Source organism: Exiguobacterium sp. s21, assembly GCF_018617975.1.
In the GTDB taxonomy this organism is placed as follows: domain Bacteria; phylum Bacillota; class Bacilli; order Exiguobacteriales; family Exiguobacteriaceae; genus Exiguobacterium; species Exiguobacterium mexicanum_A.
The window spans coordinates 115344-171746 of the sequence record NZ_JACSLF010000001.1 but is presented as its reverse complement, the minus strand read 5'-3'; the positions used below and the strand labels follow the sequence as shown (position 1 = coordinate 171746).

Below are 56403 nucleotides of genomic sequence, written 5' to 3'. Positions count from 1 at the left end.
ACCAGATGATCCCGCTCGGCTATTCGAACGGGGCCAACTTGATCGGATCGGCGCTTTACCGGAAGAATGCGTTCCACGCATCACTTTTGTTCCACCCGATGGTGCCCGACCGTTCACTCACGTTGCCAGACCTTACGGGGGCGAACGTGTTCATCTCGGCCGGGGAGCGTGACCCGATTTGCCCGAAAACAGAAACAGAAGAGCTCACATCGACGCTCCGAAGTGCCGGAGCGGACGTTGAACTCTTCTATCACGAAGGCGGGCACGAGCTGCGTATGGAAGAAGTCGAGGCAGCACAGACCTGGCTGGCGCCGTATCTCGGTTAAGCCATCTTCTTCGGTTTCGATGGTCTCGAGTAGACGACGAGCACACCACGATCAATCAAATAGGCGGCGAACAGACGCTTCGCCTCTTCAGAACGGACAGTTCGGTCGATTTGGATATACAATCGGCCGAGCTTTTTTTGTGACGTGCGGGTCAATAACCAGATGGAGTCGAGCGTGTACTGCCAGCTACGGAGCGTGTTGGCCCCGATGTACATGTATCGGTTCGATGTGCGTTCGAGCAGGTAGTTGAGCCACCAGACGTCACGCGCGAGTTTCATGGCGACGCCGATGAAGAACGAAAGGAACACAAAGGACAGCACGGACAGAATCGGATGGATGGCGGTGAATCGTTCCCGGATCGGTTCGAAGGCGACGATGAGCAGTCCGACGGAAAAGGCGCCGGTGAACCACCAAAATCCGAAGTTAGAGAATGAACGTTTCGGGTCATGTACCATGTGGTGACGGTTACGAATGACGGAAGCCATTCTCCACACCTCCTTTTATTAGAATATTCTGATTATTTGGTAAGACTACTATACTATACTGTACCCACTCTCGTCTATTTGAATACGCTTGAAACATGCTGTCGGATGAAGATTTCTTGACGTTTCGGCTTGCGAAGGGAAAATCCGGGGAATGATGACAGTGACGTCATCATTTTTTTGTGGAAATGTAATTTCATCAGTTCAAAAAATCGGCTATGATAGGTGAGGAAAAATTCGAAGCGAGGGAATTGGATGAAGAAGATGAAGGTGGGCGAGTTGCGGGCCGAGCTCAAGCAATTCGACCAAAACGAGTTGATTGAGCTCATCGTCGGTCTGTATAAACAGCATGCAGAAGTGAAGACGACGTTGAACCGTTATTTCATGGAAGGATTCGAGCAGGAAGAAGTGGAGCGTTTGATTGAATCCATCAAGAAGCTTGATTCCCCCAACGCAAGGAACATGTTCCGATTTGATCAATTACGTGAGGGGGCGAAACTCGTCAAACAAGCGAACGCCTTCGCAGACCCTGTCTTGCGGAATTACGTCCGTGTCTTCTACCTGTACTATTTCGTTGAATACGTGGAGAAACAAGCCGATGTCATCCATTCAGTCGCACCTGGCGAATTGAATGCGTTCTTTACTGAGTTCGAACGACTGATGAAGACGATTCAAACTGAACCAGAACTCGTCGTCTTCGGCTTAACAGAAGAAATCGATTTCTTGATGGAGCATGTTCCGGCTGAAGACAAGGCTGGCTTGCTCAAGTGGTGGGAACAGAAAAAACGGTCACTCAATCAGATGTGATCGACTAGAAAAAATATGTAAGATATGAGGAAGAATTATGCGAAATCATTGGTACGATAATATTAAAGGCGTGCTCGTCTTGCTCGTCGTGTTCGGTCACTTGTTGACGGACGTGCGCGGTGCTTACGACGACATCTTGCCGAAATGGGTCTATTTATTCTTATACACGTTCCACATGCCGTTATTCATTATGCTGAGCGGTTACTTCTTCCGGGAGAACCGCTATTTGCGCGTCATCCAGCTGTTCGTCGTCTACGTCATCTGGCAAGTGATCCTCGGCTCATGGTTTGCCTTCACCGAGGGCATCCCGCTCTTGTCGCTCGAGAACCCGGGACTGATTCTATTGAAGCCGTATTGGGCGCTCTGGTACTTGATGGCGATCATCATCTGGTACGTCATCACCCCGTATGTGACCCAGTTGAAAGGATACTTGCTGTACGCGCTCCTATTTGCGCTCTTGTTCGGCTTCCAAGCTGAATCGACCGGCTTCTTCGCCCTGCGGAAAGTCATCATGTTCTATCCGTTCTTCTTAATCGGGAACTGGATGAGCGCGCGGAACACGATGAACTTCTTCGAACTGCCGAAGCGGGCCGAGCAACGGAACCGGTATCGGATCGGCGGATTCGCCGTCTGCACGACGCTCACGCTCGGGCTGCTCGCCTCGATGAGCCTTCAGAACGAGAGTGCGTTCTATCATATCGGCAACTTGTTCAAGTTCCGGTTCGCCTATGAGACGGCGGTGCCGGAGGCGATCTGGAGCGGGCCGTTCGCCTTCTTGATCGTCTATACGGTATCGATCCTCATGGCGATCAGTTTCGCACTCATCATCCCTGGGCGCGAGCTACCGGTCATCACTCGGGCCGGAAAGTACAGTCTCTACATTTATTTGGTGCACGTCTTCCTCGTCGTCGCCTGGAAGGCGTTCGTGCCGGCCGGGTTCATGCCGACGTCATGGCTCCAATTGCTCGTCTTGTTCGGTGTCGCCTTCTTGATCGTCCTATTGACCATCAGCCCGCCGGTCGTCAAGCTATTGAAGCCGCTCGTCGAGATCGACGTCCGCCGTGCCCAAGATGTGAAAGATGCAAAACCGTAAACCCTTTTCTAAACGGACGTTTTCCGCTACACTTTATAAAGGGAAGCGAAACTAGAGTTAAGGAAGTGACACCATGCCATACGAAAATGGAATGCATAGCACAGAAGGAGACGTCAACGTCTCACGTCACGTCGTCGAAATGATCGCCGCAGTCGCGGTCAAAGAGACGAAACACGTGTCGTTCACGCAAGAAGATACGAAACTGTCGGAGCGTGCGCTCATGAAGCACGTCAAAGTCGACGAATCGTCAGAAGGCGTCACGATCAACTTGTCGCTCTACATCGCTTACGGTCAATCGATCGTCAAGACGGTGACAGCCGTACAAGAACGCATCACGCAAGACATGGATACGATGCTCGCGATGACACCGCTATCGGTCAACGTGAAAGTCGTCGGCATCCAGTTGTAAGCAGTGGGAGAGGCGAATGCTTCTCCTGCTTTTTTTTTTTTGCGAAAGCGGTTGCATGATGATGGCTTTTTCATTTATAATAGAAATCGAACAAGTGCAACCGTTTGCATCAATGACCAATCGTGCAACGGGTACTTGTCAAGTTCCCTTAATGTAGTCTGACGACAGAAACATTAGAAGGAAAGGCGGAAAGCATGTATGTCGACGATTGAAGCAGTCATTTTTGATTTGGACGGTGTCATCACTGACACCGCGGAGTACCATTACCTCGCTTGGAAACAACTCGGAGAAGAGCTCGATATTCCGTTTGACCGCGAGTTCAATGAGACGCTAAAAGGCGTGAGTCGGACGGACTCGCTCGAGCGCATCCTCGCGCTCGGTGGAAGACAGGACGATTTCACACCGGATGAAAAAGCGGAACTCGCACAGAAGAAGAACGAACATTACGTTGAACTCATTCAACACATCTCTTCAGCCGACTTGTTGCCGGGCATCATTTCATTCCTCGATGAAATCAGAGAGGCTGGTCTCAAAATCGGAATGGCCTCGGCTTCTAAAAACGCATTCGCGGTCGTAGACGCACTTGGTGTCCGTCATTACTTCGATCACATTGTCGATGCAGCAACTGTCGCCGAATCGAAACCACATCCCGAAGTGTTTTTGAAGGCTGCCTCTGCCCTTGGCGTGAAACCCGAACATGCCATCGGTGTTGAAGACGCAGCCGCAGGCGTGACTGCAATCAAAGCGGCAAACATGTTTGCTGTCGCCGTCGGGGAAGAGTCGATGCTCGGTCATGCAGACCTCATCGTTTCTTCTACCGATGAACTCTCGCTCGCACGCATCCTCGAACGCGTCGGCGCGTAAAGACTACGATCATCTTCCGTGAGATGACGACTGCCCCGAACAGTCGTCATCTTTTTGTGTTGGGTCAAAAATTATACTGTCAGAAGTTGAATTTGGATGACAAACATATTACATCAACGTTACACTTTAAGGTGAGGAGGGATAATTATGGAATTTAAAGAAGTCAATGATAGTATTTATCGTGAACTAATGGAAATTGAAGAATCGTATCGTCAACTTCAAAGACGTGCTGAGTATTTGATTTCAGAACTTAATCGTAGTCAAAAACAAGAAACACTCACAGAGTCACTTAGAAGGTTACGACCTAGACGTGTTAATCAGCGTTACCCTATTGAAGTTTATGCACACCAAGTGACTGATTTGTTAGCAGAGCGTAAAACAATGAACGTTCGAGATATACAAATGGAACTAGAGTTACGATACCGTCACCAAATCAGTAATATTTACCAGTTGATGGTGAAAATAGAGACAGTTAATCCGGCAATAAAAAAAATAGGACGAGGGTTATATACATACGAAGTTATAGAAGAAACGACAACTAATTCAACTGTCCAGTGATAATCCTGATGATGCATAAAATCGTCGGGATTTTTTCGTTGTAACATTTCTGATACGTCTCGCCTCAAGGGAAATATGCTATAATTCGCCAGAGTCTATTTTTTTATGAGAGAGGAACGTTGGCCCATGCTATGGATTGCCATGTTGGTCAGTTTTGTGATGGCCATCTTGATCACGCCGCTCGTTCGCCGGTTTGCTTTTCTGATCGGAGCGGTCGATCACCCGAACGCCCGAAAAGTACATTTACGGACGATGCCACGGATCGGCGGCCTCGCCATCTTCATCGCTTTTTTCATCGGCTACGCCTTGTTGCTGCCGACGAGTCGATATAACGATGCCATCTTGATCGGGGCGGTCGTCATCATCTTGACCGGCTTCATCGATGACCGGTTCCAGTTGACGGCCCGCGTCAAGCTGATGGGGCAGATGATCGCGACGGTCATCGTCTTGAACGCCGGTATGCGCATCGAATTGATTAACCTCCCGTTCGACCAGCAACTCTATCTCGGTTCATGGAGCATCCCGGTGACGGTGCTCTGGCTGATTGGAATCACGAACGCGATCAACTTGATCGATGGGCTCGACGGGCTCGCTGCGGGCGTCTCAAGCATCGCCCTCGGGACGATTTCCCTGCTCGCCATCATCCAAGGCAACGTCTATTTGACGATGATGGCCTTGTTGCTCCTGGCGAGCACGCTCGGCTTTCTCGTCCATAACTTCTATCCGGCGAAGATTTTCATGGGAGACACCGGGGCGCTCTTCCTCGGTTATATGCTCGCCGTGTTCTCGCTCATCGGGTTCAAGAACGTGACGTTGTTCTCGCTCGTCGTGCCGGTACTCTTGCTCGGTCTGCCAATCTCGGACACGATCTTCGCGATCGTCCGCCGGCTCGTGCAAGGCCGTCCGCCGATGTCGCCCGATAAGTCGCACATGCATCACCAGTTGATCGACATGGGCTTCACGACGCGGCAGGCCGTTCTGCTCATGTACGGGATGACGTTCTTCTTCGGTATCGCCTCGATTCTGTTCGCGAAGACGACGATGCTCGGAGCGATCATCACGTTCGTCATCGTGCTCATCGTCGTCGAGCTGATCGTCGAATCGACCGAGTTGATCCATCCGAACTATAAGCCGATCATCCAGACATCACGACGCCTGCTCGGCCGGCCGAAGGCTTGATGTGACCATATGAAAACGACCGGGGACACGCGTCCCCGGTCGTTTTTTGGTATCAGTACGTCGTCGTCTCGCTGAACCCCTCTTCGGTGTCCATCAAGCCATTATCCGTCTCCGTCTCGGAGTCCTCCGCCGTCACCGGCAGGCCGAGCTCGCTCTTCAAGAGCGTGCGTTTCTCGCTCAAATCGGCCGGGTCGAGTTCGTAGTAATACACACCGCCGAGCGTCAAGTCACCGCCTGCGAGCGTCTCTTGGTTGAACGAGCGGAGCGACTTCGTATACGGCTGCAGCTGTGACGCCTCGGACAAGGACATATTCGTTCGGATGTTATCGCCGACCGCATTCATGATCCGGTTGAGCTTCGTGAACGAATTGATCGTCGTCGCCTCGTTGATGATGGCCTCGAGCACCTGCTGTTGACGTTTCGCCCGTCCGACGTCCCCTTCAGGGTCGTCCTTGCGCATGCGCGCGTAGGCGAGTGCTTCTTTTCCATCTAACATTTGGACGCCGGGTTCGAGCTCGACGTTACCGGTCGCCCGGCCCGAGATCGGGACGAGCACATCGACCTCGACGCCGCCGACCGCATCGACGAGATCCTCGATGCCGTCAAAGTTGATCGTCGCGTAGTAGTCGATCGGAATGTCGAACAGCTTCTCGACCGTCGCGATCGTCGTGTCGATGCCGCCGTAGGCGTAGGCGTGGTTGATCTTGTCTCTGAACTCGCCGTCCGTCGTCACGATGTCGACGTATGAGTCGCGCGGGATGCTGACGAGCGTCACTTGGCGCGATTCCTTGTTGAACGTCGCCACCATGAGCGAGTCGGTCCGTCCTTCCTCGAGCGAGGCACCGCCATCGACGCCGGCGAGTAGGACGGAGAAGTGATCTTTCGTCAGGTCGACCGTCTCTTCCCGACGGTCCGATTTGTCACCTCGTGTCAGCTCGCTGTTCGTGTTCTCCGCCGTCTCGTTCGCCTTAAAGACGAAGTAGCCGAAGGCCGACCCGCCAATCAACAGGACGAGGCCGAGCACGAGCAGGACGATCTTCCACACGGGGCGTTTCTTGCGGGAGTCTTGTTCCATGTCGTCTCCTCATTTCATTCGTTTCCTTTAGTATACGTGACCTACCGCACAAAATCACGTTCGATGATGCGCTGGTCCTGGGTCTCGAGTCCCCCTTGTCCGTTCGTCAAATCGACGAGCCATGCCATTGCGGCCTCGGTCTCTTCGACCGGCACCGAGATGTGGAACGTGACGGTGTCCGCGTAGACGATGTCGTCGAGGAGGTACGATGATTGCCGCAGTTCGTTCTCGACCTTGCCAATCCAGCCGTAATCGACCGTGAGCGTCAAGCGTTGCATCGGGATGCGTTCGACGATGCCGATCGCGTCGAGTCCTTCGCTCACCGTGCCGCCGTATGCGCGGATCAGTCCGCCGCCACCGAGCTTGATGCCGCCGAAGTAGCGGGTGACGACGACGACCGTGTCTTTCAACTCGCGTTTCCGGAGCACCTCGAGCATCGGCAGCCCGGCCGTCCCGCTCGGCTCGCCGTCATCGTTCGCTTTTTGGAACTCGTTCCGCTCGCCGATGATATAGGCCGAACAGTTGTGATTGGCGCTCCAATGCGCTTTCTTGATGGCTTGGATGAACGCCTGCGCCTCTGCTTCAGAGGTGACCCGTTTGAAGTGGGCGATAAATTTTGACTTTTGAATGACGACCTCGTATTCTCCGTCTTGTTTTATAGTATAATTTTGTTCAGTAGACATTTCTGAAAATTCTCCTTTCTATTTTTGAATATTTTTTTTAAAATTCAAGTAGGCGTCAACGCCTGGTGCGGCGAATGGGAAGGAGAGCCTCCATTTTTTACTGTAAACGAACGTTCCGCAGTCGATAATAGGAATAGATGAAGACTTACTACCGAATTATTAGGGGATGGCATCGTGAATCATATTACCGATCGTACAGCTTTAGAACATATCATAACAAATATGATTGATACGGTGACGGAAAGTAAAGAGGAGATCGTCCGGATTACCGAGAGTTCGGCCAACGAGTATTCGTTGATTCAAAACGAACTGAAAGAGTTGACGCAAAAGATCGAGTTTTATATCGAGGAGTCGGAACGACTCGACCTGCTCGTGAAAGCGACGAAGAACAAACTCGTCCAAGTGAGCAAGAAGTTTCATATACATAGCGAGCAAGAGATTCGAGAGGCGTATGAACGCGCCAACCAAATGCAGCTCGAGCGCTTTCTCATCCAAAAAGAAGAGATGGCCGGCCAACAGCGTCGCAACGACCTCGAACGCCGCCTGCTCGTCCTCGAGGACACGATCGAACGGGCCGACAAACTCGTCAGCCGTGTCTCCGTCGTGCTGAACTTCCTTCGGGACGACCTGCAACAAGAGTACTCCGACATGATGAAGAAACAAGAGATGGCGATCAGCGTCTTCGAGGCGGCCGAACGGGAACGGCGCCACCTCGCCCGTGAGATGCACGACGGACCGGCGCAATCGCTTGCTCATATTTTGATTCGAGCCGATTTGATCGAGAAGACGTTCGACAAGCGCGGGAAAGACGAGGCGTTCGCCGAACTGCACGAGCTGAAACGCCTCATCCGCGGGGCGCTCGTCGACGTCCGGCGGCTCATCTACGACCTTCGTCCGATGTCACTTGACGACCTCGGCTTCTTGCCGACGCTCGAACGATACCTCCACCAGACCGAGGAATATACGACCATCAAGACACGGCTCAACTACCGGGGGTCTCGGGCCAGATTGCCTGAGAAACTGGAGATCAACGTGTTCCGGCTCGTCCAAGAGGCCGTCCAAAACGCGATCAAACACTCGAAGACGGCGGAGATCATCGTCAACGTCGAGCAAGCGCACGACGCGATACATATTCATGTACGGGACCATGGGGTCGGATTCGTGCCGAGCACGATTGGCGAGGAGTCGTTCGGGATCGTTGGAATGCGGGAACGGATCGAGCTTGTGAACGGAAGCATGACCATTGATTCGGAAGTCGGCAAAGGGACGGTCGTCCGCATGTCGATTCCGATCACGTAAGACAAGAACAAGGGGGAGTATCCAGATGGAACAATTACAAACACGCATCGCGATCGTGGATGACCATGAGCTGTTTCGAGAAGGCTTGAAACGGATCTTTGATTTAGAGGACGAATTCACGGTCGTCGCCGAAGGACGGACCGGCACCGAGGCGATTCGCATCGCCGCCGACCATAAGCCGGAGATCTTGATTCTCGATATCAACATGCCTGAACTGAACGGGATCGAGGCGACGAAACAATTGTCGGTGCTGTCACCAGAGACGCGTGTCCTCATCCTGTCGATTCACGACGACGAGTCGTACATCACGCACGCGCTCGAAGCGGGCGCATCGGGCTTCCTGCTCAAAGAAGTGGCTTCGACTGAACTCATCTCGGCCGTCCGATCGGTCGCGAAAGACGGGGCGTACCTGCACCCGAAAGTGACGACGAACGTCTTGAAGGAATACCGTCGCTTGCTCCAATTCAAAGGCGAACAGGCCGGCCGTAACGTCGAGAACCGCACGGACGATCCGGTCTACCAATTGTTGTCGCGTCGTGAAGTCGAAGTGTTGCACTTGCTCGCCGAGGGCCGCTCGAACCGCGACATCAGCGACATGTTGTTCATCAGCGAGAAGACGGTCAAGAACCACGTCTCGTCGGTGCTTCGCAAGATGGAAGTGAACGACCGGACGCAAGCCGTCGTCGATGCGATCCGCCGCGGATGGGTTGAGATTTGACCTCTACCGATGCAATACATCGTTTTTATGCTACAATATGGAATGGAATCCACATTCAATTGGAAAACGAAACGATGTAAAGTGAGGATATAGCATGGGAAACATAGCCATTTTGACCGACAGTACTGCTTATTTGCCGGCCGAATTTTGTGAGCGGCACGACATCCACGTCGCCCCGCTCAGCGTGATCTTTGACGGGGAGTCATTCCGCGAAGCCGTCGACATCACGACCGAGACGTTTTATGACCGGATCGAGGCAGGGAACTTGCCGACGACTTCCCAACCGAGCATCGGGGAAACAATCGAATTGATTGAACGTTTGCCGGACGAGGTGACGGATGTGATCGCGATCACCCTCTCGAGCGGAATCAGCGGCACGTACCAGTCGATGATCGCCTTGAACGGTATGGTCGACGTCAACGTCCACGCGTTCGATTCGGAGATCTCATGTATGCCTCAAGCGTTCCTCGTCGAAGAAGCGATTCATCTGCGTGACGCAGGCGCGTCGGCACAGGAGATCATGGCTCACCTTGAAAAGATGCGCGAGTTGATTCGTGCGTACTTTGTCGTCGATGACCTCGACCACCTCCAACGAGGCGGACGACTCAGCGCGGCACAGGCGCTCGTCGGATCGTTCCTTCAAATCAAGCCGGTGTTGCATTTCCAAGACCGGTTGATCGTCCCGTTCGAAAAGATTCGGACGTACAAGAAGGCGGTCCGCCGCATCGAAGAGATGATGGAACAATCGATCGAGGGCGACGGTGCAGGCTACTGTATCGGCATCATCCACGCTAACTGCCCGGACCGTCAGGCCGAGGAGATCGCATCGATGAAACAGAAATTCCCACAGGCCCATGTCACGGGCGGTCATTTCGGACCGGTCATCGGGACACACCTTGGACCTGGTGCGATCGGCATCACGTGGTATCGCCGCGAGTGGTAAACAAAAGACGGCCATCCGGTCGTCTTTTTCGATAGAGAGGAGTGAGCCTGTGGCCAAATATCGTCAAATCTATGAGCGCCTCGCCGAGCGGATGAAGACCGGGGAATATGCGGCGGAGTCGAAGCTGCCATCCGAGACCGAGCTCATGCATGAGTATGAGGCGAGCCGAGGCACGGTCCGGAAAGCGCTCGACCTGCTCCAAGAGCACGGGTACGTCCGGAAGCATCACGGGAAAGGCGTCTTCGTGCTCCGGCGCGACCAAATCGAGTTCCAATTCAACGGCATCGTCAGCTTCTCGGAAGTGTACGCTTCCTTGCTCGGCCGCTCGATCCAGACGTCGGTCGCTTCGTTTGAGGACATCGAGGCGCCGACTTGGCTCGCCGACCGGATGAACCTTGAGCCGGGGACGCGGATGTACCGGATCGAACGGGTCCGGAACTTCGACGGGGAGGACGTCATCCTAGACGTGAATTATTTCGTCAAAGACCTCGTTCCGGGACTGACGGAAGAGATCGCTGCCCGTTCGATCTATGAGTACGTCGAGCATGAGCTCGGGCTCCAGATCAGTTACGCCAAGCGGAAGATCGCGGCCGAGGATGTGACCGAGCTCGACCGGATGCGGCTCGACCTCCACGATTACGAGTACGTCATCGTCATCACGAACGACACGTTCCTCTATGAGGGCAGACAGTTCGAGTATACCGAGTCCCGGCACCGGCTCGACAAGTTTCAGTTCAGTGACGTGGCGCGCCGATAACGCCCCTTCTTGCGAAGGGGTCTTTTTTTCGTTTTGAATCGAGGGGAGAAGGAACAAAAATAGTGAACGCCTGTCACGAATTTGTCACGCATAACTTATATAGATAAGTTATTGACAGAACTCGTCTATATAAGTTAAACTTTGTTTGTACTCATAAGTAACCGTTTTCAACAAACGCTTTCAAACAAAGGAGGCCAACAAATATGAAGGCAGATTATCGTCAAATCGCCGCGGATATCCTTGAAGCCATCGTGGGCAAGGATAACGTCGACAAAGCGGCACACTGTGTTACGCGGCTCCGTCTTTCGTTGAAAGACCAATCGCTCGTCAATGAAGCAAAAGTGAAAGAAGCTGATCTCGTCAAAGGGGCATTCGAAAACTAGGGTGTCTATCAAGTCGTCATCGGGGCCGGTGACGTCGAACGCGTCTATGCCGAATTCATCAAACTCGCCGGGCTCGAAGCGGCGACGGTCGCCGAGGTCAAATCGGCCGGCGGCAAGAAGATGAACCCGCTCCAAAAACTCGTCAAAGTGTTCTCTGACGTGTTCATGCCGATCATCCCGGCCATCATCGTCGCCGGTCTATTGATGGGGATCAACAACTTGCTCGCGTCGGAAGGGCTGTTCATCGATGACGCGACGCTGATCGAGGCGTACCCGAACCTGCAAGGACTTTGGGACCTGATCAACATGATGGCGAACACGGCGTTCGTCTTCCTCCCGGCGCTCGTCGGTTGGTCGGCGACGAAACGGTTCGGCGGCAGCGAAGTGCTCGGGATCGTCATGGGTCTCTTGCTCGTCCACCCGGACCTCTTGAACGCCTGGGGTTATGGGCAGGCGGCGCTTGAAGGCGACATCCCGACGTTCAACATCCTCGGCTCGTTCGAAATCGAGAAAGTCGGCTATCAAGGTCAGATTCTTCCGATTTTGGCAGCGGCCTTCATTTTGAGCCATATTGAGATGTTTTTGAAAAAACACGTCCCGAACGCGATTCAATTGCTCGTCGTACCGATCACGACCATCGTCGTCACCGGTTTTCTCGCGCTCGCGATCGTCGGACCGCTCACACGTGGCCTCGGTAACGTGATCGCAACAGGAATTGTCAACGTGTTCGAACCGGTACCGGTCGTCGGGGCACTCCTGTTCGGTCTGCTCTACGCACCGCTCGTCGTCACGGGGATGCACCATTTGTTCCTCGCGATTGACTTGCAGCTCATCGCGGAAACGAACGGGACGTTCCTCTGGCCGATGCTCGCCTTGTCGAACATCGCCCAAGGTGCAGCCGCACTCGCGATGTTCCTCGTGTTCAAACATGACGCCAAACAAAAGAGTATGGCTTCAACGTCATCGATCTCGGCATTCTTCGGGATTACCGAGCCGGCCGTCGCGGCGGTGTTCATCACGTTGAACGACGTCTAAGCGTTCGCTGTCGGGGTCGGGGGTCTTCCTGGATTCCTGTCAATCTTCACCGATAAGATTCTTATCTTCATCGTCGGGATGGTCATCACCCTCGTCATACCGTTCGTGTTGACGATCGCTCTGTCGAAACGTTACATGAAAAAGGCGAAATCGAGAAAAACAAAGTCGCATAAGAAGATGACTGACAAGGGGAGGGACGGAGGTTCTTCCCCTTTTCCTGTACAAATGAAAACTCTTACAAAAGGAGACTACATCTATGACACCATCAAACTGGCGCAAATCTGTCGTCTATCAAATTTATCCGAAAAGCTTCTATAGCCCGGAAGGCAATGCCACCGGCTCGATCAAAGGCGTGACGGCCAAGCTCGACTATTTGGCCGAGCTCGGTATCGAATACATTTGGATGACGCCGGTGTACAAGTCACCACAAAACGATAACGGCTATGACGTCAGCGACTATTACGCGATCGACCCGTCGTACGGGACGATGGACGATCTTGACGAGCTCGTCCGCGAGGCCGAGGCGCGCGGCATCGGGCTCATGATGGACATCGTCGTCAACCACTCGTCGACCGAGCATGAGTGGTTCCAAAAGTCGCTCGCCGGCGACGAGCGCTACCGCGACTATTACATCTGGCGCGACGAGCCGACGAACTGGGAGTCGAAGTTCGGCGACAACGCCTGGAAGTATGATGAGAAGAGCGGCCAATATTATCTCCACTTGTTCGACGTGACCCAGGCCGACTTGAACTGGGAGAACGAGCAGATGCGCGAGGACGTCTATGAAATGATGCGCTTCTGGCGTGACAAAGGCATCAAAGGGTTCCGCCTCGACGTCATCAACTTGATCTCGAAGCAGCAGGACTTCCCGGAAGACGACTCGGACGGCCGCAAGTTCTATACGGACGGGCCGCGCATCCATGAATATTTGAAAGAGATGAACCGCGAGGTGTTCGACGGGCATGACGTCATCACGGTCGGCGAGATGTCATCGACGACGCTCGACCACTGCGTCCGCTACTCGAGCCCGGACGAGCGCGAGCTCAGCATGACGTTCAGCTTCCATCACTTGAAAGTCGACTATCCGAACGGCGAAAAGTTCGTCGCCGCCCCGTTCGACTTCGTCCAACTGAAAGACATCATGTCGACGTGGCAGGAAGGGATGCACGGCAAGGGGTGGAACGCCATCTTCTGGTGCAACCATGACCAGCCACGCGTCGTCAGCCGGTTCGGCAACGACACCGACCATCGCGTCGAGAGCGCGAAGATGCTCGCGACCGTGCTCCATGGCCTCCAAGGGACACCGTACATCTATCAAGGCGAGGAGATCGGCATGACGAACCCAGGCTTCGACTCGCTCGACGAGTATCGTGACATCGAGACGCTCAACGCCTATAACTTGAAACGCGAACAGGGCGTGTCGCACGAGGACATGATGGCCGCCATCAAACAGAAGTCGCGCGACAACTCGCGGACGCCGATGCAGTGGGACGCGACGCCGCACGCCGGCTTCACGAGCGGGACGCCGTGGATCAATGTGGCGCCGAACTATCCGGACGTCAACGTCGAGACGGCGCTCGACGACCCGAACTCGGTGTTCTACCACTACAAGAACTTGATCTCGCTCCGCAAAGAGTTCGACGTGTTGACGGACGGGGACTATACGTTCCTCACACCGGACGCGCTCGACGTCTGGGCGTACACGCGGAAGACGGAAGACGAGGAAGTGCTCGTCGTCGCCAACTTCTACGGCCCTGAGACGACGTATGAGATCCCGGCAGGTTTCTCGCAGGCCGAGGTCGTCAGCCACAACTATGACGTGCCGCAGCTCGACGGGACGACCTTGTCGCTCCGGGCGTATGAGGCGATCATGTTCTACAAACGGAACGCATAACGAGAAAAACTCGCCAGACGAAATCGTCTGGCGAGTTTTTTGATTATAGGTGTTAGTCGAAGGCGTCGCGTCGGTCCAATGACCGTGAGACGTTCGCGACATCCCCGATATTGTCGTCCACGACGTCTCCGGCTCGAGTGACGCGCACCCACAACTCAGCTTCGACATGGGACGGGGACGCGAACAAGACGTAATACTTCGCATCGTACAGGGATAAGTACGTCACGTCGGTCACGACGAGTTCCATCTCGGGATACGTCTTGTCGACATACGTTTCGGCTGCTCGGACGGCTCGTTGTTCGGCCGCCTCACTGCCGTTCAGCACATACCACACCCACCAACCGAGACAGAACACGGCCATCATTCCGAGTACGGTCAAGACGTTATGAAGCGGTCGTTTGTGCATCGGACACCTGCTTTCCAATTATTGGACTACGCTTAGTATAAAAGAGATGTTGCACCGTTCGCCTCGGTCGTAAGTCGCAATTGGCTCAGGTTCCGTACGGGAATGGTGCCGCTACATGCTGACAACGCCTCATGTCCGACGGCTTCTCACATGATATCCTCATTCAAAAAGGACTGATTGTATTGGGACAACTCATCATCGCTCCGACCGGCACGCCCGCCATCCGCTTCGGCATCTGTCAACGCTGTCTGAGCGCGGACACCCGCTCGTTCACGTGCCACCACGGTGCGTGCCGCTATTGCCGGAATTGCCTCCATCTCGGCCGTGTCTGTCAGTGCGACCGTCTCGGGGAAGAAGACATCACGACACCGGTCGAACCGACGGAACTCGTCATGCCGTTCGAGCTGTCGACCGACCAGCAACACATCAGCCGGCAGTTGCTCACCTGGTGGGAATCTCGGACGAGCGGGCTCGTCCATGCCGTCTGCGGAGCCGGGAAGACGGAGATGACATTCCCGGTCATCGCGCGCGTCGTCAATGAAGGGAAGCGTGTCCTCATCGTCTCGCCGCGCCGTGACGTCGCCATCGAATGGGTCGACCGGCTCGAGGCCGCCTTCTCCGTCCCGGTCACCCGGCGCTACGGGGGCGGGGACAAGGACACGATTGGGATGATCACTGTCGCGACGGCGCCGCTGCTCGTGAACTTACGATATGTGTTCGATTACGTTCTCGTCGATGAGTCTGATGCCTTTCCGTTCGCCTTCGATTTGGCACTTTGGTGGACGCTCCGCCGAGCCGGGAAAGGCCTGTTCTTGTTCGTGACGGCGACGCCGACCGTCTGGCAGCGCCAGTTCCCGACCGTGCATCTATCGCGCCGCTATCACGGCCACGACTTGCCGGTGCCGCGACTCGTCCGTGAGACGGGGCAAGTCATCCTCGACTTCTGTCAGCGCCATGAGTCGACGCCGCGCCTGTTGTTCGTCCCGACGAAGCCGGACCTCGTCCGTTATGGGGAACTGCTCGCGGCGAACGGGTTCGGCTACCAGGCCGTCTCGGCAGATACCAATGAGCGGACGGATACGCTCGAATGGCTCGAGGCGACGAACGGGATCGTGCTCGCGACGTCGATTTGGGAGCGGGGCATGACCGTGACCGGGGTCAACGTCGCCGTCCTCGACAGCAGCCACGCCTTGTTCTCGTCCCGCGCCCTCGTCCAGATGGCAGGGCGGGCCGGTCGGAAACCGACCGCGCCGACCGGGGATGTCGTCTTCTTCTACCACGAGCGCACGTTCCGGCAAGACCGGGCCATCCGCGAGATCGAGGAGGCGAACCGGAGATGAACTGTCTCGTCTGCCGAAAACCGTTCGCTATTCCGTGGAGCCCGGCGACGCTCTTAAAACGGGACTGGGTCTGCCCGGACTGCGAGGGGAGATTGACCCCGATCATCTCGGGCTGCCCGCGCTGCGGCCATCCGACCGAGGACGGGGCGACATGCGACGATTGCGTCCGGTGGCTTGCCCTCGGTCTCGATTTGACCGTGCGCTCGCTCTACCTATATGACGAGGCGGGTGTGAACTGGCTCCACCGCTACAAGTTCGGCGGTGATGTCGTCCTGGCCAATCAGATGCGCCCGGTACTAAGGCAGCTGCGAGAACCGGATGTCGTCTACGTGCCGATCCCGCTCAGCGAGGAGCGGTTACGGACGCGGCGTTTCAATCAGGCCGAGGTGCTCGCCCGATTGATCGGACCGATGGAACGGACGCTCGTGAAAGCCGAGGTTTCAAGTCAGCGCGAACTTGGGAAAGAAGAAAGGCGGCACCGTGCGAACCCGTTCACTGTACAGCGGTTACCGCGCTGTGGCAAAATTGTCCTCGTCGATGACGTCTATACGACCGGGACGACGTTGCATCAAGCGGCGCTCACCCTGCGCCGGGCCGGGGTGGAACAAGTTTCTGCCGTTTGCCTGTTCCGGACGCTAAACAAATTAAAAATGCGTCCGATATAAAGGGCAGAGGTGAATGACTGTGGAAGCAACAACTTGTCAAACATGCGGACGGCTGTTCATGAAACAAAGCCGCTCGCCTTACTGCCCATCCTGCGCGGAAGTCGATTTCCAAAACTTCTTGAAAGTCCGGGACTTCATCCGCGAACCCGCCAATAAACAGACGACGATCGGGGCCCTTGTCGAAGCGACAGGCGTCTCCGAACTTGATATCACGCGATATATCCATGAAGGACGCTTGATCATCAAGGACAACCCGTCTCTGAACATCGCCTGCGTGCGCTGCGGCAATCCGACGAACCAAGGAAAGGTATGCGCGGGTTGTCAGACCGACATGCAGCAAGAACTGAAAGGGCTACAAGCCACCGTCACGAAACAAAGCGTTCGCGCTTATCGTTTGGACTAACAACTGAGAAGAGGGGGGACACGTATGCGCATCGATTCTGCAAAGTGGGTACACTTACCGAACACTTATGAGAAGAAAACGCAACCTGAGACGAAGCCCGAGCTGACACGCCAAACGGACCAACTATCGATATCGGCCGAAGCCCGCGCCCGGTTTGAAGAACCGGTGAAACATCCGGAGCGCCTGGAGAAGATTAACGCCTTGAAGGCGGAAATCAATGCTGGGACGTATTCACGGGACGCGCGCGAAATCGCCAAACGCTTTCTACAAGGATGAATGAAAGCGAGGTCCGAGGGAGACCTTCGCATAAATATGATGGCACGGAAGCTGACTAAACAAGGGACACCCTTTCTTTAGTCGGCTCTTTTTTTGGACAAAGGAGAGACTTATGCTCACATTACATACACGTTTACTCGAAATCGCTTATGAAAAAGAACGACTGCTCGTCAACGGCGATATGCCCGCGTTCAGCGCGCTCGTCAAGGAAGAGGCGACGCTCGTCCGACAAATCATACAAAAAGAGGCGGAACGACTTCAAGGAACGTACATTTTGGACGATGAAGAGAAAGAAGCACTACGACCGATCGTCCTCGAGCTGAAACGGCAAAATGAATTGAACGCCGTCTTGCTCGAACAGTCGCTCCGGTATATCGAATGGCATTTGGATATGCTCCTGCCAGAGGCAGATGATTTCACGTACGGTCAACAGGCGCTCGAGACGCGCTCGTTCAGTCGGGATGTATAAGGAGGAAGTTTAATGGGCTCAACATTTATGGGATTAGAGACGGCGCGTCGCAGTTTGACGACGCACCAGTGGGCGCTCCAGGCGACGGGGAACAACGTCGCCAACGCATCGAACCCGGGTTACTCACGCCAGCGCCTATCGCTCGGCATGACCGAACAACTCAGCGTCAACTTCGGCGGAACGAAAGCCGGGCAGTTCGGGACGGGTGTCCGCGGGGAGACGCTCGCTCGGATCCGTGACTTGATGATCGACCAGCAATATCGTGACGAATCGCTCAAGAACGCCTACTACGCCACGAAAGAGGCGGCGTTCGGCCGCATGGAGGACATCGTCAATGAGCCGTCCGAGACGGGCCTCGCCAAATCGCTCGACTTGTTCTGGGCCTCGCTCCAAGACTTGTCGGTCAACCCGGACGACGCAGGCGCACGGAGCGTCGTGCGGCAACGGGCGATGACGCTCGCGGAGACGTTCAACTACATGTCGTCCTCGCTCCAAAAAGTGCAGGCCGACTTGGCGTCTGAAGGTGACGTCGTCGTCAAGAAAGTGAACGACTTGATGACGAAGATCAGTGAGGTCAACCGTCAAATCGGTGACGCGGAGCCGCTCGGCGTGCTCCCGAACGAGCTGTATGACGAGCGTGACCGCTACATGGACGAGCTTGCCCAATATATGGACTTTAAACGCGTCCCGGTCGACTATACGAACGGGGAATCGCGCGGGAACTCACAGAAAGTCGCCGAGGGCCGGATCGACATCGTCGTCACGATCGGTGGCGTCGACCATAAGCTCGTCGATGGGATCAACGGCACGGTCGGCTCGTTCGACGGTCTCGACATGACCGATGCGACCGGAGCGGACGTGGCCCTCACGCATGCATCGATGCCAAACGGTAAATGGAAAGCGCTCGTCGAGATGTACGGTACGGACACACCCGAATCAGGCAGCGTGAACGGCGCGTACGCGACCATGTTGAAAGACTTGGACGAGATGGCCAGCCAGTTCGCCTCGGCCTTCAACACGGCCCACAGCAACAACATGGACGCCAAAGGCAACGCCGGGACGGCGAACTTCTTCGAAGGGACGGCGAGCGCCGCGACGATTAAAGTGAGCGACGCCGTCATGAACAACCTCGATTTGATCGCCGCGTCTCAAGACGGCAACATCGGGGACGGCAGCGGGGCACTTGCCTTGGCGAACTTGAAGTCGGCCACGCTCAGCTTCGACGGATCGGTCCAGACAGAGACGTCGATCGGGAAGTACTATCAGAACGTCATCGGGAACATGGCTGTCGCCGCCGACCAGAGCGGACGACTCGCGACCAGCACGTTCGCCCTCATGGCGAGCTCGGACCAGCGGCGCCAGGCAGTGAGCGCCGTCTCGCTCGACGAAGAGATGACGATGATGATTCAATATCAACACGCTTATAACGCGGCGGCCCGCAACATCACGGCCGTCGACGAGATGCTCGACAAAATCATCAACGGCATGGGTGTCGTAGGGAGGTAATGCTTGATGCGAGTCACACAGACGATGCTCACACAGACGAACTTGAAACACTTATCGAGCAGCTATAACAAGCTCGCCCAAGTGCAAGAACAGCTCATCAGCGGGAAACGGATTCAACGGGCTTCGGAAGACCCGGTCGTCGCCATGCAAGGTATGCGCTACCGGACCGAGGTGCGCGAGGTCGACCAGTTCCGCCGCAACGTCAGCGAAGCGACGAGCTGGATGGACTTGACCGATTCGACATTGAACGAAGTGACGGAAGCCGTCAAACGGATTCGTGAATTGACGACACAGGCGGCCAACGACACATACGAGTCGTCGCAACGTCAAATTATCCAGAGTGAGGTCAATCAGTTGATCGAACATATCGGCTCACTTGCGAACGCGAAGTCGGGCGAGAAATATATTTACAACGGCACGAAGACGGACCAACCGCTCGTCGACATGGACGCCTTGAAGGCGTTCCTTGCCGACCCGAACGGGGACGTCAACAGCATCTATCTGGGCGGGGCACCGGCCGCGAGCGGGAAAGTCGCCTTCGAAGTATCGAAAGGCATCACCGTCCAAGTGAACATGCAGCCGGAGACGGTATTCGGGAGTGACGTGTTCGCAGGACTCCACGACCTCGTCTCGAAACTGGCCGACCCGAACACGACCGGTGAGGTTCTTTCGAACGAGCTCGCCGACCTCGACGTGATCGCCCAAAACTTGATCACGGAACGGGCCGAGCTCGGGGCGCGCGCCAACCGGTTGGAGCTCGTCGACAACCGCCTGCAAGAACATGAGATCATTGCCAAGACGATCATGTCTGATAACGAAGACATCGACATCGAAAAAGTCATCATGGAGCTCAAATCTCACGAGACGGTGCACCGGGCTGCGCTATCGGCCGGCGCCCGAATCATTCAACCGACGCTCCTCGACTTCCTCCGGTAAGCGATGAACATCGCCCGGCTGGAGATGCGGCAGACGCAGGCCGCGATTCAAATCACGTCGAACCGGCCCCACCTCGAGATGAGGCAAGGCCGGGCCGATGTGTCGATGACACAAGGTAAGGTCGAGATGACCCAACAGACGACAGGCGGTACGCTCGAGGTCGACTCGTCGGTCGCGCGTAGTGAAAGCAACTTAAAGGGGGCGCTCGAGCTCGGGCGCCATTTCGGTCAGCTCGGGCAACAGGCGGCCCGGGAAGCGACATCGACCACGGCCCGGGACGGGGACCGGCTCATGCGCATCGAGAACGGCAACCCGATCGCCGCGATGGCCGCTGAGAAGACGAGCGCCCCGTACCCGGTCGTCGACATGGACTTCATGCCGAAGTCGCTCGACCGCGTGAAGTTGACGTATACGCCGGCGGATGTCAAAATCGAGTGGAACCTGACGCCGGCACAGATTGATGTATCACTCACCCCGGCCGATATCTCGTTCACGCCATGGACGACGGACATCTCGCTCCGTCAGCAGGCGTCGCTCGAGATGTGGCCGGTCGGTGGCATGTATGATGAGACGCGTTGAAAGTGAGGACAACCCATGTTCATTGAGACAGACTATTTTGGCAAAATCGAAGTAAATGAAGAAGAGACAATCTCGTTCGTCAGTGAAATTCCCGGATTCCCGGACTCGAAGACGTTCACCCTCATCCCGTATGGGGACGAGCTCCCGTTTTGGTCGCTCCAGTCGCTCGAGGACCCGGCCTGCGCTTTCGTCGTGACGAACCCGTTCTGGCACAAGCCGGACTATGCGTTCGAATTGACCGACGGCGCGAAAGAACAGCTCGGCATCGACGAGGCGGAGCACGTCTCGGTATATGCCATCGTGACGCTCCGTGAGCCGTTCGACGACTCGACGCTTAACTTGAAGGCACCGATCGTCATCGAGACGAAAGAGCGCCGCGGGAAGCAAGTCATCTTGGATGACGTCTACCCGGCCCGGTTCCCGCTCGGCGGTCAGAAAGAAGAGGTGCGCTGATGCTCGTATTGAAACGAAAACAAGGCGAGGCGATCCATATCGGGGACGATGTGACGCTCACCGTGCTCGCCATCGAAGGCGACCAGGTCAAGCTCGGCATCGACGCCCCGCGCCATATCGACATCCATCGTCATGAGGTGTACGTCCAGATGCAGGCCGAGAACGAATCGGCCCGCGACAGCGCCAACTTGATGAAACAGATGATGCAAAACAAGTCGGAGGCGTGAGCTTCCGGCTTTTTAGCTGTCCTAAAATTTGGATAGGGTGACATGCGTCATTTTTGTACGATAGGATAGGAGGAAAGAAATGGCGGGAGAGGACAAGGCTTGGGTCAAGTCATCAACATCTTTTTCATCAATGTCAGTATCATCTATCTCGTTTTATCACTGGCCCTGTATCTCATGCGCCAGCCTGTTGCCGATTCAGGCAGGTTCTCCTTATGCGGTCCGCATCTGGTTTGGTCTCGCCATGGGGCTCGCGGCCGTACTGTTGACGGTCAACTCGTTTCAAGTCGGAGAGGCAAGAGTCGACCTCCAGATTATCCCGCTCGCGCTCTCAGGCGCCTATGCCGGACCGGTCGGAGTCGCCGTCACGATGGGGTTGACTCTTCTCGGTCGCTTCGGTCTCGACGGCATGACCGACCAATTCATCCGCTCGTTCGGCACGCTCGGCTTGTTCTTCGTGTTGTCGCTCGTGTTAAATCAACTGGTGATGCGACGCGGTCACTTGTATTCGGCCTATCTCGTGTTCGGGGCCGTGCTCGTCTTGTTTCGAATTGCTGGCAACGTCCCGATTCAGGCGTTCACGACCGTGTTCTTGCCGTATTTCGTCATGACGTTCCTCGGTGGCTGGATGTGTTACTGGGTCGCGAAACAGATTGAGACGCACCTGCGCATGTTCCGGCTGCACGCGCAGCGGGCGACGATTGACGAGCTGACGGGTCTCCCGAACCGCTATATGACGCTCGAACGTTTGAACGAGGTCGAGATGTCGGGTCTCCCTTGGGCGCTGTTCGTCATCGATGTCGACCGGTTCAAGCAGTTGAACGATACATATGGTCATCGAGCCGGTGACGCAGCGCTTCACCACATCGGTCAAACGTTACAGGCGAACTGTCCGCCGGACGGCTTCGTCGGGCGCTACGGCGGGGAAGAGTTTCTGATGGTGCTCGAGGATGCCGGTGACGTCCGGTTGATCGCGGACGATATCGTCAAGGTCATCCGCGACACCCCGTTCTCGTTTGAAGGGATGCACATCCCGATGACGGTTTCGCTCGGGGCATCGCTCGCCGGGGCCGAGCTGGGCACGGTCGTGTTCGAAAGGGCCGACGCCGCGCTCTATCAGGCAAAGATGAACGGGCGCGATCAAGCGAAAATTGGATAAACAAAAAATCGGTCCGAGGGAGGCCGATTTTTTAGTGGATATTTTTCTTTTTGAACTGGCCGCCCCGGACGTCATGGATATTGCCGATGGCGAGGAACGCCTTCTCGTCATAGTCGTCGAGGATGTCTTTCAGTTTCGTCTCTTCAAGTCGGCTGATGACGGTGAAGACGACCTTCTTGCCGTCGCCGGTGTAGGCGCCTTCCCCGTGCAAATACGTCACACCCCGGCCGAGTCGGTCCATGATGGCTTGACCGACGTCATCGGGTGAGGTGGTGATGATCCACGCGGCCTTCGACTGATCGATTCCTTCGAGCACGATATCGATCGTCTTGAAGGCGATGAAATACGTGAGGAGCGAGTACATGGCCCGGTCCCAGCTGAAGATGAACCCGGCCATTCCGAGGATGAAGATATTGAAGAACATGACGATCTCACCGACGGAGAACGGCAACCGGTCCGTGAACGATACGGCCAAAATCTCGGTCCCGTCGAGCGAACCACCGGCCCGGATGACGAGCCCGACCCCGGCGCCGAGCAAGAAGCCGCCGAACACGGTCGACAACAGCAAATCGTCAGTGAACGGCTCGACCGAATGGAGCAAGATCGTGAAGCCGGACATGAGCGTGATCGCCAACAACGTGACGACGGCGAACGTCTTCCCGATTTGGCGATAGCCGAAGAAGATGAACGGGATGTTGAACAAGACGAGCCAGATGGCGAGCTTCGTGTCGGTCATATACGACGTGATGATCGAGACGCCGACGATGCCGCCGTCGATGATCTGGTTCGGGACGAGGAATGCCTCGAGCCCGACCGCGAAGATGAAGGCGCCGAGCAACAGGAGCAGCCCCTTGGCGAGAAGCTCGGTCGGTTTAATCGGGTTATGGACACGTTTCAAACGGAGCACTTCCTCCGGGGTCGGGGAAGGCATCGGTGGACGCTGCATCGGGGTTCACTCCCTTTTTTCTTTTTAGTATAGCAAACCTCACACGGAATTTAGTGGATGAGGCAGGAAATCTGACACAAGTTATGGAACACATGGGGATTCGGAAAGGAGAGTACGTATGCGTCCGCTTCTGTTAGGTGTACTCGCCGCCTTGTTTTTTGCGAGCACGTTCGTGTTGAACGAATCGATGCAAGTCGGAGGTGGTCACTGGGCGTACAGTGCCTCGCTCCGCTTCCTGTTCATGATCCCGTTCCTCTCGCTTTCGTCGTCTACGTCCGGGGTGGTATGACCCGGGTGCGTCGCGCCATCATCGATGAGCCGTGGCCGTGGCTCGTCTGGGGGACGGTCGGCTTCGGTCTGTTTTACGTCCCGATTTGTCTCGCCGCCGAGGTCGCCCCGCCTTGGCTCATCGCCGGCACGTGGCAAGTGACGATTATCGCCGGGGCGCTGTTGTCACCGCTGTTCCGCCGGAGCGATGGGACGCGAGAGCGGATTCCGTGGACGGCGCTCCGCTTCTCGGGACTCATTCTGTTCGGCGTCGTTTTGATGCAAGTCGAGTTCCTCGCCGACTTCGAGCCGCGCTTCCTGTGGATTGGGGTGGTGCCGGTATTGATTGCCGCGTTCGCCTATCCGCTCGGCAACCGGAAGATGATGGCCCACACCGACCTCGACGTGTTCGAGCGCATCCTCGGCATGTGCATCGGCTCGCTCCAGGTCTGGCTCCTGTTGTTCGGCTACGGGCTAACGACCGGTGCGCCCACGGGTTCGCAACTGACGCAGACGCTCCTCGTCGCACTCTTGTCGGGCGTCGTCGCGACGGTACTCTTCTTCAAGGCGACCGACCTCGTCAAACACGACATGGGGAGACTGGCGACGGTCGAGGCGACGCAGGCGCTCGAGGTGTTGTTCGCGCTTATCGGGGAATTGTTTTTCCTCGGGGCACATCTGCCGTCCGGGCTGTCGCTCGTCGGCATCTCGCTCGTCATGATTGGGGTCGTCTTCCACAGCCGTAGCCAGTTTCGTGTAAAGGAGAAGACGGTGCCGGCGGCGAATCGATACGACAAGGAGGGATGAAGATGAAACCGTATGGATTGTTCGGCAAATTGACGGCCGTTCCGGGCGAGCACGAGATGCTTCTCGCCATCTTGCTCGAGGCGGCCGAGGCGATGGAACGAGAGGCGACGTGTTGCGTGTATCAAGTCGCGGCGTCGCTCGACGACGAGTCGATCGTCGTCTATGAGGTGTGGGCAAGTATCGAGGCGCATCAGCAGTCGCTGTCGCTCGAGACGACGCAGACGTTGATTGGGAAGGCACGGCCGATTCTGGCCAATATCGAGCGCTTGGCGGTGTTCGAGCCGCGGGACGGTCATTAAAAAAATCCACGTCCGTGGACGTGGATGAAAGGTCATGCTTTCGTCAAGCTGCCTTTGACTTGCTCATAAAACTCGTCCATCATCCCAGTCCGGCTACCGAGCTGGCAGATGAGTTCGAGCGTCTCTTTATAGAACTTTTTGACGAGTCCTTTGTTTTTGATGTTGTCCATCGACGCGAGCGTCTTGTCAAGGTTTTGAAGGATCTCCTCGATCTGATCGTCCGAGTCTGGCTTGACGACCGTCATGTTGTCTGGAATTTTGACGACCTTGTCTTGTTCCTGGTGACGGAATGAGGCACCGAAACCGAGGTTCTCGATGAAGAGGTGTGGCATGACTTTTTGGCCGAAGAACTGCTTATGCCAGTCCGATTCTTTCATCGTATCCATGTCCTGTTTGAACGTGGACGCCGTTGAGACATATTTTCGGAACAAGTCGGTCATGAACTTCTCGATGACCGGGATTTGAAGGGCGAAGACGTTTTTTAAGAGCGCGTCGAGCTGTGCGCGTGACAATTGTTGTTCGTTTGACATGTCGGTTCCTCTTTTCTATAATACGATACTTTTATCGTATGGGATTGCGGAACGTGCGTCAACGCATCCCTAAACATTTTTTCAGAATATTTAGTGTACGCTCGATGAGATATGAGATAATCAAGTCATGACAGACTTCACAGAAGGAGTGGTTCAGATGAATAAAACAATGAAATGGGCGGTCGCGCTCGGCGTGACGGGTGCCCTCGTCGCAACGGTCGGTGTCGTCTCGTCCCGGGGACGGACTGACGATACGACGCAGACGATCCGTGACCGTGAGCTCGGTTATGAGATCATTCTCCCGTCGAAAATCGTCGAGGCGATTGAGCGTGGGGACGTCTATATCGAGAAGGCGCAAGACGTCGTCGATGTCGGCGATCAGAACAGCTACGGCACGTTCGACATCTACTATAACGTCGAGGACGGCGACGACCAGTTGTTGTTCCATTTGGACTTGATTGACCGTGAACTATCGGAAGCGGCGTTCGCAGAGGAAGTCGGCTACGGCAACTACCTCGGAGCGAGCGACAAGACGTTCTTCTGGGTCGAACCGACCGAAGCCGTCCCGGGTGCCGAGGCGCACACGGACGAGATTGCCGAACTGCTCGAGACATTACCGGAGCTCGAGTTCCGTACGTTATGAGTCTGCCCGCTACGGCGGGCTTTTTCGATTATGCTACAATATGACGTGAGGTGATTTCATGAATTGGACAGTAGAAGAAGTGAGACAAGCAGAACAGGTGGCGGCGCTCGAGGCAGCGGTCAATGACTTTGACAAGATTGACGTGAAACTCGGACACGTGGCGGTCGGTCAGAACGACTACGCCGTCTATGACAATGATACGCTCGTCGGGTATATGGTGCTCTTCCCATATCTCCCGAACGAGTATGAAGTGAACGCGCTCGTGCATCCGGACTACCGGAAGCAAGGTGTATTCACGGCACTCTTTGAAACAGCGAAACACGATGCGAAACAGAACGGCTGCGAGGCATTCACGTTCGTCATCGACCGCAAGTCGAAAGATGGCAAGGCGGTCATCGACCATCTCGACGCGGCATATCAGTTCTCAGAATACAACTTGGTCCTTAAAAAAGCCGAGCTGTTCTTGAAGCCGAACGAGGTATCGCTCCGCGAGGCGACCGATGCCGACCGTCCGCTCATCATTGAGACGCTCAGTGAGGCGTTCGGCGACCCGCTCGACGTGACGGAGAACATCTATCAACAGATTGACACGCCGGACCGAGTGACATACATCGGTGAGGTCGATGGTCGTCCCGTCGGTGTCATCCGTGCTCTCCTGTCAGGCGACGATGCCGGCAGCATCCACGCGTTCGGCGTCAAGGCGGACGAGCAAGGCAAGGGATACGGCACGAAGATGCTGAAGCAGATGGTCCAACAACTGTTCCGCATGGGCCGGACGAAACTCGAACTCGACGTCGAGACGGAAAACAAGGCCGCGCTCGAGATTTACAAGCGGGCCGGGTTCGCTGAAAACGGCGGCTATGAGTTTTATCTATTAGAACTGTGAGGTGAGACAAATGGTTCGAAATTTGAAATGGATGGGTGCCGCCTTTGAGGCGCTGCTCGGCATCCCGGCGCTCGGTGGGCTGTTCATCATCAGCATGGGCTACACACCGCTCGGGTTCATGCTCGTGTTCCACATCGTCTTGCTCGTCGTGTCGCTGTCGCGGCTGAAACGAATTTCGGTCGGGGCACTCGTAGGGATCACAGCGTCGGTGCTCGGGTTCATCCCGTTCCTCGGCATGATGCTACATTGGGCGGCCGCGATCGCCCTCACAATCGACGCACTCATGACCCCGCGCGAACAGGTGCACATGACAAAAGAAGATGACCGTTTTTAATCAAGACGCTCTCGGTGACGAGGGCGTTTTTTCATTGACCAAAACTTCAACTGAAAACGCTATACAAAAGCTGGGGTTCGGACGATATAAAAGGTGATGAAGACATAAGAGGAGGAACTCATAGTGAAGCTATTCAAAAACTTTACGACCCAACTGCTCGCTTGGATTTTGGTCACATCCTTTATTACGGGCGGAGCGGTCGGCTGGATTACGCTCTTATTGCTCACGGAGCTTGAGATGCCGAAAGGTCAGGTCATGCTCGTCGGGACGGCCGTGGCCTTGCTCATTTCAAGTTTAGGTGGAGCTGTCATCTACTTGATCGCCCGTCGCCCGCTCAAGGCAATCGAATTGGCGTCGGAAAAGGCGGTCGAAGTCGGCAACGGCGACTTGACGGTCGTGTTCGCGGACGAGACGACAGACCGTTCAGAGATGGGCCGTCTGCTTCTCTCGATGGACAACATGGTCGGACACCTTCGTGAACAAGGGACGAACATGCGCTACACAGCAGACCAGCTCACCGGTTCGGCGCAAGAGATTGCGGCAGCGGTCCAAGAAGGCAATGTCGCCGGCGAGAACATCCGTCAAGCGATGGACGCCTTGAACAAGATGCTCGAGGACAACGTCAGCGCGACGTATAGCTCGATGGACTTGCTCGGGGCCGTCGCCCGGACGATGGAGAATATCCGTAACGAGATGGGCTCGGCTCTAAATTCAGCAAGTGAAATGCAACAAGAGGCCGAGAGCGGCAAAGGCCTCGCCTCGTCGTCGGTCGATGCGATGCATGCGATTGCCGGCAAGGTCGAGCAATCATCGACACTCAACAGCAAGTTGACAGAGATGACAGGCGAAATCTCGCGTATTACAGACGTCATCAGCGATATCTCAGCACAAACGAACTTGCTCGCCTTGAACGCCTCGATTGAAGCGGCCCGGGCCGGGGAACATGGACGCGGCTTCGCGGTCGTCGCGGCCGAAGTCAAGAAGCTCGCCGAACAGACGGCGAACTCGACGCAAGAAATCACGGATTTAATCGTTGACGTGAAACGTTTAGTTGGCGACACGTCGTCTTCGATGGCGAACGTGAAAGCGGAAGTGGAGACGGGCGTCGGTCTCGTCGAGAAGGCGGGTGGTGCGTTCGCATCGATTCACAACTCGGCGAACGAAGTGTACAGCCACGTCCACTCGGTCGATGCGCTCTTGGATGAGTCACGCGGACAGATCGACTCGGTCGTCACGAACTCGGCCGGCATCGTCGGCATGGTCGAAGAGGCGTCACGCTACGCGACAGAAGTCACGTCCGCAGCGAGCCAGCAAGCGGCAAGCCTCGGAGAAGTGAACGGAGCGATGTCTGAACTTGTCCGCGTCGCGGAGAGTTTGCAGAATGAGACGGAGCAAGTGAAGGTGTCGAACGTATAACGTGAAATGAGGAGGATTATCTGATTCGAGATAATGCTCCTCATTTTTTATTTGTCGGGTTAGAGTTAGAACAAAAAAGAAGGAGACCGTTATGGCTCCTTCTAGCGTCTGAATGAAATTAATAAATAAAGCGTGGAATATCGAATTCGACAGTGTATTCTTCAAGCAACTTGTAAATCTCATGGATTTTGAACGTTTGCTTGTATGCCCACTCGATATCGGTCGCATATTGATATGTTCCAGGTTTATCTGGATTGAAGCGCATTTTGTACAACGTGTTTTGTTTACGTGTGTTGTTGACGTAACGGTTGCTGATCCATTGACCGCCACCTTTGATGGCTTCGGCAGGTGTGAACCACCCGTTGTCGAAGGCGTATTTTGCCCCCCCTGCTGTCGGGTTGGCATCTGTTGCGCCGATTCCATACATGTTATAGACAAGTTTGTAACGTGTGCTCGTCGATGTGCTTAACTTCCCGGTCTGATCTACCCAAACTCCTGAAGCGAGGGTAGAAGTTCCGTTCCCCGTCTCAAGGAAAGCATGTGACATGAGATAAATCTCGTTGATGTTATATGACTTGCCCGCATCGATAAAGGCTTGCGCCTGACCAGACAAAATTCCTTTTCCTTGAAGTGCTTTGTTTAAAATCGTAGCTGAAACGTTGGCAGACTTCGAGAGGTCCAAGTATTGGAACGATTCACGTGGTGAATCAAGGGCAGCTTCGAACTTCACGAGACGTGGATCGACTTGGTTCAAAATATCAGACTCCGTCGCTAAGCGCCATGTGTTATCGAAGACACGTTCCGATTCGCCGGTCTTCCGCTTGTACGAGATCAAATAGAAGTTGTCTTTCTCACCGAGGACGTTGACGACACTGTTCATGTTAAGGATGCCATATACGTGCGAGTTCGTCGTTGCATCCGCCCGGACATTCAAGGCGTTTGCCGAGACTTTGCCAGTTTTAGTTCCTTCAATCAATTGGATAAACTCTTTTGATACAAAAGCGGCAGTCCCGCGGTATTTATCGGTTTGAGCATTGACGTTCTTTTGGATTTGAACCATGTCGGTCAACTTCAAATCATAGTCGCTGTAGTTCAAAACAACGTTTTTTGTACCAGGTACGGTCTCTGGTACAGTCGGACCAGTATATGGTTTGATATACGAACTATGCACGTATGCTGGTACCAATTTCCCATTCAGTTCAAATTCGATTTGAACCCACGAATCGTTGATTTTCTTGATTACTCCGATGATTTGATTGTGAAGTACCGTCCCAATTTGAGTTGAACTTGCATCTGGCGCAGTCCGAACGTTCAAGCTTGGCATTGCAGTGACGACAGCCTCATACGCAATCGTATAGTCTTGCTCGGTTTCAACCGGTTTGCTCGGTGCGACAGGAGCTTTCTCGGTCAAATATTTCTTTGAGACGAAACCGACTTTATTCTCGTACTTGATTTTGTACCAATCACCGTGTGCCGATACGAACTCGACTTTTTTATTGGGCAACAAAGTCACAATGACTTTTCCGCTTAACGAGTTCGAGGCACGCAAATTCAAGTTCGCAGTCGTGTAATAATACTTTTTCGCAGCTGGCGTGACCGGCTTTGCCGGAGCTGGTTTGACTGCTGTCAAATAGCTGCTTGCAACATAGCCGGTTTTTCCGTTGTAAGTGACACGCATCCAATCACCAGACTTCGAGACATAAGTCACTTCTTTGTTTTTTGGAATCGTGAGAAGGATTTTACCAGACCATGATGCCGCACTGCGCAAGTTGAGGTTTTCTTTTGTTTTATAAGTGACCTTATTCGAAGGAGCGGCAGCTGGTGGCTTAGGCGCTGGTTTCGCAGGGGTCACCGTTTTCGTAGTCACTGAAATGTACGTGGCAGACACGAAACCGGTTTTCGATCCGTACTTGACTTTGTACCAATTTCCAGACTTCGAAATGTATTGAACTTCTTTGTTTTTTGGAATGGTGACAAGCACTTTTCCTTTTGTCGAGGCCGTGCTACGCAAGTTCAAATTTTCATTGGTCTTATACACTTTTGTCTGCGCCGATGTGGCAGCAGGAGGTTTCGGTGCAGGCGGTTTTGGCGCAGCAGGCTTGATAGGAGCTGGACTGACGGTTTTATTCGTCACTTTGATATAGCTAGCAGACACAAAACCAGTTTTGGAGCCATACTTCACCTTAATCCAATTGCCAGACTTCGCGATGTATTGGACTTCCTTGTTTTTCGGAATCGTAACGAGTACTTTGCCTTTCGTCGAGGCCGTGCTACGTAAATTCAAATTCACGGTTGTGGCATACACTTGTTTCGTCGTGCTAGATGAAGCGTTGTTTTTTGTGACTGTAGTAGGCTTCGGTGCAGCCGCGGTAGCATTTTTGACGACTGTGTTTTGTACCTTGACGTATTTGGCTGCGACATACCCAGTCTTTGATCCGTACTTTACGCGATACCAAGTTCCTGTTTTTGAAAGGTATTGCACCTCTTTATTCTTAGGGATGGTGACAAGGACTCGCGCTTTCAGGCTGGCCGATTGACGCAAATTCAAGTTATCGGTGACAGTATATGTCTGCTTGACCTTACTTGTCGGTGCAGGTGTTGCTGTAGTCATTTTTAAATAGGCGGAAGAAACGTAGCGTTTCGCCCCTTTATAGTTAATCTCAGCCCAAGACCCTTTGACGTTCAAGACAGAGACTTTGTTTCCTTTTGTCAACTTTCCAACGATTGGAGATGATGTAGAGGAAGATTGTCGAACATTTAAGATAGATGTATCGACAGTAGCTGTTTTCGATGCGGCATTTACGTCTTGAGTATACATCGTGGCAAACAGCACCCCGGATAAAAAGATGGCTGTACTCAAGCGTTTACTTCGTTGGTTCAATGGTTTCCCTCCTTGGTTTCCCTTTGTTCTAGATATGGCTCGAACCAAGTATAGAGAAAATTGGCAAAGGATTGAAAGGAAATATTTCAAAAATAGGTAAACGATTCAAGAGACTCATAAAATGTATGATTTTATAAAAAATTCTGGCTAATAAATGTGAGGTGAAGATTTCGGGTTTTTTAGAGAGGATAATGGATGTGACAAGTTTTTTTACAGAACAATCGTTTTATAGGATGAGTGATGATGCTCTCTTAGGAGGAGAGCCGGCCCCAATCACTGCCATGTCTAACTATTAATGAACTCACTAAAAGGAATCGGATGCTCATGTCTGTCAATCAAATTACGATTATTCTTGGAAAAACGATTCAAAACCGCTTAGATCGATTCTTGGTCGCGGACACCAAAGTTATATCGAGGACGAACAATTCTCGGCCGGTAGCATGTTGCTGAAAGTTGAGTCGACGAGGCGATTCATTGGCAGACAGGGACGAAGTTTGTGGATGAAGCGAGAACAGCTGTGAAGTGAGGAGGAGCGGCCCAGTGATGGGTCGTTTTTCTATTTAATTTTGAAGATTTTACTCAAAACGAGTAACTTTTTTTGAAAAAGACTAAACAGATTGAGGGTGACTCCGATATAGAGTATGGAAACGATAAAACGTTCCAACTAATACAAGGTGAGGGGCCGGCCTAAACCTTGTATGCTCGGACAAATGGATTTGGAAGAGCGTGAAAAATTTAAACCTATGGAGGGGAATTACAATGATTATTAACCACAACCTTAACTCAATGAATGCACATCGTAACATGTCATTCAATACGGCGCAGACGGGCAAAGCGATGGAGAAATTGTCTTCAGGTCTTCGTATCAACCGAGCTGGGGATGACGCAGCAGGACTTGCAATTTCTGAAAAAATGCGCGGACAAATTCGTGGTCTAGACATGGCTGCGAAAAACGCCCAAGATGGTATCTCGATGATTCAGACAGCTGAAGGTGCATTGAACGAGACACACTCAATCCTTCAACGTATGCGTGAGCTTGCAGTTCAGTCTGCTACAGATACGAACACGAACCCAGACCGCGTTGAAATCCAAAAAGAAGTAGATCAATTAGCAAAAGAAATCACTCGAATTGCCAACGATACAGAATATAACACTAAAAAGTTACTGAACGGTTCTGTAAACGGTGGTACTGGCGCTGATGCATCGGCTTACACTGATTCTCCAGCGTCTTTAACATTCCATATAGGATCAAATGCAAGTCAAAATATCACTTTAGATATTAAAGCGATGGATGCAAAATCTTTAGGCGTTACTGGAGCATCAGCAACAAACGCCGCTGCTGAAGATGCGACGACACCTGCAGTAGCAACTGAGGGTATTTCGGTTTCTACTCAAGCAGCGGCAAATACGGCAATCACGACAATCAATACAGCTATTGAGTCTGTATCTTCGGAGCGTTCAAAGCTAGGTTCTTATCAAAACCGCTTAGAGCATACAATTAATAACTTAAGCGTTGGTGCAGAAAACCTTCAAGCCGCTGAGTCACGTATCCGTGATGTAGATATGGCAAAAGAGATGATGAACTTTACGAAGAACAACATCCTTAACCAAGCTGCGCAGGCTATGATGGCGCAATCGAATCAGCAACCTCAAGCTGTACTTCAACTTCTTCGTTAATTAACACTACTCAAATGAGTACTAATTATAGCCAAATGGATTTGGCTTAACTACAACCTATGGAGGGAATTACAATGATTATTAACCACAACCTTAACTCAATGAATGCACATCGTAACATGTCATTCAATACGGCGCAGACGGGCAAAGCGATGGAGAAATTGTCTTCAGGTCTTCGTATCAACCGAGCTGGGGATGACGCAGCAGGACTTGCAATTTCTGAAAAAATGCGCGGACAAATTCGTGGTCTAGACATGGCTGCGAAAAACGCCCAAGATGGTATCTCGATGATTCAGACAGCTGAAGGTGCATTGAACGAGACACACTCAATCCTTCAACGTATGCGTGAGCTTGCAGTTCAGTCTGCTACAGATACGAACACGAACCCAGACCGCGTTGAAATCCAAAAAGAAGTCACACAACTTGCAAAAGAGGTCACAAGAATCTCTGCAACTACAGAATTCAACTCACAAAAATTGCTAGACGGTTCTGATGCAGATGGTAAAGTATTCCAAATTGGTGCTAACACTGGACAAAGTTTGACTCTTACTTTAGGGAACATGAGTGCTGCGACTTTATTAGTGGGTACAGGTTCGGGTGAGGCTACTGTAGGAATTGATGTTTCTACACAAACAGCAGCAAATACAGCAATCACAACTATCGGTACAGCCATTGAAACAGTTTCAGGAGAGCGATCAAAACTTGGTGCTACTCAAAACCGCCTTGAGCACACAATTAACAACTTGAACACGTCAGCTGAAAACCTCCAAGCTGCAGAATCGCGCATCCGTGATGTAGACATGGCTAAAGAGATGATGAACTTTACGAAGAACAACATCCTTAACCAAGCTGCTCAAGCTATGATGTCGCAATCGAATCAACAGCCGCAAGCTGTTCTTCAATTGCTCCGTTAATTGGCACTACAACAAGATTTATGACTCCCACGACTCTACAAGAGCCGTGGGAGTTTTTTAACTTACATACACAGCCTCTACCTCTCTTAATCGGTTTTTCTTGATGTCCTGCCACTTGTACACGACAGACCAATATGTTCTACCTAACGCGTCTGCGATTTCTTGATCCGTCTGTCCACGTAATTTTGAAGTGACAATATACTCGATGTCTTCCTCCGTATAATCATTTTTAGGCTTAGAGGTAATCACTACTTTATCAGGATTTTCGTTTTTCTCTTGTGACAATCGATAGTCCCAGTCTAATTTCCATGCCATCGACGGGATTTCAGTGGCATATGGTTTTGTGAACTCAAGGAAATTGAGAGCTTCTTGGGTCTTCTGTATCCGCAGGATATAGTTATGTCCATCATTACGTCGGCTTAAAACAAACTGGTGTCCAAATGTCTCATGAATGAATTGGCTTAAATAGTTTAACTCAGATGGATGGAAAGCTTGGAGGTATAAAGCGATGTGTGGGGTCAAAATAATTTGATTTTTGTTAGAACGACTCGACCTTGTTAAACAAAGACTGCCGTCATCAAGATAGAGAGCTAATAAAAAGACCGAGTCCGTACACTCTGAAAGCAGATGAAGCGGGACGCTTTTTTTACCGGCAATATACAGTTGGTCACGGAGCCAAGTGAATAATTCATCGTATTTTGAAGTGAGTGATGCACTTGTCCCATTATTATTCTTGATAATACTCGAAAAAATTCGAGGGGCTTGCTTCATTTTCCATTCGTGATATTCAAATTGTTTGATGGAAAAGTGTTCACCATACCGCAAATTCGCATTTAGATATTTTTTCTTATGAATGCTGATATGACCGTCTCCTAGCAAAGTCCCCAACAATAAACTTTTCTCATAAGTTGTTAACTCTTCCCACTTCAAAATTAACCCCTCCTTATAAGAATATACGTTCGTATATAATATACCCAGTTGGTTTCACACTATTCTTTTTTTTCTACTTAAGATTAGACGAATTAGTGAACGCAATAATATTGAAGATTACGAATCTAATGCCGATATAGATAATGAAGAAATCATAATGAGGTGTGTCAGCTTATGAATCCAATTATCTCTGAAGTCCGGCTTCACTTACCTTCTTCTGTCTTGCCGTATGAACAAACGAAAAACGTGTTTGTCGAAGCGAATCAAAAAGCACTCGCTGACGAAGGTATCGTCATTCTCCCGACGCCTCAACACGTGACGAAGTTAGAGGCGGCCGTTGAGAAGGCGAATTTGCTGCTCGAACAACAACGTACCGGTTTAAAGTTTATGAAACATGAAAAATTGAATGACTACTATATTCAGATTGTAGATACTAACAACGAAGTCATCCGTGAGATCCCAAGCAAGAAGTCGCTCGACTTCTTCGCCGCATTTATGGAATTCAATCAGCTCTTCGATGAACGTATTTAAAGGAGGTATACTATGACGTCACCAATCCGATTTGGCGGACTCGCCAGTGGAATTGATACCGATACAATTATCAAACAATTGATGCAAGCTGAACGCATGCCAGTCGATAAGCTTGAACAACAAAAACAGACGACCGAATGGAAACGGGATGCGTACCGCGAAATCAACCGTTCGCTCATGACACTTCGGAACACTGCGGTCGATCTCATGTTCAGTCGCAATTTTTACGCCAAAACGTCTAGCTCATCTGATGAATCACGTGTCTCTGTCGTAGCGGGACCATCTAGTGGGAACACGGCAATACGTATCGAATCTGTCAGTCAGCTCGCAACAGCGGCTACCCAAGTCGTTGAGCCTAAAGATAAGAATGGAGTTGCAGTAACGAAGACAACAAAAGTGGCTGATATGAACTTACAAGCGGCTGTACAAGAAGTGAAGTTGTCCGCTGATACGAAGGAATGGACGCTCTCTCCTAAACCGAAAGCCGGAGCAACTGTTTCGTTGAAAGACGCAACAAATAACCCTATTGATGCCTCAAGTTATACTTATGATGAAGCGACTGGGAAAGTAACAATGAATGACGGTTCGGACATACCGACTGGCACCACGGCCACTTACACTTCTGGTTATCAGGTTCAAATCCGGTCCGTTGAAGGCGGAGACTTTCAGACAATCAAAGTAACGGAAGACGCCACAATGGAGAATCTAGTTACTGCATTGAACGGAAAAGAGTCAGGGGTTTCTGCATTTTTCGAACCGATTTCTGGCAAGCTGTCCATTACTCAAAAGCAGACCGGTCAAAATGCAATCATAGAATTTGACGCAACAACGAAGGCTGCTTTTGGTATCGCTCCTGGAAATCTACCGAAAACAGGAACAGATGCAAGCTTCACAGTGAACGGTATTCCGATGACACAGAGCTCAAACACCGTCACGATTGATAACATGACCGTCACGTTAAAATCAGAGTTCGCGTCTGGTGCAGTGACGCTTTCTGCTGCAACCGACACACAAAAAATCTTTGATAACATCAAAGGATTTGTCGATAAGTATAACGAGACGATTGATCTTATGAATAAGAAAGTCCGTGAAGAACGGTTCCGTTCGTTTGCACCGCTCACACAAGCCCAACGCGATGAACTTTCTGATGACGAAATTAAGAAATGGGAAGAAAAAGCGATGAGTGGAATGCTTCGTGGCGATACGATTGTCCGTAGCGCGATGGATACGATGCGAGGCAAGTGGTCAAGCGCGACGTCGAGTACTAATGAAGATGGGATGAAACAACTCTTCCAAATCGGGCTCTCAACCGGTGCGGATTTTACCAATGGTGGGAAAATTGAGCTGAACGAAGAAAAGCTTAAAGCTGCCATTGAAAAAGACCCGGATCAAGTGTATCAACTCTTCACGAACGCAGAAAGTGGGCTACTTCCACAAATTCGTGATGCGGCGACTAACTCACGATCGTCCATTACTCGGATTGCCGGTGCTGATGGTTCGGGTGCTCCGACGTACTCGATGGGACGTGAGATGACGCAAATCGATACACGGATCAAGCGTTTGAACGATTTGTTAGTCGATAAAGAAAATGCCTACTACCGTCGCTTTGCAGCGATGGAAACGGCAATGAACCAGGCGAACTCGCAAGCCGCCTCACTGCAACAGTTCTTAGGCGGAGGCATGTAAGAGGAGGAATTTAAATGGTAGCCAACCCATATGCAGCGTATCAAAACAACGCGGTCACGACCGCGAACCCACAGGAACTGACGCTCATGCTGTATGACGGGGCGCTCAAGTTCATGCGCCTCGCCAAACTCGCTATCGAGCAAGGAAATCCAGATTTGAAGAACACGAATATCCAGAAGACACAGGCCATCTTTCAAGAGATGCGCTTGACGTTAAATAAAGATGTCGCCGTCTCAGCGAACTTAGATTCGCTCTATGAATACATGTGGCGTCGCCTCGTCGATGCGAACGTCAAAAACGACACGACCATCCTCGACGAAGTGCTCAACTTCACGACAGAGCTCCGCGACACGTGGAAGGAAGCGATGAAACTCGCGAAGCAAGCATGAGACCCATCGATGAGATCATCTTCAAAACACAGCGATTAAAAGATTTACTAGCGAAAGTACCGGAAGAACCGACATATGATACATGGATGGACCAAATCCATGAGTTGCTTGACGACCGTGAACAATTGCTCGCGGCGCACGGACCGGACTTGAAGGGCGCCGACCAGACGGTGATCCGTCAGCTCGTCGACGACAGCCAACAGATTGCGCGTTTGATTGAGACCGAGCATCAACGGCTCGGGATGACGCTCGGGACGGCGCGGCAAGAAAGGAAGACGGTCAAATCGTACGTCGATCCATACGAGGACGTCGATTCGAACTTCTCGGGATTGTTCGATCAACAGACATAAAAAGCGCTGAATATATCAGCGTTTTTTTATTTTAATAAAATATTGATGTATCGTTAAAAAAAGGAACTTCCAGCCGATAATATCAATGGGATGATTTGGATATGAATCATTCTGAATGGAATGTTGTGGAGGAATTTCTTATGATTATCAAAAATAACAGCAATGCAAATCAAGCGTTACGTCAATCACAAATAAATACAGGTCAAGCCGGTAAAGCGATGCAGAAACTGTCTTCTGGATTACGAATCAATCAAGCTGCTGATGATGCGGCAGGATTAGCCATCTCTGAGAAGATGAGAGCTCAGATTCGTGGCCTAGATCAAGCCGCTCAAAATGCTGTGGATGGAATCAGTTTAATTCAAACTGGAGAAGGTGGATTGAACGAATCTCATTCAATTCTACAACGTATGCGTGAACTCGCTGTTCAGTCTGCTAACGACACAAATAGCTTAGCTGACCGCGGAGCGATTCAAAAAGAGTTTAATGAGATGACAACAGAGTTAAATCGAATCGGGAATCAAACTTCTTTCAATACTAAAACTGTTTTGAACGGATTAAGTGGTAAAGAAGGAGAGGCATTAGTCACCCATAGTATTCCTGGAACCCCTGGTGCGATTCGGGGAATCTATACAGTTGGCATCAATACGACATCATTGAATATCAATGACACGATTCAAGTTGATGGACATACGTTTTTAAAATCTTCAAATGACCCGTTGTTATCGGGTGAATTCAACGATTTATCGACATTAGTCACTGCGATACGTGCTGTACCTGATTTGAACACTCGATACACGGTACAGGTGATAGGTACTCCTACTCCGAACGGACTACGGTTCGAGCATAAAACAGGGGAAGAGTCTTGGTCTCAACCTAATATCGGTACTACCAAATCACCTGATCCATATATCAGCTCCCCAATAAATACAGTTAGACCCGGAAGAGGGGGGAGTCAACCTATTCCAGGGGAGTTCGAAGTTTATGAACAAGATATTATGCCATTGAAACCAGGAGAGACGATTAAGGTAGAATGGATTGGGAAGTCACCGTTCAATAATCGTGAAATAGAATTGACGTTTGTTCCAGATGCACCTGTTCAATCAGGTGGGAATGTGAGAAGTTTGGCAGAACTAATGAGTGAAGTTAGTGGTGCTGCATCACCACATATGACACATAATTTGTCGTCAAACCCTATAAAATTTGAAGAAACTTATACTTACGAAGGTACATATCATCAGTTGAAATTAACGCGCGGAGGTAAAGAAATAACCCTTCAAATTGGTGCGAATTCTGGTCAATCTATTCAGTTAGACATGAATGATATGAGAGCCGCAAGAATTGGATTGACCTCGACGGTAAAAGGAGAAGAGGGCTTCACATCTGAACGTGTCGTTAAAAATCGTGAAGGAAATCGAGACGCAGAGTATGCATTAGACATTACGATGCAGTCGAGCGCGAGTAAGGCGATTAGCAAAATAGATCAAGCCATCCAACTCGTGTCTTCTGAACGAACAAAGATGGGCTCATGGCAAAATCGTCTAGATCATGTAGTAGCGAACGTCACTATGTCTTCTGAAAATCTCCAAGCTGCTGAATCACGTATTCGAGATGTCGATATGGCAAAAGAAATGATGGCGTTCACGAAATCAAATATTTTAGGACAGGCTTCTCAGGCAATGATTGCGCAAGCCAATAAACAGCCAGAGGCCATCCTTCAATTACTTCGCTAAATATAGATGCATTAAACAGCTCAAGAGCCCAAGCCCTTGAGCTGTTTTCGTTCATGAGGCTTTGACTTGTCGTCGTACTTTCAACAGGATTCTGGACAAGGTAAACAAAGTCAGTCCGCTCACATTGAATTTTAAATACGTGAGTAAAGCGTCTTGCAACGACGTCACCGGGAGAAAACCGCTGAATATGACGAGCGGCAGAATCGTCACATGCATTGTTATCCAATGAATCAGAATCTGTTTTGGAAACGACCACCGTCTCACTTAATAGATGACACTCGTCAAACCAAGGAAGAATGCCATCCCACCATACACGAGCATATTATGTACACCTTCCATATTTCCGCTCCACCATTGATATATCGAAAGCAACCCAAATAGCATGAACCACTTCACGCCACGAACTAGTCCTGTTTTCAATAAACTCATCTATCTCGTCCTCTCATTCATGTGTTGTCTTCGTATACGATTTGATTTGGAAAAAGTTTCAATAGGGATGTAAGGATGCAAAGACGTCTGTTTTCGTATAAAATCGGGTAAATACCACTGTAACCGTTGCTTCTTTTCTGGAAAGGGGAGGGAAACGAGATGAGTGAGAAAAAGGTAAAGCCTAAGTCATCGAAAGATCGTCGTTACTTCATCTACGGTCCAGAAGGGGCGTACGATGAGTATGTGGAACGTGACCCTAAACTTGAAGCCTACATCGAAGATGATGCACCAATCGAGGACGGACCCGATCCGTATGAAGAAGAAGAGCTTAAATCACGAGGATAAAGCATGAGAAGTCAAGGTCCAATCGCGGACCTTGGCTTTTATTTATTCAGGATGACGACCCTATACGTTTTCTTACACCGGTCAGGCTACACAATCCATTATGCTCATCTTATCAACCACCATTCATACGAAAAAGGAGAGAAATAAGATGAACATGAAACGATACGGATTGATTCTCGCTTTACCTCTAACACTGCTTGTAGGCTGCGGAGAGGCCGATGAACTGAAGACGACGGCAACTGATACGGAGGAAGTCGTCGAAGCAGAGGCGAAGGAAGAACCGGTGGCAGAATCAACAGAAAAAGCAGAAGTGCAGGAGAGTGAACTTGGGTCGAATCAGATTTACATGAAGAACAAGGCGCTCGACATTAAAGAGACGATTGGCTCTGTCAATTTCGCCATCGATAAAGTGCAGACGTCACGACTTACGGTCAACGAGGCGTACCGAGATTCGTTTGACGGACAAGAAAAAGTGACGGTTGTGGCGATGAACATGATTGTTGAGAATACGATTGATGAGACGGTAAATTTCTATCCGGACCAGGCGACACTCGTGACGAACACAGAGGAACAAGTGACGGCAGACCTCTGGTTCTCGGATGACGTCGGTGGCGAGTTCCTCGGGAAAGTGAAGAAGGAAGGCAACGTCCTCTTTTTCGTCAAAGCGATGCCGGAAGAGTTAGAGGACGTGAAAGTTGTCATCGACGGGCCGTCGGACGCGAACTATCAGTCGATTGGAGAATCCCGTTACGAATATACAATCAACGTCGAGAAATAAAGGATGGCCGCTCCAGGGAACTGGTGCGGCCGTTTTATGTCCAGAGTAATACCCAAAAAATTTAACGTTTACCTCGAATGCCCTTTTAAAAATGGGGAATAAGATTTATGTAGTTGGAAAAGTCTTGAGGTAAAGGAGAGGATTGGATTGAAGTCGTACGGATTCATCTTAGCCATTCCCTTGCTCGTGTTAGTCGGATGTGGAGACACGGAGCCATCATCGACTACTACCGAACCTACCAAACAAAGTGAAAGCGTTCCGTCGACAGACAGCCAAAAAGAGACGACAGAAACAGAAACCGTACAAGGTGAAGAGTTTGAAGTACAGGAAGATGAGATTGGGCGCAGTCAAATTTACATGAAGAATAGTGATTTAGGTATTGAAGAAACGATTGGGCCAATCATCTTTCAAATCGATAAGGTGCAAACGCTGCGTCTAGAAGTCGCTTCTGATTATCGTTTCTTCTTCGATGATCAAAAAGAAGTGACCATCGTTTCGTTCAATGTCATCGTCGAAAATACGAGTGATGAGACGGTCAGCTTTCATCCAAACCAAGCCAGGCTCGTCACAAACACAGGCGAACAGGTTGATGCTGACATCGTCATCTCCGAGGATGTAGGCGGAGAGTTTTTAGGAAAAGTGAAGAAAGAGGGCGGCGTGCTGTTCCATGTCGAGTCGATGCCTGAAGAACTGACCGAAGTCCGCTTTGTTGTGGAGGGACCTTATAATGATCAGTTCCGTAAAATTGCCGAGGAGCGCTATGAATACACGATCAACGTCACCAAATAAAGAGAACGCGCATCTTCGCGATGCGCATTCTCTTATTGTCGTTGATGCGGCAATGGGATCGTCAACACGTTCCAGTTCTCCCCGGCGAATACTTTTGCAAGAAAGACAATCTGTCCGACGTGATAGCTGTAGTGCGACACTTGCTTCTCAATCGCCCAGATGACGGTCTTCTCTTCACCACGGATGAAGACGGTCTTACCGAGGTCTTCCGGCGTGAGGCTCGCCAATACGTCGTCCAACAGTTGCCAACGTTCGTCCCATGTCGCCATCAGTTCGGCGCGGGACTGTTGTTGGTCCTCGAACTCGGCGTCACGGTTTCGGTCAGGTTTCTCGCCGTCCGTCGTCAAAAAGTCGGTCCAGCGCGACAACATATTGTTCGACATGTGTTGCACGATGACCGTGAGCGAGAGCGTGTCTTTCGCGAGCACACGGTGCATGTCCTCATCGTTCACTTGATTAAACGCGTCCTCGGCGAGCTGTTTCTGTTCCTGGAAAATCGAGCGAACCGTTTCGATATAGCGGGCTTCGAACATGGAATGACCTCCTTTAGATTCATCACTAGAATACCTTCTTCTAACAGTGAATAAAAAACAATAGTAAAATAACAAAAAACATTTTATACTAAAGATGAACCGTGAAAGACGCCACCGCGCGATCGGTTCTTGGGTGCCCTGTTTAGGTTTTGATGCGAGTCATGTCGCGTATATCTCCTTTCGGTTTGGGGGTTCACCCGTGAAGAGAACCGACCGCGTTTGTCCGTGAGTGGATGAGCGCGTTTTTTGTATGCGAAAAGGGAGAGCCGCGGCTCTCCCTTTTAGGCGTTTTCGATTCGAAAGTCTTCCCAATGTGACCGCGCCTGGGTACGGATCCGTTCCGATACTTCCTTGCTGCCGAGCAAGATGCCGTACCAACGCCTTGCGTCCTCATACAGACCGAGCGCGGCCGACAAGTCGGCGATCCGCAGCATGAGCTGGTCGTACGGCAGACCGGTCCGGACTTGGTCCGTGTACGCCTCTTGCACCTCGTTGTATTTATCGAGCGTCCGTCTCATCCATTCCTTCTCGGACGCCTCGTCGCCCGTCAGGCGGTACATCCAGACGAGTCGCATCCCGAGCATGGCGACGACGGACGGTTTCTGGCCGCTCAATTGGGCCGTCACGACGGCGAACTTGTAGAGCCGGATGACGTGCTCGGTCGAGCGATCGCCTGTGAGCGCCTCGGCGTTGACACGGTCGAAGTAGCCCGACTCGAGCGCCTCGCGATTCGTCTTTCGCACCTTGTCGAATGAGTCATGAAACACGAGGTGACAGTGACTGCAGACGGTCGGCTCATAAAAGTACGGGTTGGCACCGTCGTACGTCGTGTATCCGTCCTTCGCGACTTCCTGTGGCCGGATGTGGCGCGACAGGACGCGTGGCGTCTCGCTCTGCTTCAAACAATACGGACATTTCACTTTTTTCGAAAAGATATGTTCTGCCATTCTCTCACCTCACACGTATACGTTGACGAGCAGACCGCGAATCTCACCGACTTGGTCGAGAAGTGACAAGCGAGATGCCTCGCCCGAGATGACTTGGTCTGTCAAAGCCAATAATTTCTGGTCGACCTGCTCGACGATCTTGTAGATTTTGGCCCGGCCGCGACGGTTGAAGCCACGCTTGTCCTCGAGGCGGAGCGCCGCGTCAACGGCGTCTTTCATAAAGTCTTTAATGAGTTGCTTATATTCAGCGAGCGACTCGACGGTCTGGCTCTCGGCGAGGAGTTCGCCTTTCTCGTGGATGGCCGCGATTTGGCGCTGGAAGCGCTCGTGCTCGCGGTCCTCCCGTTTTTGGCCGATGACGTTCTGGAACGAGACGCCAGGCTCAGCCTCGGGGCGTTTCGCCTTCCCGGCGCCGTGAAGCGACTGCGTCTCCATGATGCGACGAATGTCCATAGGATCCGTCCTTCCTTAAGTTAGTTCAACAATTGTAGCACGCCTTGCGGCAATGCATTCGATTGGGCGATCATCGCCATGCCGGACTGGTTCAAGATGTTGAGGCGGGCGAAGTCCATCATCTCGCGTGCCATGTCGGCGTCGCGGATGCGGGACTCGGATGCCGTCAAGTTCTCAGACCCGATCGTGACGACGCTCACGTTCGCCTCGAGCCGGTTCTGGATGGCACCGAGCTTCGAGCGTTCGAGCGAGACCTTTTGAATCGCGGCGTCGAACTTGGCGATGGCGTCATTGGCGCCACCTTGCGTCGTTACATCCAGTCCGTCGATTCCGAGTGCACGGGCGCGCATGTCGTCGACGTTCAAGACGACGCCTTCGCCGCTGCCGGCCCCGAGTTGGAAGAAGAGTGTCTCATTGCCGGCGATAAAGTCACCGTTCATGATCTTCTTCGAGTTGAACTCGGTCGTCTCGGCGATCCGGGTCACTTCAGCCGTGAGCGCCGTGATCTCGTCTTGGATCGCTTTGGCGTCATCACCGCTGAGCGTACCATTCGACGCTTGGACCGACAGCTCGCGCATCCGTTGCAGGAGGGCGTGCGTCTCGCTCATCCCGCCTTCGAGCGTCTGCGTGAGCGAGATGCCGTCGAGGGTGTTGCGTTCGGCCATCGACAGCGAGTCGAGACGGATGCGCATCTTCTCGGAGATGGCGAGCCCGGCCGCGTCGTCGGACGCCTTGTTGATGCGGACGCCGCTCGAGAGGCGGTCCATCGTCTTTTTCATCGTCGCCTGGTTGAGCGTGAGTGACGAGTACGCTTTGAGTGCTTGCACGTTATTGGTAATTTTCATAACGGTTTCCTCCTGAAGGTACGGGTTGAAGACGAGCGTTTTCAATCGCCTCGCCCCACGTCTTGTCGAGCTCGGTCGCGAGACCGTGAAGCTCCTCGATTTTGTCCATGTCTTGTTCGATCAACGCCTCGAGGCTCGATTTCGCCATATACAAGTAAAGCTCATCGAGTTGGGCCGAGATGATGCCGCCGCCGTCGTGGAGTCCTTGATGAAGCTTCGCGAGCAGTTCGCGCGCTTGGCGCAAATGGCGGTTGCGTTCGGCGATTGTCGCCGTCTGGGCTTGTTCATAGTGATAGACGAGCGCGTGGAGCATCGCTTGGGTCAGCTCTTCCGGGCTCATTTCGTATAGTCGGTTCGGGTTCATGATGGGTCTCCTTTGATGGTGTCGAGTTCTTCAATCAGTAATAGCACTTCGGCCATGACGTCATACAGTTGGGGCGGAATCGCGTCCCCGAGGTCGAGGTCGAGCAGGTGGCCAAGGAGCGAGTGGTCGTGCTCGATGGCGACGCCGCGCGATCTTGCCTCATCTAAAATTTTATCGGCGACGGCGCCTGTTCCACGGGCGACGATGACCGGGGCCCGGTCGATCGTCTCGTCATAGCGGACGACGGCGGCCGTCTTGCGTTTCGTCAAATCCATACGTTGATACATAACAGCCTCCTAGATGCGGAAATCATAGCCGGTCGTCTCGAGCGTAGGACGCTCGATCTCCGGTCGGTCCGTCTTCGTCAATGGGCGGAACTGGGTGGTCACGCTCCGGTAACCGATCGCTTCGAGCGTCGTCTCGATTTTGCCGAGAAGCGGCTTGGCGAGCGTCTCAACGGCCGGGTCATCGTGTTCGAGCGTGAGCCGCAGATTCCGGTCGATCGCCTCGAGTTTGACGCCGATCTCTCCGAGACGTGGTGTCTCGAGCCGGATATAGAGCACGCTGTTCTCCCAGTCGACGACGTCGCCGGCCTCACGGTTTTGGATATGGACGTGGATACCGGTGTCGATCTCTTGGACTTTCGCCGGCAAGGCGAGGATGAGCTGCTGGAGCTGCCCGCCGTCGAGCCGGTTCAGCGTCTGTTGGACTTGGAAGAACGAGGCGAGCCGCTGCGCTTCAGGTGTCGCCGCGTCAGCTTTCAATGACAATGTCGACGCCTGGACGCGCTGCGCCGTCTCTTGGATGACGCGGCCGGATAAGTTCGGATCGACCTTGAACGGTGTGACGCGCGGCAGTTCGCCGGCGCGGGTCGCCTGGTGCGGGATGTATTCGAGCCGGACATGGTTCGGCACGTAGCGGAACTCGTTCAAGCTGGTGCGCACTTCTTTAATGAGCGCGGCGCTCTCGGCAGGTTTCGTCGACAGCAGCCCGAGGGCGACGTCGAGTTTCGCCGTCATCGCGACGAGCGCCTTCTCTTGGGTCGCGCTCGTATGTAACAAGGCGTCCGTCTTTTGGATGAGTTGCGTCAGCCGTGTCGACACCGTCTCGAGCGCGGGGCGAGCCTGATGCGGGTTCGTCTCGACGAGGGCGGCGACTTGGCCGAGCTGTTTCGTGACCGTCACTTGCTCGTTTCGGAACGTGTTCGTCACGGTCGCGAGATGTGTCGTCACTTCTTTGACGAGCACCGGTCGGCCGAGGACAGGCGGTAACGCCTCGCGCGGCTCGATTCGCGTCGGGCGAGGCTCCGGCAACTCGTTGATGAGTCGGTCGACCGTCTCCGGTGTCGGTGTCAAACGCTCGCTGACGGGACGCGACAAGTTGACGTGCTCGATGAAGCGTTCTTTCTGCGGGTACGGGGCGTCGGGCGCCGGACGAGTCACCAGTTGTCTCGCTTCATCTAATGACGCGACGGCGATGTCGCGGGCGACGTCACGCGGGAGCGTCGGTGCCTCGATCGCCTTTAGCCAAAGGACCGCATCGCGCAGGTCACCTTTAAAGACGGTCTCGAGCAGTCGCACCGTGTCCTCGTTCATCGGTAACCGTCCTGATTGGAGCAGGCGGCTGACGGCGCTCCGCACCTCGGGCGGTAGCGACGCGAGCAACGCCTGAATCTTCGTATCGAGTTTCACCGGTTGGCCGCTCGAAGTGTCCGGCGTCTCCGGCTCAGGCTTGACGACGATCGTCCCGATTAGCTGGCCGTCTTGTTCGGCGAGCGTCAATTGGAACGGGTTCGTCTTCGGGAGCCCGCCTTCGAACGTGACCTCGACGTGCTCGCCGTTGATTTTAACGATGCCGGAGTCGGGTCCGGTCTGTTTGACGAGTTCGGCCTTATAGACCCGGTTCGTTTGGATACCGGCCGTGACCGCGACGGCCGCGGTCAAAGGGGCTTGGATTTGCATAGTTGTCACCTCGACCAATATATCGACCTCTTTTTCAAAAAGTGAAGCGAAACCGACAGAAAAAAAACCTCCCGTCGGACGACGGAAGGGTCAGGATTCGAGCAAGGCGTTCTGGTTCAATTGTTGAAACCGAGCGACGAGTTCGCCCGTCGCTTTCAGCTGGTTGCGGAGGACGTACGCGGTCGCGTTCGTTTGAATCCGGTGCCCGTCCTGGGTGACGACCGAGCCGTTCGGCTCTAGCGGGTCACTCGAGATGTCACGGATGTGGGACCAGGCGTACCATTCGCAATCAGGGCGCTTCGGGGACTTCGTCGGGAAGAAGACGAGCCCGGATGTCGGTTCGATGACGACAGGCACTTTGCCTTTGACACCGGCGACGCGCTTGGCAACGAAGATGCGTTCCTCGATCGAACTGCTGTACTGGCGGCACGAGAGCTGCAACAGCTGGTAGGGCCGGAGCGGCGTCATGATCTCAGATCCGTCCTCGAGAATGATCCGCGATTGCATCGTCATGTCTCGACATGGCAAAATCGCCACCGTCCGTTTCGTGATCCGGTATTTCTCCTCGGAATGGTAGGGGCGCATACAGCTGCACCGTCCTTTTCGTATTGGATTTTCAGGCTCGGCCATAACAGATGGAACACAAACCTAAATCATCCCTTCCATGATATATCACAAAATATGTAAATTCAATAAGGCGATATGAAAAGTAGGGAAATACAATTCCAATGTAAGCCAAATGAGCATTCGTTTGCAAAAAATTGAGAAAGTGTTTGTCACGCCTGCAAGAAGGTGGTAAGATTACCGATAGAGGGAAAGCCTCTGTATTCTTCAATGGTGAAAGGAATGGATTTACACATGGTAGGTAAAGTAAAATGGTTTAACTCAGAAAAAGGTTTTGGATTCATCGAAGTAGAAGGCGGCAAAGACGTATTCGTACACTTCTCAGCAATCCAAACTGACGGCTACAAATCACTTGACGAAGGTCAAGAGGTAGAGTTTGAAATCGTTGATGGCGAGCGTGGCCCACAAGCGGCTAACGTTACAAAATTATAATTTCGAACCACGAGTCGGCTCCTAACGGGGCCGACTTTTTTGTTTTTCTCACATAATGTCCTTCCCAATCAAAATCGCGTTTAAGAACGGGTAAAACGGGTAGTTTGTTTCTATACTACCGATTCACGTGGAAGACGGACCTGTCGGAACAAAATTGTCATTATTTTCTGATGATAACGTTTTCAAACGATTCGGATTCGGGGTATACTATATATGAGCCACCTGGTTCCACTTTCTTTTCAGAAATGAAGCAGGAGATTCGGTCCAATCTGACGAATCATTGGGTCAAGCGGTTATTTTAAGGAGGAGTTCAGATGATTTATAACATTCGCGGCGAAAACATTGAAGTCACACCAGCCATCCAAGACTATGTCGAGAAAAAGCTGGACAAATTGACTCGGTATTTCACAACTCCTACGGATGCACAGACGGCTTACGTCAACTTGAAAGTGTACAATGAGAAACAAAAAGTGGAAGTGACGATCCCGATGCCGAACTTGTTGCTCCGTGCTGAGGAGACCAACCTCGACATGTACGCGGCAATCGACCTCGTCGTCGACAAATTGGAACGTCAAATCCGTAAACACAAAACGAAACTCAACCGTAAATCGCGTGCCAAAGATGGCGGTATCGGCGAGTACTTCAAATCACTCGAAGGTCCCGAAGACGTGGTCGTCTATGACGAGGACGAGGCAGAACTCGAACTCGTGCGGACGAAGCGTTTCACGCTCAAACCGATGGACACGGAAGAAGCGATTCTTCAGATGGACATGCTCGGTCACAGCTTCTTCGTCTTCTCAGACGCAGAGACGGGCAACACGAACGTCGTCTACCGTCGTAAAGACGGCAAATACGGCTTGATCGAACCAGAATAATTCAACCTTGAAACCACACGGCCCTCCGACTCGGAGGGCCGTTTCCTTTTGCCTTTCCTTGAAAGCAAGGGTCACTTCGGTTAAACTGTACATTAGGGAAAAAACATGCATTTTTCAGTGAATGCAGAGGAGATAAAGCGTATGGCGAACTTTTTGAAAGATTTATTTGCTCCACAGAAACGAGTATTGAAAAAAGCAGAAAAAGCGGCCGACCTCGTCGAGTCGTTCGCCGAACCGATCAAGGCATTGTCTGACGAAGCACTTCAGGCGAAGTCGATTGAGTTCCGGGAGCGTTTGGACAAGGGCGAGACGCTTGACGATATTTTGCCAGAAGCGTTCGCGGTCTGCCGTGAGGCGTCCGAGCGCGTGCTCGGCATGCGCCACTACCGTGTCCAGCTCATCGGGGGCTACGTGCTCCATAACGGCGACATCGCCGAGATGAAGACCGGGGAAGGGAAGACGCTCGTCGCGACCCTCCCGGTGTACTTGAACGCGCTCACGGGCCGCGGCGTCCACGTCGTGACGGTCAACGAATACTTGGCCCGCCGTGACAAAGAACTCATGGAACCGCTCTACTTCGCGCTCGGTCTCTCGGTCGGCCTCAACGTGTCGAACATGGACCGCGTCGAGAAGCAGGCGGCATACAACTGTGACATCACGTACTCGACGAACAACGAGCTCGGTTTCGATTATTTGCGTGACAACATGGTCCTTTATAAAGAAGACCGTGTCCAACGCGAGCTCTACTTCACGATCGTCGATGAAGTCGACTCGATTCTCGTCGATGAGGCGCGGACCCCGCTCATCATCTCGGGATCGGCTCAAAAATCGACAGAACTCTATACACGGGCCGACGCGTTCGTGCGGACGCTCAAGATCGAGGACGACTACACGGTCGACGTGAAGACGAAATCGGTCCTCTTGACGGACAAAGGGGTCGACCTCGCCGAGAAGTTCTTCGGCATCGACAACTTGTTCGCGATCGAGCACGTCTCGGTCAACCACCACGTCGGGCTCGCCCTTCGTGCCAACGCCGTCATGCATCATGACGTCGACTATATGGTCCGCGACGGCCAAGTCATGATCATCGACCAGTTCACAGGTCGGGTCATGGACGGACGCCGCTACTCGGAAGGGTTGCACCAGGCGATCGAGGCGAAAGAAGGCGTCGAGATTCAACGCGAATCGATGACGCTCGCGACGATCACGTATCAGAATTACTTCCGCATGTATGAGAAGCTGGCCGGGATGACCGGGACGGCGAAGACGGAGGAAGAAGAGTTCCGTAACATCTACAACATGCAGGTCGTGACGATCCCGACGAACAAACCGATCCTTCGGGAAGACCGTTCGGACCTCATCTTCAAATCGATGGAAGGCAAGTTCAAAGCCGTCGTCGACGAAATCATGGCAGCCCACGCGACGGGACAACCGGTCCTCGTCGGGACGGTCGCCGTCGAGACGTCGGAGTATTTGAGCAAGCTCCTCTCGAAGAAGAAGGTCAAACACGAAGTGTTGAACGCGAAGAACCACGCTCGTGAAGCCGAAATCGTCGAGAACGCCGGACAAAAAGGTGCGGTCACGATTGCGACGAACATGGCCGGACGCGGTACCGACATCAAGCTCGGCGAAGGCGTCATCGAGCTCGGCGGATTATACATCGTCGGGACCGAGCGCCACGAATCGCGCCGGATCGACAACCAGCTCCGTGGACGGGCCGGACGACAAGGGGACCCGGGTAAATCCCAGTTCTACTTGTCACTCGAAGACGAACTTATGCGCCGCTTCGGTACCGACAGCCTCCAGAGCATGATGGAGCGCCTCGGCATGGACGACACGCAACCGATCGAGAGCCGCATGGTCTCGAAAGCGGTCGAGTCGGCTCAAAAACGTGTCGAAGGCAACAACTATGACGCACGGAAGCAGCTCCTCGGCTACGATAACGTCATGGCCGACCAACGGAAAGTCATGTACAAAGACCGGGCCAGCATCCTCGAGAACGAATCGGTCACGGACATCGTCCGTTCGATGATTCAAGAGACGGTCGAGACGGGCGTGGCGCAATATACGCCGCTCGAACTCGTGCCGGAAGAGTGGAACATCGAGGAACTCGCGCACTGGGCCAACCAGACGCTCGCCCTGGAGCAACCGGTCGAAGGCAAGGACTTCTTCGGCAAAGAGCGCGAAGAGATCATCGAGCTGTTGAGCGAACGCACGAACGCGCAGTATGAGGCGAAACGCCAACTCGCGCCGCCGGAACGCTTCAACGAGTTCGAGAAGATCATCGTTCTCCGGGCCGTCGATTCGCACTGGATGGCGCACATCGACCATATGGACCAGCTTCGTCAAGGGATTCACTTGCGCGCTTACGGGCAGAACGACCCGCTCCGTGAGTATCAGGCGGAAGGGATCAATATGTTCGATGCGATGAACGTGGCCATCTCCGAAGAAGTGACCGGCTTCGTGCTCCGTGCCGAAGTCGGCGACAACCTCCGACGCGAGAAAGTCGTCGAGGAGGAAGTGGCGGTGTCTGGCAAGGACGACACGCCGGTGAAGAAAAAGCCGGTCCGTCGCTCTGAAGACCAACGGCTCGGGCGCAACGACCCGTGCTGGTGTGGTTCAGGCAAGAAGTTCAAAAACTGCCACGGCAAACAACAGGCTTAATTTTGAAAGAGGCGAGCCCGCTCGCCTCTTTCCTACGGAAAGGTGACCTACACTATGGAAATTTCAGATATTCGCAACGAACTCGAGGCGATGGCGAAACGCCTCGAGAATTATCGCCAATCGCTCAACTTGACAGAGAAGCAGGCCCGCATCGCCGAGCTTGAGAACGAGATGACGTACCCAGACTTCTGGGACAGCCAAGAGAAGGCGCAAAAAGTCATCGATGAGTCGAACGCGCTCAAAGCGATGGTCGACAAGTATCAACAGCTTGCGGACGGCCATGAGGACGGCGAAGTCACGCTTGAACTCATCAAAGAAGAGCCGGACGCTGAGATGCAAGAAGAACTCTCGGAAATGGTGACGGCGCTCAAGGCCGATTTCGACGCATTCGAACTCGAGATCCTCTTGAACGGACCGTATGACGCGAACAACGCCATCCTCGAGTTGCACCCGGGGGCGGGCGGTACCGAGTCACAAGATTGGGCATCGATGCTCCTCCGTATGTATCAGCGCTTCGCGGACAAGCAAGGCTGGAAAGTCGAGACGGTCGACTATCTGCCAGGCGAAGAGGCCGGCGTCAAATCGGTCACGCTCCGCATCGTCGGGCATAACGCCTACGGCTATTTGAAGGCGGAGAAAGGGATTCACCGCTTGGTGCGCATCTCGCCGTTCGATTCGTCGGGCCGCCGTCATACGTCGTTCGTCTCGTGTGACGTCATGCCGGAGTTCGATGACGACATCGAAGTTGACATCAAGACCGAAGACCTCCGAATCGATACGTACCGCGCGTCAGGCGCCGGCGGTCAGCACATCAACACGACCGACTCGGCCGTCCGGATCACACACGTGCCGACGGGTGTCGTCGTCTCGTGTCAGACGGAGCGTTCACAAATCAAGAACCGTGAGTCGGCGATGAAGATGCTTAAAGCGAAACTGTATCAACGCGAACTCGACGAGCAGCAACGCAAGCTCGATGAGATCCGTGGCGAGAAGACAGACATCGGTTGGGGCAGCCAAATCCGCTCGTACGTCTTCCACCCGTACGCGATGGTCAAAGACCACCGCACGAGTTATGAAGTCGGGAACACGAGCGGCGTCATGGATGGCGACATCATGGGCTTCATCGACGCATACCTCCGCAAGACAAATATGTGATGCAAGTGGCTCAAGGACTCACGTCTTTGGGCCACGTTGTATGTAGAGGAGAAAACCTTTAATGAAGCAAATCGTCAAAGACTATATCTATTTACTGACCGGGTCCGTCTTCGTCGCCTCGGCGTTCAGCTTGTTCCTGTTGCCGAACAACCTCGCCTCGGGCGGCGTCAGCGGCATCTCGATCATCACGTACGAGCTGTTCAACATCTCGCCGGGGGCGTTCCAGCTCGTGTCGAACGTGTTGCTCCTGCTCGTCGGCTGGATGATTCTCGGTCTCGGATTCGGCGTGAAGTCGCTCGTCGGGTCGATTTTCTTGCCGGGCGTGATCTTATTCTATGAAGCGATCGACGCGGGGGCGGCCGTCAACGACACTCTGCTCGCTGCCGTATTCGGCGGGGCCGGTGTCGGGATCGGGCTCGGCCTCATCTTCCGGGGGCGCGCCTCGACCGGGGGGATGGATTTGCTCGCGCAGATTCTACATAAGTTCACCCACATCCCGCTCTATCTCTGTATCGCCATCCTCGACGGAGCGGTCGTCCTCGTCGCTGCCGTCACGTTCTCGTTCACGACAGGACTGTATGCACTCATCGCCCTCTTCATCACGATCAAGATGATCGATTTCGTCCAGCTCGGCTTCACGCAGGACAAGATGGCGTACGTCATCTCGGAGAAGCGGGACGTCATCACGCGTGCCGTCTTCGATGAGCTCGACCGGGGCGCGACAGAGATTCAAGCGATCGGGGCGTACTCGCGCCTCGAGCGTCCGATGTTGCTCGTCGTCGTCCGTCAGAACGAAGTGAGCCGGCTGAAAGAGATCATTCGCCGCATCGACCCCGACGCGTTCCTGATCTTCAGCGAGGCGCACGAGGTGATGGGGCAAGGGTTCACGTCCGATAAGCGCTATATCAACGTTCCCTAAGTTGTGGAATCTTTGTGTATTTTTCGTGAGTTAGGTTAGAAAACGGTTCATAACGGCTATAATGGTAAAAGTAGGTTATTTCTACGACATAGGAGGGGAACCTGATTATGAAGAAATGGATGATGGCGATTGGACTTGGCGCCATGCTCACGCTCGGTGCGTGCGGCGGTGGCGATGAAGAAGAGTCGACGAGCAACGGGGACGGCGCGAACACGGCGTCGGTCGACGCGGAAGCGGTCTACGCACAAAACTGTGCGGCCTGCCACGGTGCAAACCTAGAAGGCATGAGCGGTCCGAAACTTTCGGACGTCGGTTCACGTCTATCGGCGAGTGAAATCGAAGAAGTCATCAAGAACGGGAAAGGCGCCATGCCTGCGAACGTGATTGAGGACGAAGAAGAGATCACGGCCGTCGCGGCTTGGCTCGCCGAGAAAAAATAATTATGGGGAACCACGAGGCGACTCGTGGTTTTTTTGTCTTCATTTCCTTTAACTAAATATGAAGCGCCCATGATTCAGTGGAAGCATTCACAGATGCAGGTATCTTTTGAATGTGCGTTTCATCATCTGTGTCCGAGTCGTGAAATCATTCTTCAACGCGACAATTTCACACCGAACTCCATCCAACTGAAACATTCCTGTAATGGTTATTTAAAAGTCCGATTGCTATAATTGTAGGCGCTTGAAGAATATCGCCTGTCGCCTTTTTTGGATAGGTGGGCACGAACAGGGTCCCTTGACAGGACGAGTGCTTATCGTGTAGAACAGAGGCTAGACGAAAATATTCACTTAACTAACTAATCCAATCTTCGTCATAGATGCATGAAATAGGATAGATGCATGAAAAATATATAAAAAGGGTAGGGAATACGTTATGATATCGATGCAAAAAGTCAGCAAAGTATATCCAAACGGCGTCGTCGCAGTCGACGACCTCGATTTGAAGATCGAAGACGGCGAATTTTTATACGTCGTCGGACCATCCGGCGCCGGGAAATCGACGTTCATGAAAATGATATATCGGGAGGAGAAACCGTCGAGTGGTCAGCTCATGATTGACGGGATCGACGTCGGCAAACTGAAAAACCGCCACGTCCCAAAACTGCGCCGTCAACTCGGCGTCATCTTCCAAGACTATAAGTTGTTGCCGTCATTGACGGTATATGAGAACGTGGCGTTCGCGCTCGAAGTCGTTCAGGCCGACACGAATACGATGCGCAAGCAGGTTATGGACGTGTTGAACCTCGTCGGACTGAAGCACAAGGCGCGCAATTACCCGGATGAATTATCGGGTGGGGAGCAACAGCGTGTGTCGATCGCTCGAGCCATCGTCAATAAGCCAAAGCTCATCATCGCCGACGAGCCGACGGGTAACTTAGACCCGGACACGGCTTGGGGCATCATGGAAGTCTTCCAAGAGATTCACCGTCGCGGGGCGACCATCGTCATGGCGACCCACAACCGTGATATCGTCGACAAGATCCGCCATCGCGTCATCGCGATCGAGAACGGGAAAGTCGTACGCGATGAAGAGAAAGGAGCATATGGCTATGATATTTAAAAGTGGATTGCGTCATCTGCGCGAAGGGTTCAAGGGAACACTACGCAACGGTTGGATGACGTTCGCGGCCATCAGTGCCGTTACCATCACCTTGTTACTCGTCGGGGTATTCGCCCTCGTCATGTTCAACGTCAATGAGATTTCAGAGAACGTCGAGAACGACGTCGAGATCCAAGTATTCGTCACTCGGACCGCGGAAGAAGCGAACGTCGAGAAGCTCGGCGAGAATATAGAGCAGATTCCAGGCGTCGCATCGGTCACGTTCAGCTCGAAAGAGGATGAACTGGAAAACTTCCGTAACCAACTCGGGGAAGATGCGAACGCCTACGGGACGGTCGAGAAAGACAACCCGCTCCACGACCGCTATATCGTCAAGGCGTCAGACCCGCTCAACACGGAGACGGTCGCGGACGCGGTGCAATCACTCGCGAACGTCGATAAGGTCACATATGGACAGGACTATATCGATAAGATGTTCGCCTTCTTCAACGGGATTCGCATCGGCGGACTCGTATTGATCGTCGGTCTCACGCTCATGGCGATGTTCCTCATCTCGAACACGATCAAGATGACGATCTTCTCACGCCGTCGCG

The 56403-nt window shown here is 52.8% G+C and carries 63 protein-coding genes and 2 pseudogenes (2 of these 65 running past the window's edge); 48 read left to right on the top strand and 17 right to left on the bottom strand.

The window, feature by feature from the left end:
• A protein-coding gene (locus tag KNP06_RS00900; protein ID WP_214711654.1) for an alpha/beta hydrolase crosses the window boundary here: on the top strand, positions 1–326 show its 3' portion. 274 nt of this gene lie to the left of the window's left edge; 326 of the gene's 600 nt are visible here — the last part of the coding sequence; its start codon lies off the left edge, out of view; the stop codon is at positions 324–326.
• On the opposite strand, the gene KNP06_RS00895 is transcribed toward KNP06_RS00900, so the two are convergent.
• The gene (locus KNP06_RS00895) at positions 323–811 is read right to left on the bottom strand and encodes a hypothetical protein (protein WP_214711652.1); all 489 of its coding nucleotides are present in this window, start codon (positions 809–811) and stop codon (positions 323–325) included. The genes KNP06_RS00900 and KNP06_RS00895 overlap by 4 nt on opposite strands.
• 252 nt (positions 812–1063) lie before the next feature.
• Here KNP06_RS00895 and KNP06_RS00890 point away from each other — a divergent pair, with 252 nt between their 5' ends.
• From KNP06_RS00890 to KNP06_RS00865, 6 genes are all read left to right on the top strand, one after another.
• Positions 1064–1615, top strand: coding sequence for a hypothetical protein (locus tag KNP06_RS00890; protein WP_214711650.1), 552 nt, complete (start codon positions 1064–1066; stop codon positions 1613–1615).
• 37 nt (positions 1616–1652) lie between these two features.
• Positions 1653–2708, top strand: coding sequence for an acyltransferase family protein (locus tag KNP06_RS00885; protein ID WP_214711648.1), 1056 nt, complete (start codon positions 1653–1655; stop codon positions 2706–2708).
• Between the two features lie 73 nt (positions 2709–2781).
• Entirely contained in the window at positions 2782–3117 is a 336-nt protein-coding gene (locus KNP06_RS00880) for an Asp23/Gls24 family envelope stress response protein (RefSeq protein ID WP_034778659.1), read from the top strand.
• 198 nt (positions 3118–3315) lie between these two features.
• Positions 3316–3981: a beta-phosphoglucomutase gene (gene pgmB, locus KNP06_RS00875; RefSeq protein ID WP_214711646.1), complete on the top strand. Its 666-nt coding sequence runs from the start codon at positions 3316–3318 to the stop codon at positions 3979–3981.
• 147 nt (positions 3982–4128) lie between these two features.
• Positions 4129–4539: a Rok-like winged helix domain-containing protein gene (locus KNP06_RS00870; protein WP_214711644.1), complete on the top strand. Its 411-nt coding sequence runs from the start codon at positions 4129–4131 to the stop codon at positions 4537–4539.
• Between the two features lie 126 nt (positions 4540–4665).
• Complete coding sequence (locus tag KNP06_RS00865; protein ID WP_214711625.1) at positions 4666–5718, top strand: glycosyltransferase family 4 protein; 1053 nt, start codon at positions 4666–4668, stop codon at positions 5716–5718.
• Positions 5719–5770: 52 nt separating this feature from the next.
• Here the strand turns inward: KNP06_RS00865 and KNP06_RS00860 are convergent, their stop codons facing one another.
• Together KNP06_RS00860 and KNP06_RS00855 are read right to left on the bottom strand one after the other, a co-directional pair.
• On the bottom strand, positions 5771–6793 hold the full coding sequence (locus tag KNP06_RS00860) for an LCP family protein (RefSeq protein ID WP_214711623.1): 1023 nt from the start codon (positions 6791–6793) through the stop codon (positions 5771–5773).
• 41 nt (positions 6794–6834) lie between these two features.
• Positions 6835–7476, bottom strand: coding sequence for a YigZ family protein (locus tag KNP06_RS00855; RefSeq protein WP_214711621.1), 642 nt, complete (start codon positions 7474–7476; stop codon positions 6835–6837).
• 174 nt (positions 7477–7650) lie between these two features.
• Here KNP06_RS00855 and KNP06_RS15445 point away from each other — a divergent pair, with 174 nt between their 5' ends.
• The 6 genes and pseudogenes from KNP06_RS15445 to treC all read left to right on the top strand — a co-directional run bounded on the left by KNP06_RS15445 (position 7651) and on the right by treC (position 14505).
• Positions 7651–8775 (top strand): sensor histidine kinase, encoded by a 1125-nt coding sequence (locus KNP06_RS15445; protein WP_205729356.1) that lies wholly within the window; start codon positions 7651–7653, stop codon positions 8773–8775.
• A 25-nt stretch (positions 8776–8800) separates the two neighbouring features.
• Positions 8801–9493 (top strand): response regulator transcription factor, encoded by a 693-nt coding sequence (locus tag KNP06_RS00845; protein ID WP_034778646.1) that lies wholly within the window; start codon positions 8801–8803, stop codon positions 9491–9493.
• Between the two features lie 94 nt (positions 9494–9587).
• A complete protein-coding gene (locus tag KNP06_RS00840) occupies positions 9588–10436 on the top strand; it encodes a DegV family protein (RefSeq protein WP_214711619.1) in 849 nt (282 codons plus the stop codon).
• Positions 10437–10527: 91 nt separating this feature from the next.
• Entirely contained in the window at positions 10528–11193 is a 666-nt protein-coding gene (gene treR, locus KNP06_RS00835) for a trehalose operon repressor (RefSeq protein ID WP_052090231.1), read from the top strand.
• Between the two features lie 203 nt (positions 11194–11396).
• Positions 11397–12755: pseudogene (locus tag KNP06_RS00830) on the top strand (PTS transporter subunit EIIC); the annotation flags it as partial.
• Positions 12756–12867: 112 nt separating this feature from the next.
• Entirely contained in the window at positions 12868–14505 is a 1638-nt protein-coding gene (gene treC, locus KNP06_RS00825) for an alpha,alpha-phosphotrehalase (protein WP_214711617.1), read from the top strand.
• 52 nt (positions 14506–14557) lie between these two features.
• Here the strand turns inward: treC and KNP06_RS00820 are convergent, their stop codons facing one another.
• On the bottom strand, positions 14558–14911 hold the full coding sequence (locus KNP06_RS00820; RefSeq protein WP_214711615.1) for a hypothetical protein: 354 nt from the start codon (positions 14909–14911) through the stop codon (positions 14558–14560).
• Between the two features lie 182 nt (positions 14912–15093).
• Between KNP06_RS00820 and KNP06_RS00815 the strand changes: the two genes are divergently transcribed.
• The 11 genes from KNP06_RS00815 (at position 15094) to KNP06_RS00765 (ending at position 22921) form a co-directional block, all read left to right on the top strand.
• Positions 15094–16251 carry a helicase-related protein gene (locus KNP06_RS00815; RefSeq protein ID WP_214711613.1) on the top strand — a complete coding sequence of 386 codons (1158 nt, stop codon included), beginning with the start codon at positions 15094–15096 and terminating at the stop codon, positions 16249–16251.
• Positions 16248–16916, top strand: coding sequence for a ComFC family protein (locus KNP06_RS00810; RefSeq protein ID WP_214711611.1), 669 nt, complete (start codon positions 16248–16250; stop codon positions 16914–16916). Before KNP06_RS00815 ends, KNP06_RS00810 begins: the two co-directional genes overlap by 4 nt.
• Positions 16917–16974: 58 nt before the next feature.
• Positions 16975–17319 (top strand): flagellar protein, encoded by a 345-nt coding sequence (locus KNP06_RS00805; protein WP_138859037.1) that lies wholly within the window; start codon positions 16975–16977, stop codon positions 17317–17319.
• Between the two features lie 24 nt (positions 17320–17343).
• On the top strand, positions 17344–17595 hold the full coding sequence (locus KNP06_RS00800; RefSeq protein WP_034778628.1) for a flagellar biosynthesis anti-sigma factor FlgM: 252 nt from the start codon (positions 17344–17346) through the stop codon (positions 17593–17595).
• Between the two features lie 112 nt (positions 17596–17707).
• On the top strand, positions 17708–18064 hold the full coding sequence (locus KNP06_RS00795) for a flagellar export chaperone FlgN (RefSeq protein WP_214711609.1): 357 nt from the start codon (positions 17708–17710) through the stop codon (positions 18062–18064).
• Between the two features lie 12 nt (positions 18065–18076).
• Positions 18077–19570 (top strand): flagellar hook-associated protein FlgK, encoded by a 1494-nt coding sequence (flgK, locus tag KNP06_RS00790; protein WP_214711607.1) that lies wholly within the window; start codon positions 18077–18079, stop codon positions 19568–19570.
• A gap of 6 nt (positions 19571–19576) precedes the next feature.
• Positions 19577–20506 (top strand): flagellar hook-associated protein FlgL, encoded by a 930-nt coding sequence (gene flgL / locus KNP06_RS00785; RefSeq protein ID WP_214711605.1) that lies wholly within the window; start codon positions 19577–19579, stop codon positions 20504–20506.
• 3 nt (positions 20507–20509) lie between these two features.
• Positions 20510–21085 (top strand): DUF6470 family protein, encoded by a 576-nt coding sequence (locus KNP06_RS00780; RefSeq protein WP_214711603.1) that lies wholly within the window; start codon positions 20510–20512, stop codon positions 21083–21085.
• 15 nt (positions 21086–21100) lie between these two features.
• Positions 21101–21538 carry a flagellar assembly protein FliW gene (gene fliW, locus KNP06_RS00775; RefSeq protein WP_214711601.1) on the top strand — a complete coding sequence of 146 codons (438 nt, stop codon included), beginning with the start codon at positions 21101–21103 and terminating at the stop codon, positions 21536–21538.
• On the top strand, positions 21538–21765 hold the full coding sequence (gene csrA / locus KNP06_RS00770) for a carbon storage regulator CsrA (protein ID WP_021066562.1): 228 nt from the start codon (positions 21538–21540) through the stop codon (positions 21763–21765). The genes fliW and csrA overlap by 1 nt, the downstream gene beginning before the upstream one ends.
• Before the next feature lie 79 nt (positions 21766–21844).
• A complete protein-coding gene (locus KNP06_RS00765) occupies positions 21845–22921 on the top strand; it encodes a GGDEF domain-containing protein (RefSeq protein ID WP_251129712.1) in 1077 nt (358 codons plus the stop codon).
• Positions 22922–22952: 31 nt separating this feature from the next.
• On the opposite strand, the gene KNP06_RS00760 is transcribed toward KNP06_RS00765, so the two are convergent.
• Complete coding sequence (locus tag KNP06_RS00760) at positions 22953–23867, bottom strand: YitT family protein (RefSeq protein ID WP_214711599.1); 915 nt, start codon at positions 23865–23867, stop codon at positions 22953–22955.
• A 118-nt stretch (positions 23868–23985) separates the two neighbouring features.
• Here KNP06_RS00760 and KNP06_RS00755 point away from each other — a divergent pair.
• Positions 23986–24941: pseudogene (locus KNP06_RS00755) on the top strand (DMT family transporter).
• A gap of 2 nt (positions 24942–24943) precedes the next feature.
• The gene (locus tag KNP06_RS00750; protein WP_214711598.1) at positions 24944–25240 is read left to right on the top strand and encodes a putative quinol monooxygenase; all 297 of its coding nucleotides are present in this window, start codon (positions 24944–24946) and stop codon (positions 25238–25240) included.
• Positions 25241–25272: 32 nt separating this feature from the next.
• Here the strand turns inward: KNP06_RS00750 and KNP06_RS00745 are convergent, their stop codons facing one another.
• The gene (locus KNP06_RS00745; protein WP_214711596.1) at positions 25273–25770 is read right to left on the bottom strand and encodes a hypothetical protein; all 498 of its coding nucleotides are present in this window, start codon (positions 25768–25770) and stop codon (positions 25273–25275) included.
• A 157-nt stretch (positions 25771–25927) separates the two neighbouring features.
• On the opposite strand from KNP06_RS00745, the gene KNP06_RS00740 reads away from it, so the two are divergent.
• The 4 genes from KNP06_RS00740 (at position 25928) to KNP06_RS00725 (ending at position 29049) form a co-directional block, all read left to right on the top strand.
• Complete coding sequence (locus KNP06_RS00740; protein WP_214711594.1) at positions 25928–26413, top strand: hypothetical protein; 486 nt, start codon at positions 25928–25930, stop codon at positions 26411–26413.
• 58 nt (positions 26414–26471) lie between these two features.
• On the top strand, positions 26472–27299 hold the full coding sequence (locus KNP06_RS00735; protein WP_214711592.1) for a GNAT family N-acetyltransferase: 828 nt from the start codon (positions 26472–26474) through the stop codon (positions 27297–27299).
• A gap of 10 nt (positions 27300–27309) precedes the next feature.
• The gene (locus KNP06_RS00730; RefSeq protein ID WP_214711590.1) at positions 27310–27633 is read left to right on the top strand and encodes a hypothetical protein; all 324 of its coding nucleotides are present in this window, start codon (positions 27310–27312) and stop codon (positions 27631–27633) included.
• A gap of 123 nt (positions 27634–27756) precedes the next feature.
• Positions 27757–29049 carry a methyl-accepting chemotaxis protein gene (locus tag KNP06_RS00725; RefSeq protein ID WP_214711588.1) on the top strand — a complete coding sequence of 431 codons (1293 nt, stop codon included), beginning with the start codon at positions 27757–27759 and terminating at the stop codon, positions 29047–29049.
• 118 nt (positions 29050–29167) lie between these two features.
• On the opposite strand, the gene KNP06_RS00720 is transcribed toward KNP06_RS00725, so the two are convergent.
• The gene (locus KNP06_RS00720; protein ID WP_214711586.1) at positions 29168–31930 is read right to left on the bottom strand and encodes an SH3 domain-containing protein; all 2763 of its coding nucleotides are present in this window, start codon (positions 31928–31930) and stop codon (positions 29168–29170) included.
• A 759-nt stretch (positions 31931–32689) separates the two neighbouring features.
• On the opposite strand from KNP06_RS00720, the gene hag (KNP06_RS00715) reads away from it, so the two are divergent.
• Both hag (KNP06_RS00715) and hag (KNP06_RS00710) read left to right on the top strand, forming a co-directional pair.
• A complete protein-coding gene (hag, locus tag KNP06_RS00715; RefSeq protein ID WP_214711584.1) occupies positions 32690–33607 on the top strand; it encodes a flagellin Hag in 918 nt (305 codons plus the stop codon).
• A 74-nt stretch (positions 33608–33681) separates the two neighbouring features.
• Positions 33682–34521 carry a flagellin Hag gene (gene hag, locus KNP06_RS00710; protein ID WP_214711582.1) on the top strand — a complete coding sequence of 280 codons (840 nt, stop codon included), beginning with the start codon at positions 33682–33684 and terminating at the stop codon, positions 34519–34521.
• Between the two features lie 57 nt (positions 34522–34578).
• Here the strand turns inward: hag (KNP06_RS00710) and KNP06_RS00705 are convergent, their stop codons facing one another.
• Positions 34579–35451 (bottom strand): DNA endonuclease, encoded by an 873-nt coding sequence (locus KNP06_RS00705; RefSeq protein WP_214711580.1) that lies wholly within the window; start codon positions 35449–35451, stop codon positions 34579–34581.
• Positions 35452–35625: 174 nt separating this feature from the next.
• Here KNP06_RS00705 and KNP06_RS00700 point away from each other — a divergent pair, with 174 nt between their 5' ends.
• From KNP06_RS00700 to KNP06_RS15230, 5 genes are all read left to right on the top strand, one after another.
• A complete protein-coding gene (locus KNP06_RS00700; protein ID WP_214711578.1) occupies positions 35626–35982 on the top strand; it encodes a flagellar protein FlaG in 357 nt (118 codons plus the stop codon).
• A 12-nt stretch (positions 35983–35994) separates the two neighbouring features.
• Complete coding sequence (gene fliD, locus KNP06_RS00695; protein ID WP_214711575.1) at positions 35995–37668, top strand: flagellar filament capping protein FliD; 1674 nt, start codon at positions 35995–35997, stop codon at positions 37666–37668.
• Between the two features lie 14 nt (positions 37669–37682).
• Positions 37683–38057 carry a flagellar export chaperone FliS gene (gene fliS / locus KNP06_RS00690; RefSeq protein WP_214711572.1) on the top strand — a complete coding sequence of 125 codons (375 nt, stop codon included), beginning with the start codon at positions 37683–37685 and terminating at the stop codon, positions 38055–38057.
• Positions 38054–38407: a flagellar protein FliT gene (locus tag KNP06_RS00685; protein ID WP_214711569.1), complete on the top strand. Its 354-nt coding sequence runs from the start codon at positions 38054–38056 to the stop codon at positions 38405–38407. The genes fliS and KNP06_RS00685 overlap by 4 nt, the downstream gene beginning before the upstream one ends.
• A 140-nt stretch (positions 38408–38547) precedes the next feature.
• Complete coding sequence (locus KNP06_RS15230; protein ID WP_251129711.1) at positions 38548–40137, top strand: flagellin N-terminal helical domain-containing protein; 1590 nt, start codon at positions 38548–38550, stop codon at positions 40135–40137.
• Positions 40138–40401: 264 nt separating this feature from the next.
• Here the strand turns inward: KNP06_RS15230 and KNP06_RS00670 are convergent, their stop codons facing one another.
• A complete protein-coding gene (locus tag KNP06_RS00670; RefSeq protein WP_214787666.1) occupies positions 40402–40566 on the bottom strand; it encodes a hypothetical protein in 165 nt (54 codons plus the stop codon).
• 159 nt (positions 40567–40725) lie between these two features.
• Between KNP06_RS00670 and KNP06_RS00665 the strand changes: the two genes are divergently transcribed.
• The 3 genes from KNP06_RS00665 to KNP06_RS00655 all read left to right on the top strand — a co-directional run bounded on the left by KNP06_RS00665 (position 40726) and on the right by KNP06_RS00655 (position 42478).
• Positions 40726–40911, top strand: a complete 186-nt coding sequence (locus tag KNP06_RS00665; protein WP_131485090.1) for a hypothetical protein — start codon at positions 40726–40728, stop codon at positions 40909–40911.
• A gap of 148 nt (positions 40912–41059) precedes the next feature.
• Complete coding sequence (locus tag KNP06_RS00660) at positions 41060–41689, top strand: hypothetical protein (RefSeq protein WP_214711566.1); 630 nt, start codon at positions 41060–41062, stop codon at positions 41687–41689.
• Positions 41690–41836: 147 nt separating this feature from the next.
• Positions 41837–42478, top strand: a complete 642-nt coding sequence (locus KNP06_RS00655) for a DUF4352 domain-containing protein (RefSeq protein ID WP_251129710.1) — start codon at positions 41837–41839, stop codon at positions 42476–42478.
• A 32-nt stretch (positions 42479–42510) separates the two neighbouring features.
• Here KNP06_RS00655 and KNP06_RS00650 read toward each other — a convergent pair whose 3' ends face one another.
• The 8 genes from KNP06_RS00650 to KNP06_RS00615 all read right to left on the bottom strand — a co-directional run bounded on the left by KNP06_RS00650 (position 42511) and on the right by KNP06_RS00615 (position 48166).
• Entirely contained in the window at positions 42511–43011 is a 501-nt protein-coding gene (locus tag KNP06_RS00650; RefSeq protein WP_214711563.1) for a DUF1572 family protein, read from the bottom strand.
• Positions 43012–43292: 281 nt separating this feature from the next.
• Positions 43293–43958, bottom strand: a complete 666-nt coding sequence (locus KNP06_RS00645; RefSeq protein ID WP_214711561.1) for a DUF2225 domain-containing protein — start codon at positions 43956–43958, stop codon at positions 43293–43295.
• Positions 43959–43967: 9 nt separating this feature from the next.
• On the bottom strand, positions 43968–44411 hold the full coding sequence (locus KNP06_RS00640) for a YaaR family protein (protein WP_029595028.1): 444 nt from the start codon (positions 44409–44411) through the stop codon (positions 43968–43970).
• A 20-nt stretch (positions 44412–44431) separates the two neighbouring features.
• A complete protein-coding gene (locus KNP06_RS00635) occupies positions 44432–45256 on the bottom strand; it encodes a flagellin N-terminal helical domain-containing protein (RefSeq protein ID WP_214711559.1) in 825 nt (274 codons plus the stop codon).
• On the bottom strand, positions 45240–45620 hold the full coding sequence (locus KNP06_RS00630) for a flagellar export chaperone FliS (RefSeq protein ID WP_214711557.1): 381 nt from the start codon (positions 45618–45620) through the stop codon (positions 45240–45242). Before KNP06_RS00630 ends, KNP06_RS00635 begins: the two co-directional genes overlap by 17 nt.
• Entirely contained in the window at positions 45617–45907 is a 291-nt protein-coding gene (locus KNP06_RS00625; protein WP_029595031.1) for an EscU/YscU/HrcU family type III secretion system export apparatus switch protein, read from the bottom strand. The genes KNP06_RS00630 and KNP06_RS00625 overlap by 4 nt, the downstream gene beginning before the upstream one ends.
• 9 nt (positions 45908–45916) lie before the next feature.
• Positions 45917–47581, bottom strand: a complete 1665-nt coding sequence (locus KNP06_RS00620; protein ID WP_251129709.1) for a hypothetical protein — start codon at positions 47579–47581, stop codon at positions 45917–45919.
• Positions 47582–47671: 90 nt separating this feature from the next.
• Positions 47672–48166, bottom strand: a complete 495-nt coding sequence (locus KNP06_RS00615; RefSeq protein WP_214707226.1) for a competence protein ComK — start codon at positions 48164–48166, stop codon at positions 47672–47674.
• A 273-nt stretch (positions 48167–48439) separates the two neighbouring features.
• Here KNP06_RS00615 and cspD point away from each other — a divergent pair, with 273 nt between their 5' ends.
• From cspD to ftsX, 8 genes are all read left to right on the top strand, one after another.
• On the top strand, positions 48440–48637 hold the full coding sequence (cspD, locus tag KNP06_RS00610) for a cold-shock protein CspD (RefSeq protein ID WP_021065411.1): 198 nt from the start codon (positions 48440–48442) through the stop codon (positions 48635–48637).
• 314 nt (positions 48638–48951) lie between these two features.
• On the top strand, positions 48952–49512 hold the full coding sequence (hpf, locus tag KNP06_RS00605; RefSeq protein WP_021065412.1) for a ribosome hibernation-promoting factor, HPF/YfiA family: 561 nt from the start codon (positions 48952–48954) through the stop codon (positions 49510–49512).
• Positions 49513–49653: 141 nt separating this feature from the next.
• On the top strand, positions 49654–52176 hold the full coding sequence (secA, locus tag KNP06_RS00600) for a preprotein translocase subunit SecA (protein ID WP_138859058.1): 2523 nt from the start codon (positions 49654–49656) through the stop codon (positions 52174–52176).
• Between the two features lie 54 nt (positions 52177–52230).
• The gene (prfB, locus tag KNP06_RS00595; protein WP_214711554.1) at positions 52231–53331 is read left to right on the top strand and encodes a peptide chain release factor 2; all 1101 of its coding nucleotides are present in this window, start codon (positions 52231–52233) and stop codon (positions 53329–53331) included.
• A gap of 61 nt (positions 53332–53392) precedes the next feature.
• Positions 53393–54250, top strand: coding sequence for a YitT family protein (locus tag KNP06_RS00590; RefSeq protein WP_214711552.1), 858 nt, complete (start codon positions 53393–53395; stop codon positions 54248–54250).
• Between the two features lie 107 nt (positions 54251–54357).
• Positions 54358–54690: a cytochrome c551 gene (cccB, locus tag KNP06_RS00585; RefSeq protein WP_021065416.1), complete on the top strand. Its 333-nt coding sequence runs from the start codon at positions 54358–54360 to the stop codon at positions 54688–54690.
• Between the two features lie 433 nt (positions 54691–55123).
• Positions 55124–55810: a cell division ATP-binding protein FtsE gene (gene ftsE / locus KNP06_RS00580; RefSeq protein WP_138859062.1), complete on the top strand. Its 687-nt coding sequence runs from the start codon at positions 55124–55126 to the stop codon at positions 55808–55810.
• Positions 55800–56403: the 5' portion of a permease-like cell division protein FtsX gene (ftsX, locus tag KNP06_RS00575; RefSeq protein ID WP_214711550.1), read on the top strand. Its footprint extends 299 nt past the window's final position; only the first 604 of its 903 coding nucleotides appear in the window; the start codon lies at positions 55800–55802; its stop codon lies off the right edge, out of view. The genes ftsE and ftsX overlap by 11 nt, the downstream gene beginning before the upstream one ends.

What these genes read in the sequence shown, in the direction of transcription:
- KNP06_RS00895 (WP_214711652.1), bottom strand. Translation starts at nt 811, where the DNA reads ATGGCTTCCGTCATTCGTAACCGTCACCACATGGTACATGACCCGAAA.
- KNP06_RS00890 (WP_214711650.1), top strand. Translation starts at nt 1,064, where the DNA reads ATGAAGAAGATGAAGGTGGGCGAGTTGCGGGCCGAGCTCAAGCAATTC.
- KNP06_RS00885 (WP_214711648.1), top strand. Translation starts at nt 1,653, where the DNA reads ATGCGAAATCATTGGTACGATAATATTAAAGGCGTGCTCGTCTTGCTC.
- KNP06_RS00880 (WP_034778659.1), top strand. Translation starts at nt 2,782, where the DNA reads ATGCCATACGAAAATGGAATGCATAGCACAGAAGGAGACGTCAACGTC.
- pgmB (WP_214711646.1), top strand. Translation starts at nt 3,316, where the DNA reads ATGTCGACGATTGAAGCAGTCATTTTTGATTTGGACGGTGTCATCACT.
- KNP06_RS00870 (WP_214711644.1), top strand. Translation starts at nt 4,129, where the DNA reads ATGGAATTTAAAGAAGTCAATGATAGTATTTATCGTGAACTAATGGAA.
- KNP06_RS00865 (WP_214711625.1), top strand. Translation starts at nt 4,666, where the DNA reads ATGCTATGGATTGCCATGTTGGTCAGTTTTGTGATGGCCATCTTGATC.
- KNP06_RS00860 (WP_214711623.1), bottom strand. Translation starts at nt 6,793, where the DNA reads ATGGAACAAGACTCCCGCAAGAAACGCCCCGTGTGGAAGATCGTCCTG.
- KNP06_RS00855 (WP_214711621.1), bottom strand. Translation starts at nt 7,476, where the DNA reads ATGTCTACTGAACAAAATTATACTATAAAACAAGACGGAGAATACGAG.
- KNP06_RS00845 (WP_034778646.1), top strand. Translation starts at nt 8,801, where the DNA reads ATGGAACAATTACAAACACGCATCGCGATCGTGGATGACCATGAGCTG.
- KNP06_RS00840 (WP_214711619.1), top strand. Translation starts at nt 9,588, where the DNA reads ATGGGAAACATAGCCATTTTGACCGACAGTACTGCTTATTTGCCGGCC.
- treR (WP_052090231.1), top strand. Translation starts at nt 10,528, where the DNA reads ATGAAGACCGGGGAATATGCGGCGGAGTCGAAGCTGCCATCCGAGACC.
- treC (WP_214711617.1), top strand. Translation starts at nt 12,868, where the DNA reads ATGACACCATCAAACTGGCGCAAATCTGTCGTCTATCAAATTTATCCG.
- KNP06_RS00820 (WP_214711615.1), bottom strand. Translation starts at nt 14,911, where the DNA reads ATGCACAAACGACCGCTTCATAACGTCTTGACCGTACTCGGAATGATG.
- KNP06_RS00810 (WP_214711611.1), top strand. Translation starts at nt 16,248, where the DNA reads ATGAACTGTCTCGTCTGCCGAAAACCGTTCGCTATTCCGTGGAGCCCG.
- KNP06_RS00805 (WP_138859037.1), top strand. Translation starts at nt 16,975, where the DNA reads ATGAAACAAAGCCGCTCGCCTTACTGCCCATCCTGCGCGGAAGTCGAT.
- KNP06_RS00800 (WP_034778628.1), top strand. Translation starts at nt 17,344, where the DNA reads ATGCGCATCGATTCTGCAAAGTGGGTACACTTACCGAACACTTATGAG.
- KNP06_RS00795 (WP_214711609.1), top strand. Translation starts at nt 17,708, where the DNA reads ATGCTCACATTACATACACGTTTACTCGAAATCGCTTATGAAAAAGAA.
- flgK (WP_214711607.1), top strand. Translation starts at nt 18,077, where the DNA reads ATGGGCTCAACATTTATGGGATTAGAGACGGCGCGTCGCAGTTTGACG.
- flgL (WP_214711605.1), top strand. Translation starts at nt 19,577, where the DNA reads ATGCGAGTCACACAGACGATGCTCACACAGACGAACTTGAAACACTTA.
- KNP06_RS00780 (WP_214711603.1), top strand. Translation starts at nt 20,510, where the DNA reads ATGAACATCGCCCGGCTGGAGATGCGGCAGACGCAGGCCGCGATTCAA.
- fliW (WP_214711601.1), top strand. Translation starts at nt 21,101, where the DNA reads ATGTTCATTGAGACAGACTATTTTGGCAAAATCGAAGTAAATGAAGAA.
- csrA (WP_021066562.1), top strand. Translation starts at nt 21,538, where the DNA reads ATGCTCGTATTGAAACGAAAACAAGGCGAGGCGATCCATATCGGGGAC.
- KNP06_RS00765 (WP_251129712.1), top strand. Translation starts at nt 21,845, where the DNA reads ATGGCGGGAGAGGACAAGGCTTGGGTCAAGTCATCAACATCTTTTTCA.
- KNP06_RS00760 (WP_214711599.1), bottom strand. Translation starts at nt 23,867, where the DNA reads ATGCAGCGTCCACCGATGCCTTCCCCGACCCCGGAGGAAGTGCTCCGT.
- KNP06_RS00750 (WP_214711598.1), top strand. Translation starts at nt 24,944, where the DNA reads ATGAAACCGTATGGATTGTTCGGCAAATTGACGGCCGTTCCGGGCGAG.
- KNP06_RS00745 (WP_214711596.1), bottom strand. Translation starts at nt 25,770, where the DNA reads ATGTCAAACGAACAACAATTGTCACGCGCACAGCTCGACGCGCTCTTA.
- KNP06_RS00740 (WP_214711594.1), top strand. Translation starts at nt 25,928, where the DNA reads ATGAATAAAACAATGAAATGGGCGGTCGCGCTCGGCGTGACGGGTGCC.
- KNP06_RS00735 (WP_214711592.1), top strand. Translation starts at nt 26,472, where the DNA reads ATGAATTGGACAGTAGAAGAAGTGAGACAAGCAGAACAGGTGGCGGCG.
- KNP06_RS00730 (WP_214711590.1), top strand. Translation starts at nt 27,310, where the DNA reads ATGGTTCGAAATTTGAAATGGATGGGTGCCGCCTTTGAGGCGCTGCTC.
- hag (WP_214711584.1), top strand. Translation starts at nt 32,690, where the DNA reads ATGATTATTAACCACAACCTTAACTCAATGAATGCACATCGTAACATG.
- hag (WP_214711582.1), top strand. Translation starts at nt 33,682, where the DNA reads ATGATTATTAACCACAACCTTAACTCAATGAATGCACATCGTAACATG.
- KNP06_RS00700 (WP_214711578.1), top strand. Translation starts at nt 35,626, where the DNA reads ATGAATCCAATTATCTCTGAAGTCCGGCTTCACTTACCTTCTTCTGTC.
- fliD (WP_214711575.1), top strand. Translation starts at nt 35,995, where the DNA reads ATGACGTCACCAATCCGATTTGGCGGACTCGCCAGTGGAATTGATACC.
- fliS (WP_214711572.1), top strand. Translation starts at nt 37,683, where the DNA reads ATGGTAGCCAACCCATATGCAGCGTATCAAAACAACGCGGTCACGACC.
- KNP06_RS00685 (WP_214711569.1), top strand. Translation starts at nt 38,054, where the DNA reads ATGAGACCCATCGATGAGATCATCTTCAAAACACAGCGATTAAAAGAT.
- KNP06_RS15230 (WP_251129711.1), top strand. Translation starts at nt 38,548, where the DNA reads ATGATTATCAAAAATAACAGCAATGCAAATCAAGCGTTACGTCAATCA.
- KNP06_RS00670 (WP_214787666.1), bottom strand. Translation starts at nt 40,566, where the DNA reads ATGAGTTTATTGAAAACAGGACTAGTTCGTGGCGTGAAGTGGTTCATG.
- KNP06_RS00665 (WP_131485090.1), top strand. Translation starts at nt 40,726, where the DNA reads ATGAGTGAGAAAAAGGTAAAGCCTAAGTCATCGAAAGATCGTCGTTAC.
- KNP06_RS00660 (WP_214711566.1), top strand. Translation starts at nt 41,060, where the DNA reads ATGAACATGAAACGATACGGATTGATTCTCGCTTTACCTCTAACACTG.
- KNP06_RS00650 (WP_214711563.1), bottom strand. Translation starts at nt 43,011, where the DNA reads ATGTTCGAAGCCCGCTATATCGAAACGGTTCGCTCGATTTTCCAGGAA.
- KNP06_RS00645 (WP_214711561.1), bottom strand. Translation starts at nt 43,958, where the DNA reads ATGGCAGAACATATCTTTTCGAAAAAAGTGAAATGTCCGTATTGTTTG.
- KNP06_RS00640 (WP_029595028.1), bottom strand. Translation starts at nt 44,411, where the DNA reads ATGGACATTCGTCGCATCATGGAGACGCAGTCGCTTCACGGCGCCGGG.
- KNP06_RS00635 (WP_214711559.1), bottom strand. Translation starts at nt 45,256, where the DNA reads ATGAAAATTACCAATAACGTGCAAGCACTCAAAGCGTACTCGTCACTC.
- KNP06_RS00630 (WP_214711557.1), bottom strand. Translation starts at nt 45,620, where the DNA reads ATGAACCCGAACCGACTATACGAAATGAGCCCGGAAGAGCTGACCCAA.
- KNP06_RS00625 (WP_029595031.1), bottom strand. Translation starts at nt 45,907, where the DNA reads ATGTATCAACGTATGGATTTGACGAAACGCAAGACGGCCGCCGTCGTC.
- KNP06_RS00620 (WP_251129709.1), bottom strand. Translation starts at nt 47,581, where the DNA reads ATGCAAATCCAAGCCCCTTTGACCGCGGCCGTCGCGGTCACGGCCGGT.
- KNP06_RS00615 (WP_214707226.1), bottom strand. Translation starts at nt 48,166, where the DNA reads ATGCGCCCCTACCATTCCGAGGAGAAATACCGGATCACGAAACGGACG.
- cspD (WP_021065411.1), top strand. Translation starts at nt 48,440, where the DNA reads ATGGTAGGTAAAGTAAAATGGTTTAACTCAGAAAAAGGTTTTGGATTC.
- hpf (WP_021065412.1), top strand. Translation starts at nt 48,952, where the DNA reads ATGATTTATAACATTCGCGGCGAAAACATTGAAGTCACACCAGCCATC.
- secA (WP_138859058.1), top strand. Translation starts at nt 49,654, where the DNA reads ATGGCGAACTTTTTGAAAGATTTATTTGCTCCACAGAAACGAGTATTG.
- prfB (WP_214711554.1), top strand. Translation starts at nt 52,231, where the DNA reads ATGGAAATTTCAGATATTCGCAACGAACTCGAGGCGATGGCGAAACGC.
- KNP06_RS00590 (WP_214711552.1), top strand. Translation starts at nt 53,393, where the DNA reads ATGAAGCAAATCGTCAAAGACTATATCTATTTACTGACCGGGTCCGTC.
- cccB (WP_021065416.1), top strand. Translation starts at nt 54,358, where the DNA reads ATGAAGAAATGGATGATGGCGATTGGACTTGGCGCCATGCTCACGCTC.
- ftsE (WP_138859062.1), top strand. Translation starts at nt 55,124, where the DNA reads ATGATATCGATGCAAAAAGTCAGCAAAGTATATCCAAACGGCGTCGTC.